Origin of the sequence: Nonomuraea muscovyensis, from assembly GCF_014207745.1 — a bacterium.
GTDB classification, from domain to species: Bacteria; Actinomycetota; Actinomycetes; order Streptosporangiales; family Streptosporangiaceae; genus Nonomuraea; species Nonomuraea muscovyensis.
Map to the genome: position 1 here is coordinate 227,072 of NZ_JACHJB010000001.1, position 55,039 is coordinate 282,110.

Annotated in this window: 55 protein-coding genes and 1 pseudogene (2 of these 56 cut by a window edge); 37 read left to right on the forward strand and 19 right to left on the reverse strand. The window is 69.6% G+C overall.

Translation table 11 applies throughout. The annotated features are described in order from the left end of the window. Both FHU36_RS01060 and FHU36_RS01065 read left to right on the forward strand, forming a co-directional pair. Positions 1-514, forward strand: the 3' portion of a protein-coding gene (locus FHU36_RS01060; RefSeq protein ID WP_185081937.1) for a MerR family transcriptional regulator. Its footprint begins 35 nt before the window's first position; only the last 514 of its 549 coding nucleotides appear in the window; the start codon falls outside the window, past its left edge; the stop codon is at positions 512-514. Further along, positions 511-747 carry a hypothetical protein gene (locus FHU36_RS01065; RefSeq protein WP_185081938.1) on the forward strand — a complete coding sequence of 79 codons (237 nt, stop codon included), beginning with the start codon at positions 511-513 and terminating at the stop codon, positions 745-747. Before FHU36_RS01060 ends, FHU36_RS01065 begins: the two co-directional genes overlap by 4 nt. A 312-nt stretch (positions 748-1,059) precedes the next feature. On the opposite strand, the gene FHU36_RS01070 is transcribed toward FHU36_RS01065, so the two are convergent. Then, positions 1,060-2,469: an MFS transporter gene (locus tag FHU36_RS01070; protein WP_185081939.1), complete on the reverse strand. Its 1,410-nt coding sequence runs from the start codon at positions 2,467-2,469 to the stop codon at positions 1,060-1,062. Positions 2,470-2,559: 90 nt separating this feature from the next. Here FHU36_RS01070 and FHU36_RS01075 point away from each other — a divergent pair, with 90 nt between their 5' ends. The 3 genes from FHU36_RS01075 to FHU36_RS01085 all read left to right on the forward strand — a co-directional run bounded on the left by FHU36_RS01075 (position 2,560) and on the right by FHU36_RS01085 (position 4,457). After that, the gene (locus FHU36_RS01075; protein WP_185081940.1) at positions 2,560-3,138 is read left to right on the forward strand and encodes a TetR/AcrR family transcriptional regulator; all 579 of its coding nucleotides are present in this window, start codon (positions 2,560-2,562) and stop codon (positions 3,136-3,138) included. Positions 3,139-3,429: 291 nt separating this feature from the next. Beyond that, positions 3,430-3,774 carry an ArsR/SmtB family transcription factor gene (locus FHU36_RS01080; RefSeq protein WP_185081941.1) on the forward strand — a complete coding sequence of 115 codons (345 nt, stop codon included), beginning with the start codon at positions 3,430-3,432 and terminating at the stop codon, positions 3,772-3,774. After that, positions 3,771-4,457 carry a cation efflux transmembrane domain-containing protein gene (locus tag FHU36_RS01085; RefSeq protein WP_185081942.1) on the forward strand — a complete coding sequence of 229 codons (687 nt, stop codon included), beginning with the start codon at positions 3,771-3,773 and terminating at the stop codon, positions 4,455-4,457. The genes FHU36_RS01080 and FHU36_RS01085 overlap by 4 nt, the downstream gene beginning before the upstream one ends. A gap of 133 nt (positions 4,458-4,590) precedes the next feature. Here FHU36_RS01085 and FHU36_RS01090 read toward each other — a convergent pair whose 3' ends face one another. After that, positions 4,591-5,181, reverse strand: coding sequence for a TetR/AcrR family transcriptional regulator (locus tag FHU36_RS01090; RefSeq protein WP_185081943.1), 591 nt, complete (start codon positions 5,179-5,181; stop codon positions 4,591-4,593). 152 nt (positions 5,182-5,333) lie between these two features. Here FHU36_RS01090 and FHU36_RS01095 point away from each other — a divergent pair, with 152 nt between their 5' ends. The 6 genes from FHU36_RS01095 (at position 5,334) to FHU36_RS01120 (ending at position 9,870) form a co-directional block, all read left to right on the forward strand. Further along, positions 5,334-6,353 carry an aldo/keto reductase gene (locus FHU36_RS01095; protein ID WP_185081944.1) on the forward strand — a complete coding sequence of 340 codons (1,020 nt, stop codon included), beginning with the start codon at positions 5,334-5,336 and terminating at the stop codon, positions 6,351-6,353. 177 nt (positions 6,354-6,530) lie between these two features. Then, positions 6,531-6,941, forward strand: a complete 411-nt coding sequence (locus FHU36_RS01100; protein WP_185081945.1) for a VOC family protein — start codon at positions 6,531-6,533, stop codon at positions 6,939-6,941. A 166-nt stretch (positions 6,942-7,107) separates the two neighbouring features. Next, on the forward strand, positions 7,108-7,572 hold the full coding sequence (locus FHU36_RS01105; RefSeq protein WP_185081946.1) for a helix-turn-helix transcriptional regulator: 465 nt from the start codon (positions 7,108-7,110) through the stop codon (positions 7,570-7,572). A gap of 204 nt (positions 7,573-7,776) precedes the next feature. Then, positions 7,777-8,229, forward strand: a complete 453-nt coding sequence (locus FHU36_RS01110; protein ID WP_185081947.1) for a pyridoxamine 5'-phosphate oxidase family protein — start codon at positions 7,777-7,779, stop codon at positions 8,227-8,229. Positions 8,230-8,384: 155 nt separating this feature from the next. Beyond that, positions 8,385-8,852, forward strand: a complete 468-nt coding sequence (locus FHU36_RS01115) for an iron chaperone (protein WP_185081948.1) — start codon at positions 8,385-8,387, stop codon at positions 8,850-8,852. A 193-nt stretch (positions 8,853-9,045) separates the two neighbouring features. Then, positions 9,046-9,870 (forward strand): SDR family NAD(P)-dependent oxidoreductase, encoded by an 825-nt coding sequence (locus FHU36_RS01120; RefSeq protein ID WP_221495724.1) that lies wholly within the window; start codon positions 9,046-9,048, stop codon positions 9,868-9,870. 122 nt (positions 9,871-9,992) lie between these two features. Here FHU36_RS01120 and FHU36_RS01125 read toward each other — a convergent pair whose 3' ends face one another. After that, positions 9,993-10,532 carry a GNAT family N-acetyltransferase gene (locus FHU36_RS01125; RefSeq protein WP_185081949.1) on the reverse strand — a complete coding sequence of 180 codons (540 nt, stop codon included), beginning with the start codon at positions 10,530-10,532 and terminating at the stop codon, positions 9,993-9,995. Positions 10,533-10,652: 120 nt separating this feature from the next. On the opposite strand from FHU36_RS01125, the gene FHU36_RS01130 reads away from it, so the two are divergent. Next, the gene (locus FHU36_RS01130; protein ID WP_185081950.1) at positions 10,653-11,306 is read left to right on the forward strand and encodes a flavin reductase family protein; all 654 of its coding nucleotides are present in this window, start codon (positions 10,653-10,655) and stop codon (positions 11,304-11,306) included. 675 nt (positions 11,307-11,981) lie between these two features. Here the strand turns inward: FHU36_RS01130 and FHU36_RS01135 are convergent. Beyond that, positions 11,982-12,863: a substrate-binding domain-containing protein gene (locus FHU36_RS01135; protein ID WP_246501905.1), complete on the reverse strand. Its 882-nt coding sequence runs from the start codon at positions 12,861-12,863 to the stop codon at positions 11,982-11,984. 141 nt (positions 12,864-13,004) lie between these two features. Between FHU36_RS01135 and FHU36_RS01140 the strand changes: the two genes are divergently transcribed. The 5 genes from FHU36_RS01140 to FHU36_RS01160 all read left to right on the forward strand — a co-directional run bounded on the left by FHU36_RS01140 (position 13,005) and on the right by FHU36_RS01160 (position 20,206). Next, a complete protein-coding gene (locus tag FHU36_RS01140) occupies positions 13,005-13,640 on the forward strand; it encodes a hypothetical protein (RefSeq protein WP_185081952.1) in 636 nt (211 codons plus the stop codon). Positions 13,641-14,118: 478 nt separating this feature from the next. Continuing rightward, positions 14,119-15,213 (forward strand): ThiF family adenylyltransferase, encoded by a 1,095-nt coding sequence (locus tag FHU36_RS01145; RefSeq protein ID WP_185081953.1) that lies wholly within the window; start codon positions 14,119-14,121, stop codon positions 15,211-15,213. Then, a complete protein-coding gene (locus tag FHU36_RS01150; protein WP_185081954.1) occupies positions 15,192-16,466 on the forward strand; it encodes a hypothetical protein in 1,275 nt (424 codons plus the stop codon). Before FHU36_RS01145 ends, FHU36_RS01150 begins: the two co-directional genes overlap by 22 nt. A 168-nt stretch (positions 16,467-16,634) precedes the next feature. Continuing rightward, positions 16,635-17,498 carry a hypothetical protein gene (locus FHU36_RS01155; RefSeq protein ID WP_185081955.1) on the forward strand — a complete coding sequence of 288 codons (864 nt, stop codon included), beginning with the start codon at positions 16,635-16,637 and terminating at the stop codon, positions 17,496-17,498. Beyond that, on the forward strand, positions 17,492-20,206 hold the full coding sequence (locus FHU36_RS01160; RefSeq protein WP_185081956.1) for an outer membrane protein assembly factor BamB family protein: 2,715 nt from the start codon (positions 17,492-17,494) through the stop codon (positions 20,204-20,206). Before FHU36_RS01155 ends, FHU36_RS01160 begins: the two co-directional genes overlap by 7 nt. Here the strand turns inward: FHU36_RS01160 and FHU36_RS01165 are convergent. Further along, on the reverse strand, positions 20,203-20,820 hold the full coding sequence (locus FHU36_RS01165; RefSeq protein ID WP_185081957.1) for a TetR/AcrR family transcriptional regulator: 618 nt from the start codon (positions 20,818-20,820) through the stop codon (positions 20,203-20,205). The two genes, FHU36_RS01160 and FHU36_RS01165, sit on opposite strands and share 4 nt — an antisense overlap. 96 nt (positions 20,821-20,916) lie before the next feature. On the opposite strand from FHU36_RS01165, the gene FHU36_RS01170 reads away from it, so the two are divergent. Then, positions 20,917-21,534 (forward strand): TIGR03086 family metal-binding protein, encoded by a 618-nt coding sequence (locus tag FHU36_RS01170; RefSeq protein ID WP_221495725.1) that lies wholly within the window; start codon positions 20,917-20,919, stop codon positions 21,532-21,534. Beyond that, complete coding sequence (locus FHU36_RS01175) at positions 21,528-21,932, forward strand: hypothetical protein (RefSeq protein ID WP_185081958.1); 405 nt, start codon at positions 21,528-21,530, stop codon at positions 21,930-21,932. The genes FHU36_RS01170 and FHU36_RS01175 overlap by 7 nt, the downstream gene beginning before the upstream one ends. Positions 21,933-22,226: 294 nt before the next feature. On the opposite strand, the gene FHU36_RS01180 is transcribed toward FHU36_RS01175, so the two are convergent. The 3 genes from FHU36_RS01180 to FHU36_RS01190 all read right to left on the reverse strand — a co-directional run bounded on the left by FHU36_RS01180 (position 22,227) and on the right by FHU36_RS01190 (position 24,876). Then, positions 22,227-22,946 carry a haloacid dehalogenase type II gene (locus FHU36_RS01180; protein WP_185081959.1) on the reverse strand — a complete coding sequence of 240 codons (720 nt, stop codon included), beginning with the start codon at positions 22,944-22,946 and terminating at the stop codon, positions 22,227-22,229. Next, a complete protein-coding gene (locus FHU36_RS01185; RefSeq protein WP_185081960.1) occupies positions 22,943-23,593 on the reverse strand; it encodes a GntR family transcriptional regulator in 651 nt (216 codons plus the stop codon). The genes FHU36_RS01180 and FHU36_RS01185 overlap by 4 nt, the downstream gene beginning before the upstream one ends. 137 nt (positions 23,594-23,730) lie before the next feature. Then, complete coding sequence (locus FHU36_RS01190; protein WP_185081961.1) at positions 23,731-24,876, reverse strand: amidohydrolase family protein; 1,146 nt, start codon at positions 24,874-24,876, stop codon at positions 23,731-23,733. A 170-nt stretch (positions 24,877-25,046) separates the two neighbouring features. Between FHU36_RS01190 and sigJ the strand changes: the two genes are divergently transcribed. The 3 genes from sigJ (at position 25,047) to FHU36_RS01205 (ending at position 28,006) form a co-directional block, all read left to right on the forward strand. After that, positions 25,047-25,970 (forward strand): RNA polymerase sigma factor SigJ, encoded by a 924-nt coding sequence (gene sigJ / locus FHU36_RS01195; RefSeq protein WP_185081962.1) that lies wholly within the window; start codon positions 25,047-25,049, stop codon positions 25,968-25,970. A gap of 69 nt (positions 25,971-26,039) precedes the next feature. Further along, positions 26,040-26,462 carry a hypothetical protein gene (locus tag FHU36_RS01200; protein ID WP_185081963.1) on the forward strand — a complete coding sequence of 141 codons (423 nt, stop codon included), beginning with the start codon at positions 26,040-26,042 and terminating at the stop codon, positions 26,460-26,462. 8 nt (positions 26,463-26,470) lie between these two features. Continuing rightward, on the forward strand, positions 26,471-28,006 hold the full coding sequence (locus FHU36_RS01205; protein ID WP_221495726.1) for a multicopper oxidase family protein: 1,536 nt from the start codon (positions 26,471-26,473) through the stop codon (positions 28,004-28,006). A 92-nt stretch (positions 28,007-28,098) separates the two neighbouring features. Here FHU36_RS01205 and FHU36_RS01210 read toward each other — a convergent pair whose 3' ends face one another. The 4 genes from FHU36_RS01210 to FHU36_RS01225 are packed head-to-tail and all read right to left on the reverse strand — an operon-like array spanning position 28,099 to position 32,781. Beyond that, entirely contained in the window at positions 28,099-29,598 is a 1,500-nt protein-coding gene (locus tag FHU36_RS01210) for a hypothetical protein (RefSeq protein ID WP_185081965.1), read from the reverse strand. Further along, positions 29,598-31,091: a hypothetical protein gene (locus FHU36_RS01215; protein ID WP_185081966.1), complete on the reverse strand. Its 1,494-nt coding sequence runs from the start codon at positions 31,089-31,091 to the stop codon at positions 29,598-29,600. Before FHU36_RS01215 ends, FHU36_RS01210 begins: the two co-directional genes overlap by 1 nt. Positions 31,092-31,096: 5 nt before the next feature. Beyond that, complete coding sequence (locus FHU36_RS01220; protein WP_185081967.1) at positions 31,097-31,906, reverse strand: carbohydrate ABC transporter permease; 810 nt, start codon at positions 31,904-31,906, stop codon at positions 31,097-31,099. Further along, on the reverse strand, positions 31,903-32,781 hold the full coding sequence (locus FHU36_RS01225; RefSeq protein WP_185081968.1) for a carbohydrate ABC transporter permease: 879 nt from the start codon (positions 32,779-32,781) through the stop codon (positions 31,903-31,905). The genes FHU36_RS01220 and FHU36_RS01225 overlap by 4 nt, the downstream gene beginning before the upstream one ends. A 155-nt stretch (positions 32,782-32,936) precedes the next feature. Between FHU36_RS01225 and FHU36_RS01230 the strand changes: the two genes are divergently transcribed. The 6 genes from FHU36_RS01230 to FHU36_RS01255 are packed head-to-tail and all read left to right on the forward strand — an operon-like array spanning position 32,937 to position 39,559. Beyond that, the gene (locus FHU36_RS01230) at positions 32,937-34,220 is read left to right on the forward strand and encodes an ABC transporter substrate-binding protein (RefSeq protein ID WP_185081969.1); all 1,284 of its coding nucleotides are present in this window, start codon (positions 32,937-32,939) and stop codon (positions 34,218-34,220) included. Further along, positions 34,204-35,193, forward strand: a complete 990-nt coding sequence (locus tag FHU36_RS01235; protein WP_185081970.1) for a Gfo/Idh/MocA family protein — start codon at positions 34,204-34,206, stop codon at positions 35,191-35,193. Before FHU36_RS01230 ends, FHU36_RS01235 begins: the two co-directional genes overlap by 17 nt. Further along, complete coding sequence (locus FHU36_RS01240) at positions 35,193-36,734, forward strand: heparinase II/III domain-containing protein (RefSeq protein ID WP_185081971.1); 1,542 nt, start codon at positions 35,193-35,195, stop codon at positions 36,732-36,734. The genes FHU36_RS01235 and FHU36_RS01240 overlap by 1 nt, the downstream gene beginning before the upstream one ends. Beyond that, positions 36,718-37,443, forward strand: a complete 726-nt coding sequence (locus tag FHU36_RS01245; protein ID WP_185081972.1) for an amidohydrolase family protein — start codon at positions 36,718-36,720, stop codon at positions 37,441-37,443. The genes FHU36_RS01240 and FHU36_RS01245 overlap by 17 nt, the downstream gene beginning before the upstream one ends. Beyond that, positions 37,440-38,234, forward strand: a complete 795-nt coding sequence (locus tag FHU36_RS01250; protein ID WP_185081973.1) for an amidohydrolase family protein — start codon at positions 37,440-37,442, stop codon at positions 38,232-38,234. The genes FHU36_RS01245 and FHU36_RS01250 overlap by 4 nt, the downstream gene beginning before the upstream one ends. 41 nt (positions 38,235-38,275) lie before the next feature. Next, a complete protein-coding gene (locus FHU36_RS01255) occupies positions 38,276-39,559 on the forward strand; it encodes a transcriptional regulator (protein WP_185081974.1) in 1,284 nt (427 codons plus the stop codon). Between the two features lie 12 nt (positions 39,560-39,571). Here FHU36_RS01255 and FHU36_RS01260 read toward each other — a convergent pair whose 3' ends face one another. From FHU36_RS01260 to FHU36_RS01280, 5 genes are read right to left on the reverse strand one after another with little or no spacing between them, the layout of a single operon-like run. After that, the gene (locus tag FHU36_RS01260) at positions 39,572-40,303 is read right to left on the reverse strand and encodes a sugar isomerase domain-containing protein (protein WP_185081975.1); all 732 of its coding nucleotides are present in this window, start codon (positions 40,301-40,303) and stop codon (positions 39,572-39,574) included. Next, positions 40,300-41,436 (reverse strand): hypothetical protein, encoded by a 1,137-nt coding sequence (locus FHU36_RS01265; protein ID WP_185081976.1) that lies wholly within the window; start codon positions 41,434-41,436, stop codon positions 40,300-40,302. The genes FHU36_RS01260 and FHU36_RS01265 overlap by 4 nt, the downstream gene beginning before the upstream one ends. 29 nt (positions 41,437-41,465) lie before the next feature. After that, entirely contained in the window at positions 41,466-42,338 is an 873-nt protein-coding gene (locus FHU36_RS01270; protein ID WP_185081977.1) for an N-acetylglucosamine kinase, read from the reverse strand. Positions 42,339-42,340: 2 nt separating this feature from the next. Then, entirely contained in the window at positions 42,341-43,399 is a 1,059-nt protein-coding gene (locus FHU36_RS01275) for a helix-turn-helix transcriptional regulator (protein WP_185081978.1), read from the reverse strand. Between the two features lie 9 nt (positions 43,400-43,408). After that, positions 43,409-44,254 carry a fumarylacetoacetate hydrolase family protein gene (locus tag FHU36_RS01280; RefSeq protein WP_246501908.1) on the reverse strand — a complete coding sequence of 282 codons (846 nt, stop codon included), beginning with the start codon at positions 44,252-44,254 and terminating at the stop codon, positions 43,409-43,411. Positions 44,255-44,369: 115 nt separating this feature from the next. On the opposite strand from FHU36_RS01280, the gene FHU36_RS01285 reads away from it, so the two are divergent. Continuing rightward, positions 44,370-45,680: an aspartate aminotransferase family protein gene (locus tag FHU36_RS01285; RefSeq protein WP_185081979.1), complete on the forward strand. Its 1,311-nt coding sequence runs from the start codon at positions 44,370-44,372 to the stop codon at positions 45,678-45,680. A gap of 282 nt (positions 45,681-45,962) precedes the next feature. On the opposite strand, the gene FHU36_RS01290 is transcribed toward FHU36_RS01285, so the two are convergent. After that, complete coding sequence (locus FHU36_RS01290) at positions 45,963-46,505, reverse strand: hypothetical protein (protein WP_246501909.1); 543 nt, start codon at positions 46,503-46,505, stop codon at positions 45,963-45,965. A gap of 560 nt (positions 46,506-47,065) precedes the next feature. Here FHU36_RS01290 and FHU36_RS01295 point away from each other — a divergent pair. From FHU36_RS01295 to FHU36_RS01315, 5 genes and pseudogenes are all read left to right on the forward strand, one after another. Further along, a complete protein-coding gene (locus FHU36_RS01295) occupies positions 47,066-47,515 on the forward strand; it encodes a hypothetical protein (RefSeq protein WP_185081980.1) in 450 nt (149 codons plus the stop codon). A gap of 335 nt (positions 47,516-47,850) precedes the next feature. Next, positions 47,851-47,987 (forward strand): annotated as a pseudogene (locus FHU36_RS01300) (IS5/IS1182 family transposase); the annotation flags it as partial. A 149-nt stretch (positions 47,988-48,136) separates the two neighbouring features. Next, positions 48,137-48,778, forward strand: a complete 642-nt coding sequence (locus tag FHU36_RS01305; protein ID WP_246501910.1) for a pentapeptide repeat-containing protein — start codon at positions 48,137-48,139, stop codon at positions 48,776-48,778. 16 nt (positions 48,779-48,794) lie between these two features. Next, positions 48,795-49,070, forward strand: a complete 276-nt coding sequence (locus FHU36_RS01310) for a hypothetical protein (protein ID WP_185081982.1) — start codon at positions 48,795-48,797, stop codon at positions 49,068-49,070. Positions 49,071-49,137: 67 nt separating this feature from the next. Continuing rightward, positions 49,138-50,556, forward strand: coding sequence for an IS4 family transposase (locus tag FHU36_RS01315; protein WP_185081846.1), 1,419 nt, complete (start codon positions 49,138-49,140; stop codon positions 50,554-50,556). Positions 50,557-50,790: 234 nt separating this feature from the next. Here FHU36_RS01315 and FHU36_RS01320 read toward each other — a convergent pair whose 3' ends face one another. Continuing rightward, complete coding sequence (locus FHU36_RS01320) at positions 50,791-52,167, reverse strand: IS1380 family transposase (RefSeq protein ID WP_185081983.1); 1,377 nt, start codon at positions 52,165-52,167, stop codon at positions 50,791-50,793. 407 nt (positions 52,168-52,574) lie between these two features. Between FHU36_RS01320 and FHU36_RS01325 the strand changes: the two genes are divergently transcribed. The 3 genes from FHU36_RS01325 to FHU36_RS01335 form a co-directional block, all read left to right on the forward strand. Then, positions 52,575-53,039, forward strand: coding sequence for a hypothetical protein (locus FHU36_RS01325; protein WP_185081984.1), 465 nt, complete (start codon positions 52,575-52,577; stop codon positions 53,037-53,039). A gap of 60 nt (positions 53,040-53,099) precedes the next feature. Next, positions 53,100-54,296: an IS4 family transposase gene (locus tag FHU36_RS01330; protein ID WP_221495727.1), complete on the forward strand. Its 1,197-nt coding sequence runs from the start codon at positions 53,100-53,102 to the stop codon at positions 54,294-54,296. Positions 54,297-54,547: 251 nt separating this feature from the next. After that, a protein-coding gene (locus FHU36_RS01335) for a tyrosine-type recombinase/integrase (protein ID WP_221495728.1) crosses the window boundary here: on the forward strand, positions 54,548-55,039 show its 5' portion. 210 nt of this gene lie beyond the right edge of the window; only the first 492 of its 702 coding nucleotides appear in the window; it begins with the start codon at positions 54,548-54,550; the stop codon falls past the right edge of the window.

Consider the following 55,039-nt stretch of genomic DNA (forward strand, 5'->3'; position numbering starts at 1 on the left):
AACGCTCGGGGGCGACGCTCCGCTGTCGGTCGAGGCGATCCACCGCATCACCGAGCTGGTCGACGTGCCCGAGCCGATGACGATCGCCGAGGTCGCGGGCCTCCTCGACCTCTCGCCCCACACGCTGCGTTACTACGAGCGGGCCGGGCTGGTCGAGGTGGCCCGCGACAGCCACGGTCATCGCGTCTACGACGCCGAAGCGGTGCGGCGTCTGGTGTTCCTCACCCGGATGCGGCTGTCCGGTATGCCGATGCGCGACCTGCAGCACTACATCTCGCTCGTCGACGCCGGGGAGCACTCGGTGCCCGAGCGGCTCGACATGCTGCTCGAACATCGCGACACCATCCGCCGCCGGATCCGTGAGCTGACCCTTTCCCTCACGGCGATCGACTACAAGATCGCCACGTACGGGGGCTCGACCGGGCCGGACGTTCAGACCCTCGACGCCGTCACCGGCGCCGACCACACGACGCTGCCGGACGAGCCGAGGCGACGGGCGCTGCCGGCCGAGTGAGAGACTCCGACGCTCGCCGGACCGCCATCCGGCCCGACGGCGGCGCGCGGCGCACGCTGACGTCACCGCGGCCCACCGTCATCGTCCTCGCCGGACTGGTGGCCAACCTCGCCGAGCCGGGCCGCGAGGACATGCTGGAGGTGTTCGCCCTCGGGCGGCACCCGCGGCCTGACCTCGCGACACGGCGCGGGGCGGCCTCTCTTGATTGGCGGTGGAGTCGCGCGCCAGGATGACTGCATGCGACCGTGGATGAAGGTCCTGTGCGTGGTCCTGATCGTGGCCCTCGCCGGCACCGCGCTGCTCACAGCGGCGAGCTTCGTCGTGAGCCTCTTCTAGCAGCCGATGCTCCGCCGCGTCCTGGGCATCCGTGCGCTGTCGGCAGCGTCTCCATCCGTGCGCTGTCGGCAGCGTCTCCATCCTGCCACGCCGACCCCGGGCCCGCCCGGGGCTCCCCGGCGCCCCGTCGCGCCTGCGGGGACGGCCCGCCGCTGGAGGGACGGGCCGCCCGTCATGCGGCGTGGAGGGCGGAAACCTCCCAGGTCCGGCTAGGACGGGCCTGGGTCCTGTCGCCCTGGGCGGCCGGGTGTCACCAGCGCGGCGACGACGGCGCTGACCGCTGCCGCGATCGCCGCCACGGTGAATCCGCCGGTGAAGCCGCTCAGCGTGGTCCCGACCAGGCTCGCGGCCGCGACGCTCGACATGACCGCGGCTCCGATGGAGGCGCCGAACTCGTGGAAGGTGCTCACGATGCCGGAGGAGATCCCGGCCTCGTGGGGCGCCACCTGGCCGAGTGCGGTCGCCGAGGCGATGACGAACATCGCGCCGGTGCCCGCCGCCGCGACGGCCACGCCCACCACGACGCTGACAGGACTCATCGACACCGCCGGGACGGCCATGCCGATCGCCGCGATCGTCAGACCCGCGACGGCCAGCCCGCGTCCACCCCATCGGCCGAGCATGCGTCCGGTCAGGTTGGCCCCGATCATCGTCGCCAGCGCCACCGGCAGGAACAGCAGCCCTGTCCGCAACGCGCCGTATCCCAGAGCGTGCTGGAAGTAGAACGTGCCCAGGAAGAACACCGCGATCATCAGCGCCGTCGCCATCAGGATGAGGAAGGCGCCGGTCGCCACGGGCCGCCGGGCCAGCAGCCGGACATCCATCAGGGGCGATCGCGTCCTCCTCTGCCACAGCACGAACAGCACGTAGCCCACGGCGGCCGCCAGGACGAGCCACCCGGTGAGCGCGGTGAGCCACCCCCTCTCGCCGGCGGCGATGAAAGCGTAGATCAACGACGCGGAGGAGGACGTCACCAGGATCGCGCCGAGGACATCGAGCCGGGGTCGGCCGGCAGACTCGGACATCCGGGCCGGCAGCAGGGTGGCGAGCGCCGCGGCGATCACCAGCCCGATGGGCACGTTGACGTGGAAGACCCATGGCCAGCCGGGGCCGGCGGTGAGCAGGCCGCCCAGGAGGACGCCGAGGGCCGCGCCACCGCCGCCGAGCGCGGACCAGACGCCGAGGGCCTTGTTCCGCTCCTCCCCGTCGAACAGGGCCACCACCAGCGACAGGGCAGCGGGAGACAGCAGCGCCGCCCCGACGCCCTGCCCGATGCGACCGCCCACCAGCAGGCCCGCGGACCCCGCCAGCCCGGTGACGAGCGATGCCGTGGTGAACAGGAGCAGCCCGGCGAGCACGACCCGCTTGGCTCCCACCAGGTCCGTGATCCGCCCGCCGAGCAGCATCAGGCCTCCGAACGTGAGCGTGTAGGCGCTGACCGTCCAGGTCAACGCCTCACGACCGAGCCCGAGGTCCGTCGCGATGTGGGGCAGCGCGATGGCCACGACGGTGACGTCGAGGATCAGCATGAGTTGTGCCACCCCGAGAAAGCCCAGGATGCGCCACCGTGCCGGATGCGGCTCGTGGGGTGATGTCTGCCGTACTGACGGGTGGGTCATCGGATCTCCATGCGACTGAACTCGTACTCTCATATACGAGATGTGCGCTCACTATAACCTGTACATGTCCATACGGGTTAGGGTGTCTGCATGGCCGCGCCCTCCGCCCGCTCCAGACGCCGCGCCGATGCCGAGCGCAACATCGCCCGCATCGTGTCCGCGGCGCGCACCTTGCTCAGTTCAGATCCGAACGCGACCACGGACGACATCGCGCAGGCGGCCGGCGTCGGGCGGATGACGCTGTACGGGCACTTCCGCACCCGGGCCGACCTGGTCGAAGCCGCACTCGTGGACGCACTGCGAGCCGGCGACGAGATCTTGACCTCCATCGACCTGGCGGGAGACGCCCGCGAAGCCATGACCCGGCTGCTGGCGTCGAGCTGGGAGCTCGTGGCCGAGTCCGCGGCCCTGCTGACCGCCGCCCAGGGAGTCCTCCCCACAGGGCGGGTGCGAGAGCTGCACGCCGAACCCGTCCAGCGCATGGCCGAGCTCATCCGCCGCGGCCAGGACCAGGGCGCCTTCCGCACCGACCTGCCCACCGACTGGCTGGTCAGCGTCGTCCACTACATCCTGCACGGCGCGGCGGACGAGGTCCGCGCGGGACGCCTGGCCTCGCATGACGCCGCCGAGGTGGTGACGAAGTCCGTCCAGCCGGTGCTGATCGGCTAGGTGTCCGCTCGCTACGCCGGCCCCGCCCCCGCCGAGACGATCAACCCCGTCGCCACCGAGGCCATGCGCGAGGTCGGCCTCGACCTCACCGCGCCGGCAGCCCAAGGTGCTCACCACCGGCCAAGCGGTCCGACGACCCCGCCGGCCAGGGCATCGAGGCCGCCCGCCCGATCCGCGACGAGATCCGCGCCCGCGTCGGGAGCTCATCGACGAGCCGGCGACCCGAGAAGACCGGCAGGAGGCGCACAGTACATGATTTCGTGAATTCACGGTTTCATGTACTCTGGCGCCATGCTGACGATCGCCTCCGAGATCGAGGTCCTGGCCCGTTTCGGCCGCGCGCTGGCCGACCCGATTCGCTGCCGCATCCTGCTCGCGCTGCGCGAGACCCCCGCCCACCCCGCCGACCTGGCCGACCTGCTGGGCATCTCCCGTACCCGGCTGTCCAACCATCTGGCCTGCCTGCGCGACTGCGGCCTGGTGGTCGCCGTTCCCCTTGGGCGCCGCACCCGCTACGAGCTGGCCGATCCGCGACTCGGGCACGCGTTGACCGCCCTGAGCACCGCCGTCATCGCGGTGGCCGACGACGCCGACCGTGCGTGCGCCCAGGTTGCCGGAGAGGACTCCTGCCGATGACCTCCATCGCGCTGGGCCCCGGCCCGGCCCGCCGCGCCGCCTTGACGCGCCGGGTCCGGCTGCTGGTGGCCGTGACCATCGCCTACAACGTGATCGAGGCCGCTGTCGCCCTCACCGCCGGTGGCATCGCCTCTTCCGCGGCGCTGATCGGCTTCGGCCTCGACTCGATCGTCGAGGTGGCCTCGGCCGCCGCGGTGGCCTGGCAGTTCTCCGCCGCCGACCACGAGGCCAGGGAGAGGACGGCGTTGCGGGTCATCGCGATCTCCTTCTTCGCGCTGGCCGCCTACGTCACCTTCGACGCCGTGCGCGCCCTGACCGGCGCCGGGGAGGCCGAGCACTCCACGGCCGGGCTCATCCTGGCCGCGCTCTCCCTGCTGATCATGCCGTTGCTGTCGGCCGCGCAACGCCGCGCCGGCCGCGAACTCGGCTCCGCCAGCGCGGTGGCCGACTCCAAGCAGACGCTGCTGTGCACGTACCTGTCGGCTGTGCTGCTGGTCGGGCTGGCGCTCAACAGCGCCTTCGGCTGGTCGTGGGCCGACCCGATCGCCGCCCTGGTCATCGCCGCGGTAGCGGTCAAGGAGGGCCGCGAGGCCTGGCGCGGAGACGGCTGCTGCGCGGCCGCCGGGAAGGAGCAGCGGTGCGAGGCCCGGACCAGTGGCGAGGATCGGCCGGACACTCGGTGAACTGCGCGGCGCGCCAGGTCGCGCAGCCCAGGATGACCAGGATCGCGGCGGGCATGAACCAGTACACGCCGTGGATACCCCGCATCACCTCAGCGCCGCCGGCGGTCTCCACGATGAGCGCGACGGCCGATCGTCAGTGCGGTCGACGTAGTCCGGCGATGAGGAGCTCGACCAGGCGACGTGCGTCGTAGCGGGGATCGCTGTCCGCGCCTATGCAGAGGTTCCCGACGCCGCGCATGAGCTCGTAGGCGTCCACGTCGGGGCGGATCTCGCCGGCGGCGGCTGCGGCTTCGAGCAACTGGGTGCACACGGGCACGAGCCGGTCGAGGAAGTAGGCGTGCAGCGCGTCGAAGCCGGCGTTGTCGGGCTGCAGCACGGCGGCGAGCCCGTGCTTGGTGACCAGGAATTCGACGAAGAGGCCGATCCATTGCCCCAGTGCGGCGTGCGGAGTCGCGCTGCTCGCCAGCAGGGCCGGTCCGGCCTCGGCGCAGGCCTCGACCTGGTGCCGGTAGACGGCGATGATGAGATCCGCTCGCGTCGGGAAGTGGCGGTAGATCGTGGCCGTCCCGACGCCGGCCTCGGCCGCGATGTCGCGTACCGGCGCTTCCACGCCCGACGCGACGAAGATCGCGGCGGCCGCGTCGAGCAGAGTCTCCTCGTTGCGCCGGGCGTCCGCCCGCTTGGTCCGGGCCGCACGCCCCGCGACCCGATCGCCGTCGTTCACCGCGCCGTTCCCTCCCCTACCGAGCTTGCTAAACGGGACAACGTTCCGTATCGTCAAACGGGACACGGTTCCGTTTGCTCATGATGCCAGAGCAGGGGCCCGGCAACCAAGCCACGCATCCCCAACCACGCCTCGATGGAGGAGACACTGTCATGCAGTACCGCACCTTGGGCCGCACCGGTGTGCAGGTCAGCTCCCTCGCGCTCGGCGCGATGAACTTCGGCAAGATCGGGCGCACCACCCAGGACGAGGCCACCGCCATCGTCGACGCCGCCCTCGGGGCGGGGATCAACCTCATCGACACCGCCGACATGTACAGCGGCGGCGAGTCTGAGGAGATGGTCGGCAAGGCCATCGCCGGCCGCCGCGACGACATCGTGCTGGCCACGAAGGCGAGCATGCCCATGGGCGAGGAGCGCAACCATCAGGGCAGCTCGCGCCGCTGGTTGGTCACCGAGTTGGACAACAGCCTGCGCCGTCTCGGTGTCGACCACGTCGATCTCTACCAGATCCACCGGTGGGACCCGTGCACCAGTGACGAGGAGACGCTGTCGGCATTGACCGACCTCCAGCGCGCGGGAAAGATCCGCTACTTCGGCTCCTCGACCTTCCCCGCGTACCGCCTCGTGCAGGCCCAGTGGGCCGCCCGCGAGCATCACCTGAGCCGGTACGTCACCGAACAGCCCAGTTACTCGATCCTGCAGCGCGGGATCGAGACCCACGTGCTGCCCGTGACCGAGCAGTACGGCCTCGGTGTGCTGGTATGGAGCCCGCTGGCCTCGGGCTGGCTCTCCGGCGCGATCCGGGCAGGCCAGAAGATCACCACCCACCGCTCGACGTTCATGCCGCAACGCTTCGACACCACCATCCCCTCCAACCGGGCCAGGCTCGACGCGGTCGAGCAGCTGGCCGACGTCGCCGACGAGGCCGGCCTGACCATGATCCAGCTCGCGCTCGGATTCGTCACCGCGCACCCCGCCGTGACCAGCGCGATCATCGGTCCCCGCACACTGGACCACCTGCACGCGCAACTCGCCGCCGCGGACACGGTGCTCTCCGCCGACGTGCTCGACGCGATCGACGCGATCGTCGCACCCGGCACCGACCTTGCCACAGACGAGAAGTACGACACCCCGCCCGCGCTGCTCGACCCGTCACTGCGACGCCGCTGATCGTCCGGGGACAGCCGGCACGTCCGGCGCGAGCTGATCCGGCGACCGAGGAGGAGGCGCGCTGTCCGGGCCCGCGATCACCTGGGAGGCGGTCGTGGACATCCTGGGTGAACAGGTGGCCGAACCGATCAGGATTCGAGAAGCACCGGTCACCGAGCCGCGGATAACGTGACGGCCATGGACATCACCATTCATACGAGCTTCCTCCCGCATGACGACCCGGACGCCGCCCTGACCTTCTACCGCGACACCCTCGGCTTCGAGGTACGCAGCGACGTCGGTCACGGCCAGTCGCGCTGGATCACGGTCGGCCCTGTCGGCCAGCCCGGCACGTCCATCCTCCTGGCGCCGCCGGCCGCCGACCCCGGCATCACCGAGGACGAGCGCCGCACCATCATGGAGATGATGGCCAAGGGCACCTACGGCTGGATCCTGCTGGCCACCCCGGACCTCGACGACACCTTCGAGAAGCTGCAGGCCGGCGACGCCGAGGTCGTCCAGGAGCCGACGGAGCAGCCGTACGGCGTTCGCGACTGCGCCTTCCGCGATCCCGCGGGCAACCTGGTCCGCATCCAGGAGCTTCGCTGAGCCGTTCGGCAATCAGATCCGGCCATGCCGGCCGCGGCCGGGAATGCGGCGGCCGGCGCTTCCAGGTCCCGCGGCGTCCACGTCCCGGGCGGGCCGGCCACCGGCCTCGCCTCGCCCACGTCGAGCGGTTTCCCGGCCTGCTCGCCGCGATGAAAGGAGCTCTTTCATGTGTCACCCCGCATGGGGGCGCGCGCTTGCCGAGGCGCACCGCCTGAACGACCTCGCGCGGCTGCGCCGCGTCCGCGACCGGATCGACCGCGAGTACGCGCAGCCGCTGAACGTCGAGGCGCTCGCCCGCGGCGTGAACATGTCGGCCGGGCACCTCAGCCGCCAGTTCCGGCTCGCCTACGGCGAGTCGCCCTACTCCTACCTGATGACACGGCGCATCGAGCGCGCCATGGCACTGCTGCGTCGTGGCGACCTGAGCGTCACCGAGGTCTGCTTCACGGTCGGCTGCTCGTCGCTGGGCACCTTCAGCACCCGCTTCACCGAGCTGGTCGGCATGCCGCCCAGCGCCTTCCAGCGTCAGGCGGCGGACGCCGCGGCGGGGATGCCGTCCTGCGTGGCGAAACAGGTGACCAGACCGGTCAGGAATCGAGAAGCGCCGGCCCGCGAGCCGCAACTAGCGTGACGGATATGACGTCCATCGGATCTCGCACCGGCTCATGCTCGGCAGCGACGCCGGATCATTCACCGACCCGGACGGGTTCGCGTGAAAGGCCGCATCGCTGACAGCCACAGCCACGCCCTGACCGGCCGCTGCTGTCAGCCCGGCCGATGACCTACCGAGCCCACCTTCGGATGAAGGGCTCTTCACGATGTGACTGGAGGAAGCATGACAGGCGCGCCGCCGCGTGAGCTCGAGGAGAGGCTGCGGGACACTCGCGCGAGACTGGAGAGCGACGTCGATCTCTGGGTCGCGACGCCGGGCTCCCCGGGCGTCCACCTCATCCCGCTCTCGTACCTCTGGGACGGCACCGCGTTCCTCATCTCGACGCCGCATACCTCGGTCACCGGCCGCAACCTGCTGGCCGACGGCCGGGTGCGACTCGGCCTCGGGCCGACGCGCGACGTCGTCGTCGTCGACGGCATCGCCGAGCCGGTCGACCTCGCCGACCTCGCCCCCGAGACGGGCGACGCGTTCGCGGCCAAGACCGGTTTCGACCCGCGCGAGCTCGACGAGCCCTACCAGTACTTCCTGATCCGGCCGCGGCGCATCCAGGCCTGGCGGGAGGCGAACGAGTTGCGAGGACGCGACCTCATGCGCGACGGCCGCTGGCTCGGCTGACCTCGCGCGGCGACACACCCGCCCCGGCCGGCGAGCGGAATCCCGTGTCCCACAGACCTGCGGGATGTGCCGAGCCCGTTGCCTCGCCGGCCGAGCACGATCGATGCCTGACATGAGATTGTCCCGGCCAAGCCTTGCACGAGAGGAAACCTGCCATGAAGGACACGCAGCCGTCTGCCGAGAACACCGGCGCAGCCGCCGAGAAGTTCGACGGATTCACGGATGAGGAACGAAGCGCGATGAAGGAGCGCGCCAAGGAGCTGAAGGCGTCCGCGCGGCGCGGGGCCAAGGCGGACGCGGAGAGCGAGGTGCTCGCGAAGATCGCCGAGATGGAGGGGGCGGACCGCGTCCTCGCCGAGCGGCTCCATGACATCGTCAAAGCCAACGCGCCGGCCCTCTCCCCCAAGCTCTGGTACGGGATGCCCGCCTATGCCAGGAACGGCAAGGTTGTCTGCTTCTTCCAGAGCGCACAGAAGTTCAAGTCGAGGTACGCCACGCTCGGCTTCAACGACCTGGCGAACCTCGATGAAGGCACCATGTGGCCGACCGCCTTCGCCCTGACGGAGTTGACCGCCGCCGACGAGGCACGGATCGGCGCGCTCATCAAGAAGGCCGTGAGCTGAGGCGGTCCTTCCCACGACCCACCAGCCCACCCCACAAGACCGTGTTCGAGCAGGCCGGCTCGTCGGACGCGGACCGGAACCACGGCCCCAGCCGGCACCACCGGCCCTGGCCGCCGTCACCGCTTGATCTAGAGCTGACTCCAACTTGTAGCGTCGAGATGGAGCTGATCGAACGGATGGGGAAAGATCATGAGTGTTTGGTTCGTCACCGGGGCGTCGCGGGGCCTCGGGGCGGAAATCGTGCGCGAAGCGCTGTCTCCGGGGGCACAGTGTCGTTGCCACGGCTCGGGATGCGGAGGCGGTGCTCGAGGCCTACCCGAAGAAGCCTGCCGGACTGCTGGCCGTGACCGCGGATGTCACTTCTCAGGAGCAGTTGCAGGCCGCGGTCGATGCGGGGCTGGCTGAGTTCGGCCGGATCGACGTCGTGGTCAACAATGCCGGGTACGGACTGGTGGGCGCGGTCGAGGAGGTGTCCGACAAGGCGGCACGCGACCTGTTCGACGTCAACGTCTTCGGCGTGCTGAACACGTTGCGCGCGACGCTGCCCACGCTGCGTGCCCAGCGATCCGGGTGCGTCCTGAACATCGGTTCGGTGGGCGGTTTCGCGACGGCCCCGGGCACGGGCCTGTACGGCGCGACGAAGTTCGCCCTTGAGGGCATTTCCGAAGCGCTGCATGGCGAACTGGCACCGCTCGGTGTGCGGGTCATCATCGTCGAGCCGGGCGGCTTCCGCACAGACTTCCTCAATGGCGCGAGCCTTCACGTCCAGCCCGCATCCATCTCGGACTATGACGCCGGTGCCGGCCCGACCCGCGCGGCCCTGGCCGCCAACGACGGCCGTCAACCAGGCGATCCGGCGAAGGGCGCCACCGCGATCGTGGACGTCGCCGAGGCCGGCGAGCCTCCGCTGCGCCTGCAACTCGGTGCGGACGCGGTCGAACGTGTGGAGGCCAAGCTCGATCTCGTCCGCCGCGAGCTGGACCAATGGCGGCTCGTCGCCCTCTCGACCAGCTTCTGAACACCCCTTCACCACGGAGCCGACACACGCTGTCCGGAGCCCGCTCCTGTCCGCGGGCGTATCACCTGAAGCCGGCCGGGAGCAGGGGTCGGGGGCCGGTTCGACCCCACCGTGCCCGGTGATCAGGCTTCGGGCCGGCCCCGGCGAAGCCGTTCCGTGGCGCCCCAGGCGTCGCGCCGCAAGCTCATCGTGATCGATGGCCACCACTCCCCGGCAACCAGCGTGGCCTTCGGCTCGGTGCGTTCGCGGCGGAATCCGAACCGCTCGTACAGCCGCATCGCGCCGGTGTTGCGCGAGTAGACGCCCAGGTCGACACCCTCGACGGCGGGGTCGGCGAAGGCCCTGCCGAGCGCGGCTTCCACCATGGCCTCGCCATACCCCTGTCCCCTGGCCGCGGGCGACACCACGACCATGCCCAGGCGCACCGAACGGCCGGACGGATCGGTGCGCAGCATGAAGTGTCCCACCGGCGTCCCGTCAGGATCGGTGGCGACGTGCAACCGACGGCCGGGGTCGGACGCGTGAAAGTCCGCAAGCTGGCCGGCCTCGAAGGGCCAGGTGAACCCGGAGTTCCCCGACCACATGATCAACGCCTCGAAGTCGTCGATCCACGAGACCACCTTCCTGGCGTCTGATGACTCGAACGCACGCACCTCGATCACCCGGCAATACCTATCGGAGCCCTCCATGCTCGGTCAAAACGACGGCACCGGGCCATCGCTCCGTTGACCTCCGCGATCCTTCGGCGCCCGCCGAAGTGACCTGCTCGTACGGTCGGGCTCATGAACATCGCGACCCATCGCGGCACGTCCACGGACATGGCAGCCGACCACGTGACCATCACGCCGAGCATCTTGTACTTCGGGACACCGGTCGTGCTGCTGTCGACCGAGAACGAGGACGGCTCGGTCAACCTCGCCCCGATGTCCTCTGCGTGGGCGCTCGGGCAGGTGGTCGTCCTGGGCCTGGGGCCGGACGGGCACACCGGGCACAACCTGGCCGCCCGACCCGACCTGGTGATCAACCTGCCGCAGCCGCGGCAATGGCAGGCGGTGGAACGTCTCGCGCCGCTGACCGGGCGTGACCCGGTACCAGCGGACAAGCAGGGCGCTTTCCGCTTCGAGCCGGCGAAGTTCGCGGCCGCCGGCCTGCGACCTGAGCCTTCCGACCTGGTCCGCCCGCCCCGGGTCGCCGAATGCCCGATCCAGATGGAGGCACGTGCCGTCCGGGTCCAGCCGGACGTCTCCGGTGAGTTCCTCATCGTGGAAGCCCACGTGCTCAAGGTCCACGCCGACCCGCGCATCGTCGTGCCGGACACCCAGCACATCGACCCCGCCCTGTGGAGCCCGCTGATCTACAATTTCCGCCACTATTTCGGACTCGGCGCCGAACTCGGCCACAGCTTCCGCTCCCGGACACCTCGACCGGGCCGATGAGCCGCCGAGCACCTGTCCCGGCTGCCGGCGGCCCGTCGGATCGTGCCCGGAACCTGATCGGGCACCGGCCCTGGGGCCGTTCGAGCAGGCCGGGCCGATGGTCCCTGGACGGTCCTCGAGTCCGGCAGCGACTCCAGCCGTCGGGGCGGCGCCCCGACGTCCGGGCTCAAGCGCCGCCGGGGCGCTTCCTGCCCAGCACGGTGACCACGCGGCGGGCGGTCGTGATCGCGGCGGAGCCGACCGCTCCGACCAGAGGCTCGCGCTCCTCCTCCGCCGTGGGCCCCGGGTCGGGGTGCGCGGGCGGGACGCAGCCGGCCCGGCAGGCTTCGAGCTGCGCCGCGGCGAGGCCCTGAACAGCGTGACCGTGGACACCAGCGCGAGCAGGGCGGCCCTGGCGTACTTGCGAGGGAACGGCCGGTCGCGCTCGACGCCGTAGATCCGGTTCGCGCCCCGCTCGAACTGTGCCATCGCCGTGGTCAGCGAAACCAGCGTGGCGCAGGGTCGCCCACGCGTCGTCGGCGGACAGCTCCTCGCCCTTCATGGTGCGCGTCTGGGGGACGGACACGGTAGATCACACGGCGGACGCTATACCCGTTTTCTGGGGAAATGTTCAAGCACGGACAGGCCGAGACGACGGCCGTCGGGGACGTCTTGTCGTGCCTGGCCCGGGAGGAGTCAATCCCAGCAGTACTGACGGCCGAAGAAGGTGTTCTTGGATTCGATACCGGGGGCGGGCTTGTTGGTGATGAGCCTGACGCCGGTGTCGGTGTAGCCGGACACCTTCGCGCCCGACTCGGCGTACTCGACGACGGCCTGGACGCCCAACTCGGCCATCTTCAGCGGGTACTGCTGCGACGTGGCCGCGATCTGGCCGATCTCCACAGCCTGGACCCCGATGCAGCCGCCGTCGACAGAGACGAGGAGCACGCCCTTCTCCAGGCCCCTGGCCTTGAGGGCGGCGTAGGCGCCGAAAGCGGTGGGCTCGTTGACGGTGTACACCACGTTGAGGTCAGGAGTCTCACGCAGGCAGGCGTGCATCGCGATCCGGCCCATGGTCCGCTCGCCGTAGGTGTTACGCGAGCACACGATCGAGGGGTCGTCCTCGGCGATGCCGAAGCCGTCCAGGAAGCCGGCGTGCCGGAGCCGGCTGGCGGAGCTGCCCACCGACCCGTCCAGCACGGCGATCTTGACCGGCTCGTCGCCCGTCATGGCCTTGGCGTACAGGCCGATCAGCTGGCCGGCCTTGAAGTTGTCCGTGGCCAACAGGGCGTCGGTGGCGTCCTGCGGCCTGGTCGGCGTGTCCAGCGCGATGACGAGCACCCCGGCGTCCCTGGCCTTCTTGATGGACGGGACGATCGCCGCGGCGTCGTTCGGCGTGATCAGGATGCCCTTGACACCCGCCGCCACCATGTTCTCGATGGCGGTGACCTGGGTGGCGTTGTCTCCGTTGTACCTGCCGGCCGCGGTCATCAAGGTGGCGCTCAGGGCCGTGGCCATGGCCTGCGCACCCTGTCTCATCGTCACGAAGAACGGGTTCGTCTCCGTCTTGGTGATCAACCCGATCTTGATCTCGGGTTCCCCGGCTTCCCGGACGACGGAGGGACCGCAGGCAGCAAAAGTCGTCGCCGCGGCGACTGCGCAGGCGGCGTGCCAGGCAGTTCGTACGGTGCGACGCATGACTGGTTCCCTGTCTCCCGGATGATCGTCGTGCTCGTACGATGTTCGGCGGACCGCATCGTGACATCCGTGAGCGTTGCCCCCACCCGTGCCAGAATGAGGGACGTTCCTCCCGAAGGCGTCCTTGCCGGGGCAAGAACTTGGCAAAACGTACTCAACCGTTCACGGATCGCACCGGTCACGGCGTCGCTTCTGGATCGTCCTGCGGATCGGAGGAAGATGCCTGGATCAAACGCGGGCAAAACCCACGAAATGAACCGCGTCGCCCTACCCATGCGCACAGCGTCCGGCGAAACCGTCGAGCTCATCCACGTTCTCCGGTCGCTCCCCGAGAATGCCTGGACATGGAGCATCCTCGATCTCTGGGGCACCGGCATCGCGCCCGGGGGCATGGCAATGCGGTCGTTCGAAGACCTGATCTCCTCCTCCGCGGACGGATACGTCCTGAGCTGGCACGAACTGGTGGAGACCGTCGCCCGCCTGGATCAGGTCCACGACTGCCTCATCCTGGCGGGCGAATCCCAGCACGCCCTCTCGGAACCCCTCATCGCGGTCGAAGGCCAGGACAGCACACGATGGGAGATCCACGTCGCCGAACGACTCGACTGCGCCGGCGCGGTGAGAGAGCGGCTCTCGTCCATCAATCCCACCACATGACGACGGCCGGCCCCCGCCGGGCGGCGTCCTGGTAGAAGCCGCACAGTTCGGCCAGGTGGTCGCGGAGGTCTCCCATCGCCTTGCCCCGCTCGCCGGGCGCGGACCGCAGCTCGGCGACCGGCGTGGTGACCTGTCGATCAGGATCAGCCCGACCTGGGTGTCGGCTGGTCGCCGGGGGGAGCCGCGGCTGGGGGCGACGGCCCGCACCATGGCGCCATGTATGGGCTTTCGCCCGAGTCTGTACGTCAGTAAGATCCACGATCAACGGCCCCGACCCTTTTGGGAGGCAGCATGGAGAAGCTGGATCAGGGAACCGACGACAAGAAGGCCACCAAGAAGATCAAGCTCGAGATCAAGCGGCTCGAGAAGGTGGAGACCACCGGGCTTCGTGAGGGTGGCTGATCTCCTCCCATAGACTCACCGGCCGGTCAGGGTCAACCTGACCGGCCTCCTATGTCTTGCGACCTGGAAGGTTCTCGTGCGCGTCCCCCGCATCAAGCGCGTTCACCAGCCCATGACCCTGCCCGGCGACCGCATCATGATCGGCCTCATGCAGCAGGGCATCTCCTCCGAGATCCAGGATGACGAGGACGGCTCGATAGCCCGCCTGATCGTCCTCATGGACGGCACCCGTACGGTCGACGAGGTCTGCGCCGCCTTCGCCGAGACCCATCCCGCCGTCGATGAGCAGGATGTGCGCGAGGTCATCCAGGGGCTGATCGACAACGGCTTCGTCGAGGACGCCGGAGCGCCGCTGCCGGCCAATCTCACCGAACGCGAGGCCAGGCGCTACGAGCCGGCCAGGAACTACTTCGCCTGGATCGACCCGGTTCCGCGCAGCTCGCCGTACGAGATCCAGTCCAGGATCAAGGACGCCAAGGTCTGCCTGCTCGGCATCGGCGGCACGGGCTCGGCGGTGGCGGCGGGGCTGGTCTCCAGCGGCATCGGAGCCCTGCACCTGGCCGACTTCGACACCGTCGAGGAAGCCAACCTCACCCGCCAGCTCCTCTACACCGAGGCGGACATCGGCCAACCCAAGATCGACACCGCCGTCGCGCGTCTGCGCCAGATGAACAGCCTGGTCGAGATCAGCGGGAGCACGCTGAAGGCCGGCGGAGCCGACGACATCGCCCGGCTGATGGACGAGTGCGACGTGTTCGTCCTGTGCGCCGACGAACCTCACCCCGACATCATGTTCTGGACCAACGACGCGGCGCTGCGCACGGGTACGCCGTGGTTCGTCAGCTTCTACACCGGCCCGATGGCCGTCGTCGGATCCCTCATCCCGCACCGGACCGGATGCTGGATGTGCCTGCGGCGTCAGGAGGACCAGCGGGAGTTCAAGGCCCACGGCCGCTCGCTCACCGAGGAACGGCCCAACGCCGTGATCGCGGCCAGTGCCAACATCAGCGGGCACCTGTGCGCCCTGGAGGTGATGTACCACCTCGGCGGCCTGCCCGTGCAGGCCCGCGGCCGCGTCTTCCACTGGAACTACGGCATGTGGGACCACTCCTACTACATCGACATCCCGCACTACGAGGACTGCCCGTCGTGCGGAGCCGGACCGTCGTGAACGCCGTGCCGGTCGCCGCGGAGAGCCGGATCGGCCTCCACCGGCTGATCTCCCGCCCCGACGACGACGATCCGGATGTCGTGGTGGTGGGCAGGGCGGAGATCGGCGAGTTCATCGAGCTGCCCGCCGTGTACGGCGAGGCGATCAGGCTCCTGCGTGAGGGGCTGCCGGTCGGCGCCGTGGAGCAGCGGCTGGCGGCCGAGCAGGACGTGGAGATCGACGTGGCCGAGCTCGTGGAGGCCCTGACGGAGCTGGGCTTCGTCGACTCGGTGGACGAGCAGCGGTTGCCCGACCCCGCGGCGGACGCCCCGCGCAGCCACTTCCGGTGGCTGACCGCCCGGCACGTGAGCTGGATCTTCGGTTGGCCGATGAAACTCGGCTGGCTGCTGGTGGTGGCGGCCGCCCTGGTCACGCTGGCGACCCGGCCCGACCTGCTGCCGCACTACGAGGACTTCTTCTGGAGCGAGTACGTCGGGCTCACGGTGCTGGTCAACACCGTGATGGTGTCGCTGACGCTCAGCACGCACGAGATGATGCACCTGATGGCGGCCCGGTCGCTGGGCGTGCCAGGGCGGATCGGCTTCGGCACCCGGCTGCACAACCTCGTCGTGCAGACCGACGTCACCGCGGTGTGGGGCGTGCCCAGACGGTCGCGGTACCGCGTCTACCTGGCGGGGATGGCCTGGGACCTCTTCCTCATGGCGTCGCTGACCCTGCTCGTCGCCCACACGGCTCTGCCGTCGCTGACGAAGGCGCTCTTCCAGGCACTGGTCGTGGCGGTGCTCATGACCATCCCGTTCCAGCTTCAGGTCTACATGCGCACGGACCTGTACTACGTCCTGCGCGACCTGTTGCGCACCCGCAACCTCTTCGACGACGGGCTCGCCTTCGCCCGCTACCTCCGGACGAGGACCGTCGCGCGGCTGCGCCGCCGCCCCTGCCCGGTGGAGGATCCGACCGGTGACCTCGCGCCTCACGAGCGGCGCGCCACCCGTGTCTACTCCGTCTTCCTGGTCTTCGGAGCCACGGTCTCGCTCACGGCGTTCGCGCTGTTCGCCGCCCCTATCGCGATCGTGGCACTGTTCCGCGCGATCGGCGCCATCGTCGACGGCCTCAACGGCGGCTCGGTCCTGCTGGCGCTGGACTCCGGGCTGCTGATCCTCATCGAGGGCGCCATCCAGGCGCTCTTCGTGGTGACCTTCGTCCGGACCCACCGGCACTGGTTCAGGTGGCGCCGCCCGGCCGAAAACTGACCGCAAACCGCTACAGGCTGAACAATCGACCCCATAGCGAATATCGCGATATCCACCCCAGAACGGCTGCGGCATTCGCCGGAAAAGCGCGCGCTTTTGCGAGCGCGACGTTATGATCGTCGCCTGCTCTCACCCTGTTCGCATATCCGCCCGAGGGATATCTCGCCTATGGGAAAAGGCCGTAAGAGCAAGACCGGAAAAGGCGGCGGGAAGCAGCCGCCCCCGGCCGAGCCGGCCGAGACCGGCAGGTGGAAGGCGACGCGGACCTGGGTCGCGGGGATCGTCAGCGCCGTGCTCGTCGCGGCCATCGGCGTGGTGTTCACCGCCTGGTTCACCTCCCGCGGGACCGACGCGATCGACCGGATCAGCGGTACTCCCCCCGTCACGATCGGCCATGTGGCCGTCCATCACGAGGAGCGGGACCTCGTCCTGCGGGAGCCGGTGACCGACCCGAGGGAACGCGGCATCCTGCTGGGCAGGGCGACCGTAGAGGAACGTGCCGCGTTGTTGGACCGCCACCACGCCGCCCTGACCGATTGGATGAACGCCACGGTCGTCCTCGTGGGCAATCGCAACAGCCTGCGCATCGTCGACATCAAACCGCGCGTCCTCGCCCGCGAGGCACGATCCGACGGCGCGTTCCTCAAGGCCACAACCGCCGGAGGAGAGGTCGACACGGTCGAGCTCGGCGTCGACCTCGACCGGCCGGTGCCCCGCTTCACCACCTCCGACGACCCCGACGTCCCGTACTTCACGAAGAAGCAGATCGATCTCAAGCGGGACGAGCGGGTGACGCTGAGCCTGAAGATCAGGGGCAAGCAGGCGTACTACGAGTTCGACCTCCTGGCCACCGTGCTGGCGGCGGACCGGACCGAGCAGGTCGTGATCAACGGACCGGACGGGTCCCCGTTCCGCCTGACCGGCACGTCCAAGACCTACCGCTCCGTCTACACCGAGGTGCCGGAAGGCGCCTGGGCCCCGGTGCCCACCGCCAGGGTGTGCGTCATGTTCCCGAAGACCGGGGGATGCTGACCGTGCGCCGGCTCGCGCTCGTGCTGGCCGTGGCCCTGGTGACCGGCTCGGCCGTGGCGGCGGACGCGCCCCGCCTCCCCTGGGGGCCGACGGGATGGCAGGCCCTGTGGTCCATGCCCGCCGACGTCGAAGACCCTGACCACCCCGGGGACCTCCACTACGGCGTGTCCGGCGAGGCCCTCGCCGTGTCGACGTCGCGGGGGGCCGTCACGGTCCACGACCCGCTCACCGGCAGGAGGCGCCACACCATCCCCGCCGACCCCGGCAGCCCCGCCCCCATCGCCGGCCTGGGGGTCGCGTCGGGGACGATCGTCGTGTCGAGAGAGGCGCCCGGCGTGGCCGGCTACGTCGTATCCGGCTACGAGCTCGCCACGGGCGCCCCACTGTGGCGGCGTACGGTCACCGCCGCCTCCTCCGCCGGCCCGGTGGTCGGTCTGAGCGTCATGGTGACCGAAGGAGGAGTCACGGTCCTGGACCTGCAGGCCGACCCCGCCACCCTCACCACGTTCGACCTCCGTACCGGCAGGCAGACGACGCGGACGACCCGTCCGCCGCGATGCCGTCTGCAGGGCGGCGCCACCTCCCGGACGATCATGCTGCTCAGCTCCTGCCCGGGGGACCGGGTCGAGCTCGCCTCGGTGGACCCGCGCACCCTGCGGCCGCACTGGACGCGGTCGCTGCCGCGTTCCCTCTCGCTGCCGTCTCAGGACCAGGCGGACGCCCCGCCCACGCTCGGCCTCACGACCGGCGCGGACGGGTACGTGTACGTCGAGGCCGGAGGCGACCAGGTGTTCTACTCCCCGGAGGGCCTGCGGCTGTCCACCGCCCGCGAGGCCGTCGAGCAACGCCCACCCGCCCGGGGCACGGAACCGGAGCGCTGGAGCCAGCCCCTCCTCCTCGGCAGTCCTCCCCGGATCTCGGACAGAGGGTTTCTGGACGTCTCCGCCCGCTGGCCCCTGCCGGCCTTCCTCATCTCCCTGGACACCGTCACCGGCCGCCTCGGCGGGTTGCCCGTCGACACGCCGCTCTCCCGCGCGTTCCTCGTCGGCACGGCCCCGGGCCTCGCCTTCGTCTACGACAAAGTGGGCTGGATCATCGCGTACAAGGCGGCGTACGGGCCGGCCACCGCGCGGGCCCCGTTCGGCGACGTCCCGATGGCCGACTGGCCGGACGCCTGCGCCCTCCTGACCGGCCGCGACGTGAGCCTCGCCGGCGACGGATACCGCCCCAACCCCGGCAGCAGGACCCTGGCGGGAGTGACGACACCGAGGCCCCCGGCCTGCGACTGGATACCGCCGACCGACGACAGGGCCGTCGTCTCGCTCACGGTGGACTGGGTGTTCGGCTCCCCTGCCGCCGCGCGGAAGGCGTTCGCCACCGAAGTCGCCCGGATCAAGCGGAACGGCGTCTACGATCCCGCCTACGAGACCTCCCACGCCATGACGCACACGCCCCCTTCGCCGATGGGACCGCTGGACGAGTCCGTCGTCGTCGCCGGGCCGGTCCTCGTCCGGCTGAGATCGACGTCGCGGCGGGCCGTCCGGCTGCTCACCCCGCTGCTCCAGCGGAACCTGCTCGCCCGCTACGAGCCGGGAGCCGGCGTCCCCGGCGACCGTCCCCGCCACGTCCGCTGGAGCTTCCCCGCCGACGGCAGTGTCGACGACGACCTCGTGCTCGCGGGCCGCACCGTGTACGCCGGCAGCGCCGACGGCAACGTGTACGCGCTGGACGCCGCCTCGGGCGCGGCGCGGTGGAGCCACCAGACCGGCGGCGACGTCTCCTCCACGTCGGTGTCCGGCGGCGCCGTGTACGCCCACAACAGCACCGGACGGATCGTGTCCCTGGACGCCGCCTCGGGCCGGCTGCGGTGGAGCCGCCGGGTCGCCGGGTCGAACGGTGTCGTCCTGGCGGCGGGCACGGTGTACGCGTGCGGCGACAACTCCGAGATCGTCGCGCTGGACGCGGCCACCGGCCGGCCGCGATGGCGCGCCAGGCTCGGCGGGGACGTCCGTTTCGCCACGCCGTCGGTGGCCGGCGGCACCGTCCATGTCGGCAGCGCCGACGGCACGCTGTACGCGCTGGACGCCGCCTCCGGCAGGCGGCGCTGGCGCTTCCGGGCGGACGGGGGGACCGGCTTCCTCCCGCCGGTGCCGAGCGGCGCGACGGTGTACGTCCCGAGCAGGACCGGCCATCTCCACGCCCTGGATCGCGCCACCGGCAAGCCACGGTGGAGCTTCCGCGCGGGTGCCCGGATCACCGCCGGCCCCGTGGTGAGCGGCGGGGCGGTGTACGTGGGCGGCGGCGACGGCGCGCTGCACAAACTGGCCGCCGCCACCGGCCGGACGTCGTGGGACTTCGCACCCGGCGGTGGCGACGGCATCCACGGCGGCCTCGTCGTCGCCCGCGGCACCGTCTACCTGCACCACGTCAACGGCCTGCTGTACGCGCTGGACGCCGCCTCGGGCGGGCGCCGGTGGAGCTTCCCGGCCGGCGACAGCGTCATGTCCCGCCCGGCGGTGGCGCACGGCGTCGTGTACGCCGGGAACGTCGAGGGCCGGGTGCACGCGCTCGACGCCGCCACCGGCACGACCCGGTGGACCTTCCGGACCAGCGGCCAGGTCAGGACGACCCCGGTGGTGGCGGGCGGCCTGGTGTACGTCGGGAGCACGACCGGCGAGGTGTCCGCGATCCCGGCGGCGGGCGGCTAGCTCCGTGTCGCGGAGTCGGTGGCGGCCGCGTGCAGGCGATTCCGGATGGCGGTCCTGGCCCGCTGGTAGGCGACGGGATCGTCGTGCAACAGAGAGACGGCGTTGGCGGTCTCCAGGAACGCGATCAGCTCGAAGGCGAGCTGGTCAGGTTCGGTGTCTTCGGTGAGCTCTCCGAGCCGGCGCGCTTCGTCGACGGTGCGCGTGACCAGGCGGTTCCAGTCGAGGCCGGCGGCGGCGACGGCGTCCCGTACGCGCCCCGGCCGGGCGTCGAACTCGGCGGTGACCGTGAAGAAGAAGCACCCGCCGGGGAAGACCCGCCGCTCGGAGTAGCTCAGCCAGTTGTCGCACAGCCGCCGTACGCGTCCCAGACCCGGCGGCACGGCCAGTGCGGGCTGGATGACCTCGTCGAGGTAGACACTCGCCGCGATCCGGATCGTGGCGAGCTGGAGCTCCTCCTTGGAGCCGAAGTAGCCGAAGAGTCCGCTCTTGCTCACGCCGAGGTCTGCGGCCAGCCGTCCGATCGACAGGCCCTCCAGCCCGTCTTCGGAGGCGATGTCCGCCGCTCGGCGCAGGATCGCGTGCCGCGCCCGGTCGTCTCGAGGTCGGCCCGCCATCACCGCTCCTTTCAGGCACGAACGTTCGTTCAATTATGCCGCACGTGGTAGCGTCCCCAAGTAAGCACGAACGTTCGTGCTGAAAAAGGAGAGATCATGGGTATGTCCTCCATCGACGCGCATGCCTCGGACCTGCGCGACCTCGACCAGCGGGCACTGAAGACCGCCGGGCGGCTGATCGCTCAGGTCGGTCCCGAGCACCTCACCAGGCCCACCCCCTGTGCCGCATGGAATCTGGGCGAGTTGCTGCGTCACCTGGTGAGCGAGAACCTCGGCTTCGCCGCCGCGGCCGCCGGCCTGCCCGCCAACGGGTCCAGGTGGGACAGCGGCGAGCTCGGCGCCGACCCGCACCGCGCCTACCACGAGTCCGCGGCCGCGGTCAGCGCCGCGTTCGCCGCGCGGGACGTCCACGACCGGCAGGTCGAAGTCCGGGAGTTCGGCGTCTTCCGCGGCCGCGTCGCCATGAGCATGCACTTCGTCGACTTCCTCGTTCACGGATGGGACGTCGCCGCGTCCGTCGGCGTGCCGTACCCGCTCGACGAAGAGGCGGCGGTCGTCGCGCTGGCGATCGCCTCTGAATGGCCGGACACCCCGGGCTTCCGCGGGCTTGGCGCTCCCTTCGGCACCCGGGTTCCGGTGCGCGCCGACGCCACCGATTTCGATCGGCTGCTCGGGCTGCTCGGCCGCTCCCCGGCGTGGACGCCGTCATGCTGAGGAGTTCGTGGGCGTCCGGGCCGGCCGCGGGCGTCGACGGCCCCGTCCTGGTCACCGTCACCGCGTTCCAGGCCGACAGGGCGCGCGACCTGCCCGGCATCCACCGATCCGGGCTCGCGCTGCGCCGAGCCTGGCCACAGTTGGACGGCGCGGTCGGGATGTGGCTGTGGACGCAGCCGCTGGAGCGCAGGTGCGGCTCGGTGTCGATCTGGCAGGGCGAGCAGGCCTTGAAACGGTTCGTGGCGTGGCCCGAACACGTCGCGGTCGTGCGACGCTACCGCGGGCGGGGACGGCTGACATCCACCACCTGGACGGCCGCCGCGTGCGAACCCGCGGCGATCTGGGCCGAGGCGCGGCCGCACCTGTCCGGCACACGACTCCCGCGTGAAGAGGTGTAGGCGGGCCGGTCACGGCGATCGGTATCGACGGGCCGACAAAGAAGACGCTGCTTCACCCCAACCGACGTCTCCTGAGGCAACCCGATCGAGGCGTACTTCGGGACACTGCGGCGGTTCGCCTCGGCCAACCCGTTCCCGCATGGGTTGCTCTCCGCCATGCAGGGCATGAACGATCGCCGCCAACCTTCAGTCGTCGGCGCCCGCCTCAGATTCCCGGCCTCAGCGTGGGCGCTCTGAGCCCTGCCGACCGACCGAAGCATCGCACCGGCAGGGCGGGCGAAGGGGGGAAGAGGGTCAGGTGTTCTCGGCGTCGACCGCATCCGCGAACGCGCGCATGGACGTGAAGGTCCAGTCCGGAGTGACGTCGGCCGACGGCGCCGGCGTCGCGCCCCAGCCCGGGTTGCCGTGACGGCGGTTGATCCACACTGTCGGCAGGCCCGCGGCCTTGGCCGGCACGTGGTCGTGAAACAGGCTCTGCGCCACGTGCAGCAGCTTGCCCTCGGCCCCACTCAGCCGCTCGGCCTCGCGCACCAGCGCCTCGAAGTTGCGGGGAGACGGCTTGTAGGAGCCGATGTCCTCAGCGGTGAGGATGCTGGTGAAGGCGACGCCGAGGCGCTCGTTCGAGCCGGCGAAGGAGGCCCGGTCCACGTTCGACAGGATGATGAGCTCGTACCGGCGCGCGAGCCGCTCCAGCGCCTCCGCCGAGTCGGCGAACGCCGGCCAGTCAGGCACGGAGACCGCCAGCGACTCGGCCTCGTCGTCGCTGACCGGCACGCCGAGCCTCGCGCCCACGCCACGCATCGCCCGCGCCAGGATCTGCGGGTAGAGGTCGCTGGGGTGCTCGACCTCGGCCTGTGCCTCGTGCGGCGAGTACGCCGCCAGCAACTGCTCGTCGGTCATCCGCAGACCGTGCGTGTCGGCCCACCTGCGCAGCACGGCCGCGATGCCGGCCTCCCAGTCGATGAGGGTTCCGTAGCAGTCGAAGCTGAGGGCATCGAAGTCGCCGAAGTTCACCGTGCACGCTCCCGGATGAGGTCGAGGAAGAATCGTTCCGAGCCGTCGAAGTGCTCGTGCCAAGCGGCCTTGGCCCGCTCGACGTCGCCGGAGCGCAGCGCCACGAGCAGCTGTTCGTGCTCATACGCCAGGTCGGAGACGCTGTCGTAGGTCGGGCAGAGCTGAGCGATGAGCAGGCGCAGCTCGGCGCTGAACTCGTCGAAGGTGCGCAGCAGACGGGCCGAGCCCGCAGCCACGAACACCGCCCGGTGGAACGCCACATCATGGTCGGCGACCACGTCCCACGAGACGTCGTCGCCCAACGCGGAGAACTCCCGCACTGCCGATTCCATGCCGGTGAGCGGCCGGGCCTGCGAGATGACCATCTCGACCGCGGCGGCCTCAATCGGGCGACGCAGCCGGCACAGGTCGATCGCGTCCTCAGCGGTGAACGACCGGACCTGCGCGCTGCGCCCACGCCCGCGCTCGAGCAGCCCGTCCGCCACCAGCATCTGCACGGCTGCGCGCACCGTTGGCCGCGCCACGCCGAACTCCTGCGACAGGTCGGTGTCGCGCAGTTGTTCCCCGCCTCGGTACTGCCCGGACAGCAGCCGACGGCGCAGTTGGTCGGCGACGGCGTCCGCCACGGTTACCGTTTGGATCACCATGGCTAACTGTATAACAGGTAGCCAGATATCCAGGCAATCCGAGGAGCTGTGCCGGCCGGCCACCTGTCAGGAAGCAGGCGGCGGCCGCAGGCCATCGACGTCCCGACGGAGAAGATCCGGAAGCGCGTACGGCCCCTCTAGCGAGCCTGGCGCACTCCGCGCCGCCAGACGTCGGCGATGGAGCCGGTGGCGGTGATGTCACGGGTGGGATCGCCTTCGACCAGCACCAGGTCCGCGCGGAGTCCGGGGGCGATCCGGCCGCGGTCGTCCAGCCCGAAGTGCCGGGCGGGCAGACTGGTCGCGGCGGCGAGCGCCTCTTCGGCGCCGAGGCCGGCCTCGGTGAGCAGCTGCAGCTCGCGGTGCATGCCAGCGCCGTGGGCGGGTGCGAACGGGGTGGCGTCGGTCCCGGCGAGCAGGGGCACCCCGGCCTGGCGCAGGGCGCGCAGCGCACCTGCGGCGTTGGCGGAGCTGCCGGGACGGGCGCAGTCGGCGGTGTCGACGTGCTGTGCGCTGATCGCTTCGAAGTAGGCGAGCGTGGTCACGACGAAGATTTCATGGGCGCGGACCCGCTCGGCCAAGTGCCGGGAAGCCGGGTCGTCCGGAGCGAGGTCGGTCCATACGTGGGCCAGTCCGTCGACCCCGGCATCGAGCGCTGTCCGCACCTCGGACGCGGTGATCGCATGGGCGATGACCCGCAGACCGGCATCGTGCGCGGCGTTGGCGAGGGCGACGGCGATGTCCGGCGTCATCATCGGAAGGTCGGCGCCGTGCACCGTGCCGTCATCGATGACGATCTTGAGGTAGTCGGCTCCCTCGGCCAGCCGGGCCTGGACGAACGCCGGAGCCTGGGCGGGTTCGGACACGAAGTCGATCGCCGTGACGTCGAGGCCGTCCAGGACGGTGCCGGCCAGGGCCGCCAGCAGCTGGGTCGGGTGCCCGCCGGGTGCGGTGGCCAGGGTGCCCGCGCTGCGGAGATCGGCCACGTCGTCGTTCTCGGCGGCCAGCCGCCGCTGCCGCGCGAGGACCGGCGGGAGGCAGAACATGTCGAGTTCGGTGGTGACCCCGTGCCGCAATGCCTCGGCTAGGCTGCCGTCGAACACGTGCGTGTGCGCGTCGATCAGGCCAGGCAGAAGCGTCTTGCCCGTCCCGTCAATCTCGACGTCGGCCGGGTGAGCCGCACCGGTGTCGACCACGGCGATCAGATCGCCCTCGATCACCACGTCGGCCGTCGCGATGGATCGCTCGCCGTCGAACACGCGGACGTCGCGAATCAGCGTACGCATCGAACATCTCCTCTGGAGGTCGTGAATCCTCGGACGCCACCACAGAGGGATGCCGGCGGCCCGCTGTGACATCGCCACGGGGAGCCGTGGCATGGATCACATCTCAGGCATTCATGTCACACCCTCGACGTGCCGGATCTCTTCGGTCGCGACAGATCAGGAGGTATGTCATGGCATCGACTCCACCGCACGAGACCGGCGCCGCCTTCGAGGAGGCCGTCACCGAGCAGTTCCTCGGGTATCGCGAACTGCTGTTCTCGGTGGTCTACAACATGCTCGGCAGCGTCGCCGACACCGAGGACGCGCTGCAGGAGGTGTGGCTGGCCTGGTCAGCGCGGCACCGTAGACAGGAGGCCGGGCCGGTCGAGAACGCCCGGGCCTATCTGGTGCGGGTCGCGGTGAACCAGGCGCTCGCCCGCCGCGCGGACATGAGCCGCCGGCAGGAGACGTACGTCGGCCCCTGGCTGCCGGAACCGCTGGTCATGGCCGAGGACAACGCCGCGGGCGCCACCGAGCGCATCGCATCGCTGTCGATGGCGGTGCTGGTGGTCCTGGAGACGCTGTCACCGCTGGAACGGGCGGTGTTCGTGCTGCATGAGGTGTTCGGCTTCGGCCATCCGGAGATCGCCGACATCCTCGGCCGCACGCCGGTGGCGGTCCGCCAGCTCGCGGCCCGCGCGCGCCGCCACGTTCACGCGCGCCGTCCCCGTCACCGGGTCGAACCGGACGTCCACGCCCAGGTCACCGAGCGGTTCGCCGCGGCCGCCCTCGGCGGAGACCTGCAGGCCCTGCTCAAGGTGCTGGCACCCGACGTGACGTTGTGGACGGACGGCGGCGGCAAGGGGCCCGCCACCAGCCTGCGGCCCGTGCAGGGCCGAGACCAGGTGGCCGCGCTGTTCATGTCGGTCGCGGCGACGCTGCCCGCCGAAGGGCTGGACATCCGCTACCGGCGTGTGGCCGGCGACCCGTGCGCGCTCGTTTTCTCCGGCGACAGTCCGCTGGCCGTGGTCGTGGTGGATCTCACGCCCGACGGCGACCGGATCGCCGGCATCTACTCGGTTACCAATCCCGACAAACTCACCGGGATCCGCTGAACACACCTTTTTATCGTCCTTTTTGGGGATTCTCATGCTCTTGTACTACTTCGCCCTGGGAGGGCGGCGATGACCACCACTCTCCCCGCACCCTCTTCGCGGACCACCGCGAGATGGCCGGTCTGGCTGCTGCGGGCCGCCGTAACGGCGGTCACGGTGCTGGTCCTGGCGCAGGCGGCGCTCGCCGGCAGCTTCCTGTCGGGCACGTACGAAGCGCTGGCCGCCCACGCCCGCAACGCCGGCATCATGGCCGCTTGCCTGGTCCTGCAGCTGATCGCGGCCGTGCTGTGCCGGCGGATGCGCCTGGCGACCAGGCAGCCGGTGGTGGCGAGCGTCGCCCAGTGCGTGGTCGTCGCGGCGCTGATCCCGCTGGGCGAGCAGCGGATCCTCGCGGTTCACGTGCCGCTGGCCGTGCTGCTCGTGGTCGGTGTGCTGCAGGTCGCCTACGTCGCCTGGCGGCGGATCCCGGCCGGACCGGAGGCGGTGCGATGACCCGCCGCATGACACGGCGTGGGTTCCTGGGCGTGACGGCGGCCGCGGCGGGCGCCGCCGCCACCGGCTGGATCGGCGGCGCGCACCTGCTCGGCCCCGGCCTGCCCGGGCTCCTGCTGCCCAGCCGGCTCCCTCTGCCGCGGCCCTACCAGGTCCCGCTGCCCATCCCGCCGGTCCTCGATCCGGTACGGCACGAGGCCGGAACCGACTTCTACGAGATCACGCAACGGGTCGCCGAGCTCGACATCATCCCCGGTGTGCGGACGCCGGCGTGGACCTATGGCGGGAGTTTCCCCGGCCCGACCATCGTGGCACGGTCGGGGCGGCGGGCCGTGGTGCGCCACCGCAACGAGCTGCCCGAGCCGACCGTGGTGCACCTGCACGGCGGGCACACCCCGGCTGACAGTGACGGCTACCCGATGGACCTGCTCCTGCCCACGGGCGACGCCGGCGGCGCGTCGCACGCCGGTCATGGCGCCGGTGGCCTCGCCCGCGGAAGCCGGGAGTACACCTATCCGCACGAGCAGCGCGGCGCGACCCTCTGGTACCACGATCACCGGCACGGCGTCACCGGTTACGCCGTCTGGCAGGGCCTGGCCGGATTTCACCTTGTCCACGACGAGGAGGAAGACGCCCTCGGGCTGCCCGCCGATGATCACGACATCCCTCTGATGATCGTGGATCGGTCTTTCGGCGCCGATGGATCGTTCCTGTACCCGCGCGCCGATGCCCGCCCGCACTCCCACGGTGTCGCCGCCCCGTACATGAACGGCGTGCTGGGAGACGTCATCCTGGTCAACGGCGCCCCGTGGCCGGTCATGCCGGTCGAGGCGACCCGCTACCGGTTCCGGTTGCTCAACGCCTCCAACGCCCGCCGCTACCGGCTCGAGCTGGATCCGCAACCGCCGGGCGGCGGGGGCCTGGTGCAGATCGGCAGCGACGGTGGCCTGCTGCCTGGCCCGATCGCGCACGACGCGTTGGACGTCTCCCCCGCGGAACGGTTCGACGTCGTCGTGGACTTCTCCCGTTATCGGCCCGGTACCCGCATCCGCCTGGTGAACCGGCTCGGCAGCGGATCCACCGCCGACGTCATGTGCTTCGACGTGACCGGACCGGCCGGCGAGAGCCGCCCCCTCCCCGAGCGACTGGCCCAGGGGCCGGCGCTCGACCCGGGCCGGGCCGTGGCCACCCGGACGTTCCACTTCCAGCTACGCCCCGACCACGGCTGGAGCATCAACGGCCGGCCCTACGAACCCGGACAGGTGCTCGCCCGGCCGCGCCTCGGCACCACCGAGGTCTGGCGGCTCATCAGCGACTTCCACCACCCCGTGCACATCCACCTCGACCCGTTCCAGGTCCTCTCGCGCGACAACCGGGCGCCCGGACGCTTCGACGCCGGCTGGAAGGACACCATCGACCTCCACCCTTCGCAGGCCGCCGAGATCGCCGTCCGCTTCACCGACCATCCGGGCACCTACATGATCCACTGCCACAATCTCGAACACGAGGACATGGCGATGATGGCCGACTTCATCACCGAATGAGACCTCGCAGAGAGAACGTCCCCGCGCTGGTCGCCCGCTTCCACGAACGCGCCTGCGTCTTCCCGGGAACCGTCGAACGTCGACCGAGGACGCTACTCCCACTTCACCAGTCTCGCCAGCGTGATGAGGTGGGCGGAGTTGTCCGGGGCGAAGCCGGTGTACTTGGTCGCGACCAGCGCCCCCACCTGGGGATCCCACTCGGTCAGTTCCAGCCAGGAGTGCAGGAAGTAGTCGGTGACCCCGGCCGAGCCGCTGCCGTCGACGCGGAGGCTGAAGGCGGGCGCGGTCGTGGAGCCGTTCCACATCTTGCTCTTGAGCGTGTTCTTGAGGGCGATCATGTCGGCGGTGGTGAAGACCTGGCCCTGTCGGTAGAACTCCAGGAAGGCCGAGAGGTCCACGTTGGCGTGGGAGAGATCCTCCTTCGTCGTGGTGTAGGTGGCGTAGTTCCAGATGTAGGCGCCGCCGGAGCCGACCAGGTCGTTGCGGGCCCAGCGGGCGATGCGCAGGGCGCGGTCGAGGTAGGCCGGATCGCCGTTGACCGAGTGGAGGACCATCAGCAGGTTGGCGAAGCCCAGGACCATGTTGTACGGCTGCTCGCTGCTCGGCCTGGTGTGGCTGAAGGTATCGAGGTTCGGGGACTGGACGTAGGTGCCCTCGGTGGTGCCGATGGGCCGCCAGGTGTTGCCGATGTACGGGCTCGACTCCCAGCGCGGCACGATCTCCTGCTCCAGGAAGGCCCGGTAGGAGGTGGCCTTGGCGGCGTAGGCGGACAGGTCGGGTGTCTGGGCGACCAGCCGGATGAACTCGGCGATGGGGATGCCGATCATGGCGTCGTGGACGATGTACGGGAAGAGCCCGCTCAGCTTGACGTCGTCGAAGTAGGCCGAGCCGCTGACGGTGTAGGTGTTGTGCTCCAGCCAGACCTCCAGCGAGCGCCCGGCGGGCAGCAGGCAGGTGGTCTCCTTGTAGGTCCACGTGCTGGTGGTGTACTCCAGCATGCAGAGCGTGGTCGAGCCGTCTCGGAGCACGACGCGGCCGGTCACCGAGCCGGTGCGCTTGCCCCAGCCGCGCAGCACGTGCCTGGTGCCGCCCTCGTAGGCGCTGTTGACCGGCTGCCGGAGCTTCTTCCACCTGGTCAGGTCGGAGACCACGCGCACGGACCGGGTGCCGGTCCCGGCCGGCACGTCCGTGGTGCGGTAGATGTGCGTACCGGAGTCCTGGAAGCGGGTCCAGTCGGCCGGCAGGCTCCCGGTGCCGCTCTCGAAACTGGGGTTGAGCAGCTCCACCGGGGAGTAGCGGGCGGTGCTCCAGCCGAGGAAGCCGTCGCCGTCGATGTCGTCGGCGTGCGCGATCACCGTGTCGGCGTGCGCGGTGAGCTTGTCGAGCCAGGCGGTGTCGCCCGTCTTGCGGTAGACGTCGAGGTAGCTGCGCATGACGTAGCTCTCGCCCCAGGCCAGGTTGGCGCTGCTCTTGTCGGCCAGGTGGCGCTCGCCGATCTGCGCCTCCAGCGCCTGGTAGTCGTCGAGCCAGCCGGGGGCGGCCTGCACCCCGCCGAGCGCGAGTGCGACGGCGGTGACCAGATGGGTGAGCATCAGTCCGCCTTGCGGGCGTGCCAGTTCAGGTAGGCCACACCCAGGAGGGTGGAACCCATCTGCGCCTCGACCGCGTGGTCGGTGTAGACCTTGTGCGCGTGGGTGAACAGCTCGCCGTCCCACTCGGCGACCGGCATGAAGCGGGGCGCCTGGAGATACTGCCCGGCGGGGGCCAGGCCGCCGCTGCCGTCGACGTTGAGGAAGGTGGTGGCCAGCCCGGCGGCGTCGGTGGTGGCCATGTTGCGGGTGTAGGAGCGGGCGAAGCGGGCCATGTCCTGGCCGGTGAAGCCCATGCCCCACCGGTGGGTGACGGCGGCGAACTCCACGTCGATCCCGGCGTGGCTGAGGTCCTCCGCCTGCTGCGCGCCGACGGGCGGCCTGCCGAACGACGGGGTCCACTCGGAGATCCCGTCGGCCTGGGTGTAGCCGCGGTACATCACGCCGAAGGTGGGCCAGTAGGGCCAGAAGTAGGCGTCCCTGTCGTTGAGCCGCAGGTCCCCGGCGAAGGTGGCGGCCAGGGCCCTGGTCCGCCGGCGGTAGAGCCGCTCGCCGGTGGCCTCGGCGAGCTCGGCGTAGGTCTGGCCCAGGCCGAGGGTCTGGTTGTGGGGTTGCTCCACGCCGTCGTACGGCACGGGCATGCCCTTGGTCCAGACGAAGTAGCCGGCGTCGCGCCACTCGTGCTCGTGGATGGCCGCCGCGTCCCGGACTGCCTGGAGATATTCAGCGGCCTTTTGATGATATTTCCGGGGAAGGTGGCGGCTGTGCCGTACGAGACGGACGAAGGATGCGAGCGGGTAGGTGATCATCCCGGTGTGCACCGAGAAATGCGCGGGGGCGGCGGCCAGCTTGAAGGTGCCGGGAGCGGGCGAGCCGGTCGAGAGGGCCTTCGCGGTCACCATGTTGGGCGTCGGGTAGGCGGCCAGGATGCGAGGGACCGCGAAGTCCGGGCTGGCCGGGTCCATGGTGAGATCGGTGAAGGTGGAGACCCGCTTCTTCCTCGGGTTGTCGACCACGAGTGTGAAGCGGCCTTCGGCGCTGCCCGCGGAGACGGTGGCCAGGGCGTCACTCACGTTGGTCAGGGCGCTGCGCACCTCCAGCGCCGGCCGGCCGGACACGTCGAGCAGGGTCACGCCGCCGGCCGTGTAGCTGGTGTTGCGCCAGCCGGGTACGGACAGGCCGCGGTAGTCGGTCACCCCACGCTCGGAGTCGCGGCCCGCCAGCACGAGGTCGGCGTTGTGGATGAGCCGGTCGAGGTAGTGCGTGTCCCGGTAGGCCTCGTACATCCGGACGAAGGCCGCAAGTACGTAGGACTGCCCCCAGCCCAGGGCGCCCAGCTCGTTGGTGTGGGTGGGCTGGCCGGAGGCGCCGCTGTCGTGGAAGACGCGGTCGAACAGGTCGAAGGTCTCGCGCGAGGTGTAGTCGTACCCGGCGGTTCTGAAGCCGAGCGCGCCGATCGCGAGCAGACCTAAGCCGAACTGCCTGCGTGTCAACATGTGCATCAACCCTTCACTGCGCCACGCATGCCTTCGAGCACGTGGCGTTGCATGAGCATGAACACGACGACGACCGGGACGATCGAGATGATCGTGCCGGCCGCCAGGGAACGGACGTCGGTGCCGGTGACCCCGGACAGGTAGGCGATGCCGAGGGCGATCGGGAACTTGGCCGAGTCCTTCAGCACCACCAGGGGCCAGATGAAGCTGTTCCAGACGGAGACGAAGCCGAGGATGGCCAGGATCGCCAGCGTGGGCCGCGAGGCGGGCAGCATCACGTGCCAGAAGATGCGCAGCTCGTGGCAGCCGTCGGTGCGGGCGGCATCGACGATCTCGCGGGGCACGTTGGCGAAGGTCTGCCGGAGCAGGAAGATCCCGAAGGCCGACAGCAGGCCGGGCAGGATCACGCCGGCGAAGGTGTCGGCCAGGCCGAGCTGGGAGACGACGAGGAAGCGCGGGATCAGCATGACCTCGCCGGGCAGGAACATGGTCGACAGTATCGCCATGAAGATCAGGTTCCGGCCGCGGAAGGACGTCCTGGCCAGCGGGTAGGCGCACAACGCCGAGACCAGCACGTAGAGCGGCACCATGACGGCGACGTAGATGACCGAGTTCAGCAGGTAGCGGGGATAGGGGATGACGGTCCACGCCTCCTTGACCCAGTCGAGCACCGGCGGCCTGGGGATGATGTCCGGCGGGAAGGAGAAGACCGCCTGGGACGACGGCTTGAGCCCTGCCGACAGCAGGAGCAGGAAGGGGCCGACGAAGACCAGGGCGATCGCCGTGAGGAGGATGTAGTTTCCGGCTCTTCTCATGCCTTCCCCCTGGTAAGGCGGTGGTTGAGCAGGGCCATGCCGATCATCACGACCCAGAGCACGAGGCCCACGGCGCTGGCGTAGCCCATCTCGTAGTGCTCGAAGCCGGCCGACCAGATGTAGTAGCCGAGGGTCAGCGTGGCGTCCTGCGGCCCGCCTCTGGTCATCACGTAGACCGAGGTGAAGGCCTGCATCGCGTCGAGCATCTCCATCGTCAGGGCGACCGCGATGTAGGGGACCATCAGGGGCACGGTGATGTGCCGCAGCCGGTCCCAGGCCGAGGCGCCGTCCACCCGGGCCGCCTCGTAGAGCGAGGAGTCGATGGTCTGCAGGCCGGCCAGGTAGATCATCATGTAGAAGCCCATGCTCTTCCAGCCCTCGACCAGGATGACCGCGGGCAGCGCCCAGAACGGGTCGAGCAGGTACTGGATCGGCTGGTCCAGCAGGCCGGCGCCGGTGAGCAGCCAGTTGAGCACGCCCTGCTGGTTGAAGACGTACTGCCAGGCGATGGCCACCGCGACCATCGAGGTGACGACGGGCAGGTAGTAGAGCATCCGGAAGGTCCTGATGCCCGGCAGCTTCTGGTTGACCAGGATGGCCAGCAGCAGCGGCAGCACCACCAGCAGCGGGAAGAGACCGACCAGGAAGAGCAGCGAGTTTCCGGTGGCCGTCCAGAAGCGCGGGTCCGAGGCCATCCTGACGAAGTTGTCCAGGCCCACGAAGACCGGCTCGGAGACCACGTCGTACTTCAGGAACGACAGCTGCACCGCGGTGACCGCGGGCCAGACGAAGAAGACGCCGAACAGCGCCAGTGCGGGCAGCGCGAACAGGTATGGCGTGAACCACCGTTGCCCAGGGATCCTGCCGACGATCATATGAGTCCTAAAGTGCCAATAACGGCGGCCAGAATTTCGTGAAGCGTAGAGCTGGCTTCTGTAAGCGTCAAGAGTCCAGGGATTGACGGTTGTGGCGCACAGTGAGATTCTGCCGAAAGTACAGCTTGCGGACGGCCATAATTTCAGGAGGAGCGATGACCAGAGGCGTGTCAGCAGCGCTCGCGCTGTGCCTGTTCACCACCGGATGCGTCGCGGGCACCTCGTCCGGCTCTGCAGCGCCGGCCGCCGACCAGCCCTTTGAGGGCGAGGTCGAGTTCTGGACCATCAACCTGAAGAAGAACTACAGCGCCTACATCGAGGGCCTGATCGCCGAGTACCACAAACAGCACCCCAAGGTCACGCTCAAGTGGGTCGACGTGCCCGGCCAGGAGAGCGCCACCAAGCTGCTGGCCGCCGTGGCCAGCGGCGACGTGCCGGACGCGGTCAACATCACCTCGCTCGACCTCGGCCGCTTCGCCCCCTCGCTGAAACCGCTCGACGACCACTTCAAGCCGGAGGAGCTGGCCGACTTCCAGGCCAACCTGGTCGAGCCGCTCAAGCAGGACGGCAAGCTCTACGCCGTGCCCTGGTACAACGGCGGCGCCCCGGTCGCGATCTACCGCAAGTCGGTGGTGACCAAGGCGGGCTTCGACGAGAAGGCGCCGCCCAGGACCTACGACGAGGCGCTCACGCTGGCCGAGGCCGTCTATGACAAGACCAAGGTCTACGGCACCAACGACATCCCCGGCATCTCCGCCGTCAACGTACTGCGCTACTACGGCATCGAGCTGTTGTCGGCCGACGGGAAGAGCGCCGCTTTCAACACCGACCAGGCCGTGCGGGTGCTGGAGAGGTTCAGGAAGAGCTACGACCAGCACGGCATCGCGCCGGGCGCGGTCTCCAAGGACGTGCGCAACTTCCCGCAGACCCTGGAGAACGGCCAGCTCGCCTTCTCCGCCAGCACCTTCGCCGCGACGCTGCTCAACATCCAGAAGAACGCGCCCGAGGTCTACAAGGACCTCGTCGTCACCGAGCCCGTGCAGACCAGCACCGGCGGCTACCTGCTCAGCGCCCAGCAGGCCTTCGCCATCCCCAAGGCGTCGCAGCACCAGAAGGCGGCGGCGGAGTTCATCAAGTTCTTCACCAACGGCACCAACCAGCTGGCCTTCTGCAAGATCGTGCCGATCTACCCGTCCACGATCTCCTCGACGAAGGACCCCTTCTTCACCGGGGGCGGCAGTGACGACCCGATGGTCGTGGCCAGGCAGGTCATCGTGAAGGGCCTGGCCAAGCTGGAGTACAACCCGCTGGGCACCGGCAAGGACGCCGAGCTGGGCGAGTTGCTGGCCGAGGAGATCAGAGGGTTCCTGTCGGGCACCAAGAGCGCCGAGGAGGCGCTGGACGCTGCGGAGAAGCGCTGGAATGACGCCCTTGTCTAGGCTCAGGATGGGCATCGTCGGCACCGGCATCATGGGCCGCGGCCACGCCGAGGTGTTCGCCGCCCATCCCGCCGTCGAGCTGACCGCCGTCTCGCGCAAGCCGCTGGGCGACGCGACGGTCTACGCCGGCTACCGCGACCTGCTCGCCTCCGGCACGGTCGACGCGATCTCGATCACCACACCCGACCACCTGCACGCCGACGTGATGGTGGCCGCCGCGGAGGCCGGCGTGCACATCCTCGTCGAGAAGCCGTTCACCACCACGGTCGCCGACGCCGACCGCGCCGTCGCCGCGATCCGGCAGGCGGGCGTGACCGCGATGTGCCTGTTCAACCACCGCTGGGTGCCCGCCTACGCGCAGGCCAAGGAGAAGATGCCGCTGATCGGCGAGCCGGTCGTGGGATACGCGCGCAAGGACGACACCATCCACGTGCCGACCGAGATGATCGGCTGGGCCGACCGCACGACCTGCGGCTGGTTCCTGTCCAGTCACGACATCGACCTGCTCGCCTGGCTCTACGACGACCACGTCGTGGACGTCTTCGCCACGGCCAGGTACGGCAAGCTGCGCGGGATGGGCGTCGACACCCCCGACGCGATGCAGATCCAGGCTCGGTTCAGCCGCGGCGCGGTGGCCACCTTCGAGTCGGCCTGGATCTACCCCAACACCTTCCCCACCATGGTCGACAGCTACGTGACCGTCGTCGGGGAGGACGGGGTGATCCAGCTCGACAGGCAGAAGGAGAACATCCAGCTGGCCACCACGCAAGGCTACGCCTACCCGCGCAACATGCTCCAGCGGGTCGTCCACGGCGTGCCCGCCGGAGCCTACCGCGACGCCATCCACCACTTCGTGGACTGCGTGCTCACCGGCGCCGAGCCGCTGATCAGCGTGGAGAGCTCGCGGCACGTGACCGCGGTGCTCGCCGCGGCGCACGAGTCCGCCCGCACCGGGGCACCGGTGAGGCTCTGATGTCGGTGGAGAAGCCGCCGCACGTGCACCCCACGCGGATGCGGCACATCCCGTCGGAGGAAATCCCGGCCGGACGGGCCTGGCGGCGCCGTACACCCGTGCCCGCCGCGTTGCCGGCCGAGGGCGCCGACGAGTTGCTCGGAATCGAGGTCGACTTCCTCGACAAGGGACACGGGCGGTCGCGGCTGTACGGTTTCCACTACCTGCGCTGGATGACGCCACTGGTCACGGCCTACGCGGAGACCGGCGACCAGCGCTACGCCGACGCTTGGGACCGCCTGTTCCGCCAGTGGTACGCGAGCCGGGACCTGGTCGAGGGCGACTGGCCCGGGCTCGACGTCGTCTGGTACTCCCTGGGCGTCTACGCGCGGGCCATGTACGTCACGCACGCGCTGGCCGTGCTCGGCGAGGCCGTCAGCGAGGAGTGCCGGCTGGAGATGATGAAGACCGTGCTCGGCGGCGCCCGGTGGGCGGCCGAGGAGCACGACGAGTTCCGCCACGGCAACTGGCAGTTCGCGACGGTCTGCGAGCTGCTGCACACCGCGCGGATCTTCGCCGACTTCCCCGAGTCCGCGCAGTGGGCCTCGGTCGCCCTGGCGAGGATCGGCGAGCACCTGGACAACGACGTCCGGGCCGACGGCGGCCACCACGAGCGCTCGCCCGGTTATCACAACATGTGCCTGGAGGCGCTGGAGCGGGCGGCCGCGGTCGAGCCCTCGCTCGCGGGACATCCGCGTTATCTGGCAATGCGCGAGTGGCTGGCCGCGCTGACCACGTCGGGCGGGTGGGTGCCGCACCTGCAGGACAGCGGGATCGTCTGGTCCCCCGACGTCGGGCTGTCGTCGGTCAACCTGGAGGCCAGCGGGTATGCGGTCTTCCGGCGGGAGTCCTTCCACACGGTCATCAACTACGGGCCGTACGTCGGGCACGAGCTGGAGCCGCACAGCCACCACGCGGCGCTCGACTTCGTGATCTCCGGGTACGGCAGGCCGCTGGCGTGGGAGGCGGGCGGGCCGCCGTCGTATGACGATCCGGGTTACCACTCCTGGTATCAGGCGACCCGGGCGCACAATACGGTGGTCGTGCCGGGCTTGGAGTACGTCGAGGATCGCCGGGCGGCGTGCGACCTGTACACCCTTGACGACGATATTTCGGTCTTTGCGGGTCACCATTACGGTTATCCCCAACGACACGACCGGAAGATCGTCTTCGTGCACGACGGGCCCTACTGGATCGTCGTCGACCGCATCGACACCGATGCGGTCTGGCAGCTGCACGGCCTGGCTCCGTGGGTCGAGCACAACGGCGGCTACCTGGGCGCGAACCTCTTCGTGTTGCCGCTCGTCCCGCCCGACGAGGTCGTGCTCGGGAACGGTCCCGCGCGCATCCCCGACCCCGTGACCCGCACCGCGCCCTTCGGCGAGATTCACTCGCTCGGCCTGCGTCGCCGCGACGGCCGCTTCACCGTCGGACTCTTCCCCTTTCTCGACGAACCGCCCACGATCCCGGACGGATGGATGGTCCATGCTGATCGACGCTGACGCCATGCTCGGCCGCCACCCGCGCAGGGACGCAGGGCCGGGCACGGTCGCACAGTCGCTGGCCGACATGGACCGCTTCGGCATCGCCGAATCCCTCGTGAGCCACTCCTGGTCATGGCTGCACGACCCACGCGCCGGCAACCTGCGCCTGCTCGACCTCGTCGCCGACCAGCCCCGGCTGCACGCCTGCTGGGTGCTGCTCCCGGCCACCTGCGAGGAGACCGGGACACCCGAGCGGTTCGTCGCCGCCGCGCTCGACGGCGGCGTCCGGGCGGTCCGCGCCTACCCCGCCGACCACGGCTACGACCTGGCCGGGCGCGACGTGGCGCCCATGCTGGCGGCTGTCTCCGAGGCCGGCCTGCCCCTGCTCGTCGACGCCACCCAGACCACCTGGGGCGCCGTGGAGTCGATCGCCACGGCACACCCCAGCCTCACGATCGTCGTCGGCGGCCTCGGCTACCGCGTGCTCAGGCAGGCCGCCGGCGTGCTCAGCCGTACCAGAAAGGTGCATGTCGGGCTGGCCAACCTCTCCTCGCACTGCGGGCTCGAATGGCTGGTCGAGAGGTACGGCTACGGCCGCCTGATCTTCGGCACCGGGGCTCCCTTGCGTGATCCGGCCGAGTCGGTGACCAGACTGCTCTGGTCCGAGCTCGACGACGAGGCCGTGGCCGCGATCGCCTCGGGCAACCTGCTCAGGGTCGTCGCATGAAGGCGCTGTTCGATCGCGAGCCGCCGCGCAGCGTCCGCATCGTCGACGCGCACGCGCACACCGGTCCCTACAGCCTGTTCTTCATCCCCGACTCGGGCGCCGAGGCGATGGCCAGGGTCATGGACCGCTGCGGGGTCTCGCACGCGGTCATCTCCAGCCACCTGGCCATTCAGCTCGACGCGGCCGAGGGCAACGCCGCCACCGCCGACGTCGTCGATCGCCTGCCGGACCGCTTCACCGGCTACCTCACCGTCAACCCGTGGCAGGACCCCACCGGTGAGCTGGGCAAGTGGGGCATGGACCCGCGCTTCGGCGGCATCAAGCTCCACCCCGACCTGCACGACTACCCGCTGACCGGCAGGCGTTTCGAGCCGGTTTGGGAGTTCGCCGAAGAGACCGGCTGCCCGGTGCTCACGCACACCTACGACGACTCGCCGTACAACGACCTGCCCATGCTGGAGGAGGTCGCCACCCGCCACCCCGACGTCGTCATCCTCGCCGGACACGCCGGAGCCACACCACTCGGCTTCGACCGGGCCATCGAGGTCGCCCAGCGCCGTCCCGGCGTGGTGCTCGAGGTCTGCGGCTCCTTCAATACCGGCGCCGACATCGTCAGAATGGTACGTGAAGTCGGTCCCGATCGGGTGGTGTACGGCTCCGACTTCCCCTTCATCGACCTGCGAATGTCACTGGGCCGGGTAATCTTCTGTGATCTCACCGAAGAGGACCGGGCGGCTGTGCTCGGCGGAACGATGACCCGCCTGCTCGAGTGGCGATCCGGACTGGAGTGATCACGATCATGGATCGGTTGCGTTCCGAGACGCGGTCTCGGGTGGCAATCGGCGTGGTGGGGCCGCACGACCTGGTCGAGCAGATCATGACCATCGGCGCCGGCCTGCCCGCCGCGGCCGACTGGCGTCTGGTCGGCGCACCGCACTCGGAGGAGCAGGAGACCTACGAGAAGTTCTCCAGGATCGCCGACACCATCGACGTCGTGCTCTTCACCGGGCCGCTCCAGCACGACCTCGCCAGGCAGACCGGCGAGCTCCCCGTCCCGGCCACCTACGTCCCGATGAGCGGCGCCAGTCTCTACGCCAGCCTGCTGCGTGGCGTGCTCAGCCACGGCATCGACCCTGCCCGCGTGAGCATCGACTCGCTGCCCGCGACGGACGTGGAGGAGGCGTACAGCGAGCTGGGCATCGGTACGGCAGGCGTGCACCTGTCCGAATACGACCGCCCCGAATCGGCCCGCGCCTTCGCCGGCTTCCACGAGCAGCTCTATCGCCAGGGCGCCACCACCGCCGCGCTCACCACGATCAGGAGCGTCGCCAAGAAGCTGACCGCGGCCGACGTGCCGGTCCTGCGCATGATGCCCACGGTCCACACGCTGCGCCTGGCCCTGAACACCGCGGCGCTGCTGGGCACGGGCAGCCGCCTGGAGGAATCCCGCATCGCCATCGTCGTCGTCGAACTGGCCGCCTCCGCGCGGCCGAGTTACGCCGGTCCGGGCAACTACTGGCAGCAGGAACTGAAGCTCTCCCTCCACCAGGCCCTGCTGGCCGACGCCAGACTGACGGGTGCCACCGTCGCGCCGCGCGACGAGAACAGCTACGTCGTCACCGCCACCGTCGGCTCCCTGTCCCAGGCGACGGACGGCTTCCGCGTCGCCCCCTTCCTGGACCGCATCCGCACCGAGCTCGGTGTCGCCGTCGAAGTCGGCATCGGCCTCGGCATCACCGCCCGCGACGCCGACGCCAACGCGATGGTGGCCGTCGAGAAGGCGCGCAACTCCGGCGGCGCGGCCGCGTACCTGGTGAGCGGCGACGGCACGGTCCTGTCGCTGCCGTTGCGCCAACGCCGCCGCGCGGACAAGGAACCCGTCGTCACGACCAAGGCGGCCAAACTCCTGGACCGCCTCATCGAAGGACTCGGCGACGGCCCCGAGGCCATGGTGGTCGACGCCGAGATCGTGGCCGACGTCCTGGCCATCGCCCCCCGAAGCGCCCGCCGCGTCCTCCAGAGCTTGGCCGAGGAGGGCCTCGCCTGGCCCCTTCCCCCCGTCAAGGGCAGCGCCGCCGGCCGCCCTCGCCAGCCGTACCGGCTCGTCAAGACCTGACGGCATCGGCTGTCACGCGTCACCCAGCCGGACGCGGGAGCCGTACTGGGCGAGCAGCCCGGCGTTGTGCTCATCCCCGCCAGGTGTGTTGGCCGACCTGAAGACCGGAGGCTGCTCCCCGCCGGCCAGGTAGCGCTCGACGACGTCGGCGACGAGCAGCTGGGCGATGAGGGTGCCGGTGAGGTTGGAGACAGGGCAGACGGCGCCGCCGCCGGGGAGGGAGAGGGCGGCGTCCCCGTAGGGAGCGCCGTTGTCGATGACGACGTGGGCGAGGTCGCCGAGGCGCTCCTCGGTCTCGACGCGGGCGGTGTGGGCGGTGGAGGTGATGGCGATGACGGTGTGGCCACGTTCCCGTGCCAGGCGGGCCATCTCGACGATCGCGGCGTTGCCGCCCGAGTTGGAGATGATGACGAAGATGTCCTCAGGGCGGATGTCGGCGAGGGCCCAGATCTGGGCGGCGAGGCCGGGGAGACGTTCGGTCTTGGGGTCGAGGAGGTCGCGGAGCGGGGTGTCGCCGTAGTAGGCGAGGTCGCGGATGCCGAGCTGGTTGGCGGGGACGAGGCCGCCGGCGCGGCCGACGAGCTCCAGGGCGATGGAACGGGAGTGGCCGGTGCCGAAGGCCTGGAGGACGCCACCGGCGCGGAGGGCGTCATGGACGAGGCCACCGGCGCGGCTGATGGCCGCACGCTCGGCGGACAGCACTCGCTCCACAGCTTCTCTGGCGATCCCTGCGTAGTCCGTCACAGCTCCTCCAAGAGCGTTCTTGCGGTGTGGGCGAGGGCCTCCGCGCTGCCCGGGGCGACCTGGCTGGCCAGCACCTCGTACTCGATCCTGCGGTAGGCGTCGGCGGTCGGCAGGTAGCCGGGGTAGCCGTTGACGTAGCCGAGCACCACGGCGTCGATGCTGCGGCCGGTGGCGAGGAAGGGCTCGCCGGGCAGAGCGGCCAGGCGGAGCGAGCCCAGGCGGGCGGCGTTGACCTCGGCGAAGATGGGGGTCGTGGCGCCGGTACGGGCACGCAGGCCCTCCAGGCGGCTGCGAGCGAGGCGGTCGCCGGGAGTGCGCGCGTAGTCGGCGCCGAGGGCGGCCCCGTCGACCACGACGTGCTCACGCCGCAGGTGGAGCCGCCGGGAGGCGAGGCGGAGGCGGTCGCCGGAGGTCCACGATCCGTGGGGCGCTTCCCCGAGCAGGCCGATGCAGCGATCGGCGACGAGGGTGGCGAGCCGGGAGAGTTCGTCGGGGTCCTGGCCTCGGCGGGTGTAGCGGGTGCTGATGTCACCCGCGGTCCCGGTGGCGACGATCACCCATACGTCCGGGCCGAGCCGTGCATGCAGGGCCGTTCGGGTCGCGCCGGGGATGTCGGCGCTGACCAGGCGGTTCACGGCGGGCAGCACGGTGGGGTGGATGGGGAGCACCACCACCACCCCGGTGAGGCGGCCGTCCGTGCGGAAGGCGAGCACGTCGAGGGGGACGACAGGGGTCGCAGCAGGGTCGGTGCGATCGCCGCCGACGCCGTGGAGCTCGCCGCGGTGCGCCGTCCCGTCGCATGGCGACTCGGCTTTCGCGGCTTCCCGTACGGCGGAGCCCACGGCTTCGGCGATCCGGTCGAGCCAGGGATGGGGGGTCGGCCCGCCCCCGGGTACGCAGCCGGTCTCCGGACCCGCGTGGGTGTGTGTCGCGGCCAGCCACAGGTCGCATCCGGCGATCTCGCGGGCTCGCTGGGCGAGGTCGTCGTTGACGCAGACGACGTCGGCCACCGCCAGGGCGAGGCGCCGCTCGCCGGCCGACCAGGTGACGACGTTGAGCTCCAGCGGGTCGAGCGTCCCGGTGGACGGGCCTGGACGGTCGACGTAGCCGCCCATCGGGGTTGCGAAGGGCACGGTCAACGGCACTCTGGCGTGGCCGGCCCTCATCGGGACATCACCTGGATGAGCGGGGCGTATGAGCCGAGGCCGGCTGAGGCGGCCAAGCGGGCCGCGCCCGCGAGCCCGTCGCCCTCGGGGGGCTGGATCCGGGCTGAGGGGAGCAGCTCGGCGAGTGCTGTTCGGAAGGCTGCGAACAGCCGGGCGTCGCGCAGCAGGCGGCCGGTCCACGACACGGGCACAGGAGAGGAGAAGTCATGCCCTGCGGTGGCGACCGTCCGGGCGAGCTCCCACCCCGCCTCCTCGACGATGCCGCGTGCCGTACCGTCATGCTCGGCCAGCTCGAAGACCTGCCGCGCGAACCCCGCAACCCGCGCCACCGCGTCAGGAGCCAGATACAACCCGCCCGGCTCGCCGAACACCTCGACAGCCCGTGATGTGAGCGCGCCACGGGAGGCGCGCCCGTCCAGACCGCGCCAGGCCGCCTCCAACCCTCGCCGCCCGATCCAGAACCCGCTCCCCGCGTCGCCGTACAGGAACCCCCACCCGTCGACCTGCCGCACCTCGGACCCACAGACGCCCAGGGCGATGGCCCCGGTGCCCGCGGCGAGGACGACCCCAGTCCCTCCGGAGAAGGCGCCCGCGTGCGAGATGACCACGTCTCCGGTGATCAGCACCCGCCGGGCGACGGAGAGGAGACGCGCGGCCAGCTTCTCCGGGGAGTCGAGGAGCGTGGTCAGACCCAGGCAGACGGTGTCCGCGTCATCGGGAAGCAGGCACTCGACGCGCTCGAGCACGGCGTCGACCGGGGAGCCCTGTGCGTACGCCAGACCAGGCACCTCGGTCACCTCGAGCACCCGTCCACGGGACGCCAGCGCGAGCCGCAACCCCGTCTGCCCGCCATCGATCGCCACGTCCATGCCTACCTCGCTCTCTGCCGTCGGTATTCGGTGGGCGAGCAGCCCACGTGCCGCTGGAAGACGCCGCGCAGCGCCTTGGCGCTCGAGTAGCCGGACCGCGCGGCCACCTCGTCCACCGGCCGGTCCGTGGTCGCCAGGAGCTTGCGCGCGTGCCGCAACCGCAACCCGGTCAGGTGCCGCAGGAAGGTGGTCCCGCGCTCCTCTGCGAACAGGTGGGAGATGTAGAAGGGGCTCGCGCTGACCGCGGCGGCCACGGTGGCCAGCCGGAGCCCCGGATCGGCGAAATGCTGAGCCAGGTATGCCTCGGCGACGGCCAGGATGTCGTGCCGCGAGGGTGCGGGCATCAGCCGCCCCAGCGTCTCCCGCAGCCAGATGTGCAGGTAGGACCGCTCGTGGATGTCGCCGACCACGATGATGTCCTCGACGGGCAGCCGGGCGCAGGCCCGCACCCAGTCGGTCGAGCCGTCGGCCAGCCGTGTGGTGTTGACCGCGTCCACCACGAACAGCAGTTGCCCGATGAGCCAGCTGCGCAGCGTCTGTGGATCGACCCCGGGCTCACCCGCGCACCGGTCCACCCAGCTCGCCAGCAGTCCGGCCGCGCCGTTGCGATCGCCGGCCTGGACCCGCCTGGTCAGCTCCTGTTCGATCCGCACCGGCGGAGTCAGGCTCTGTCCGCGGTACGGCGGAGCCGGGGTGATCACGCGGTCGCCGCCGAGCACGAGCTTGAGATCGTTGATGCGCCTGGCCTCGCGTTCGGCGGCGCCACCGCCCAGGCTGGGCGGGCTGAGGCTGACCGTCGCGGTCCATGCCGTCTCGCGGACGATCCGGGCCCTGACCTCTTCGGCCAGCACCACCGCCTCCGACATCAGCGCGTCGGGGTCGGGTCCGGAGAGCAGGACCAGCCACTCCTCCGGAGGCCGGGCCTGGGCGCGGCCGCCCGTCGCGGCGTTCACCGCGCGGGCGGTGCGCTCGAGCTGGCCCCGGGCCCACACCAGGCCCTGCGCCTGCTCCGACGCGATGTAGTCGTCGATGTCCACCAGGGCGGCGACGGCATAGGTCATGCTCCTACTTTAGGCAGACCGAAATTTGACCGTATTCACCAGCGTGCCGACTCCTGTCACGGTCGCCCGCATCGTCTCGCCGTCCTTCAGCGGCGCGATCCCGGCGATGGTCCCGGTCGCGATCAGGTCGCCCGGCATCAGGGTCATGCCGTCCGACAGGTCCGCGATCAGGCGCGGAATGTCGAAGACCATCTGCTTGGTGTTGGCCCGCTGCCTGACCTCGCCGTCCACCTCCAGCGTCAGCTCCAGCGCCTGCGGGTCGGACACCTCGTCCGAGGTCGCCAGGTACGGCCCGACGGGCGCGAAGGTGTCGAAACCCTTGGACTGGTCCCACGGCACGTTTCTGGCGATGTTGGCCAGCTGCAGGTCTCGGGCGGTCATGTCGTTGATCACGGTGTAGCCGGCGACCGCCTCCCGCCAGCGTTCGGCGGGCAGATCGCGGGTGGCCTTGCCGATCACCACGGCCAGCTCCACCTCATGCTCAAGGTGGCGGGTGCGGGCCGGCGCGATCACCGGGCGGTTGTGGCCGGTCAGCGCGGACGGCGGCTTGAAGAAGAGAACCGGCTCGGGGGGCACCTCCATGCCGCTCTCCTCCGCGTGTGCGGCGTAGTTGAGCGCCAGGCAGCAGATCTTCGTGCAGGTGGCGACCGGCGGCTCGAAGAGCACCTCGTCCTCGGCCAGTTCGGGCCGGCGCCCGGCGGCATGCTCGGCCAGGCGGTCCAGCCCGAGCGAGGCGATCAGGGCCACGGGGTCGTCGCCGCCGAGGCCGGCCAGGCTGATCAGGCCGCCATCCGGATGCCGGGCCACCAGCTCGACGGGGCCGGAGGGGGTCCGTCTGATGCGTCCAAGGAACATGCCCCACACTCCACCAAGCGCCCCAGCCGACCACAAGAACCGAAATTTGCGGTGACGACCCGCTTCTTGTCCTGTTGCTTGTGGACAGGGGAAACATCGGCTTTTGATGCTCTGCATGACCCGCACCCTGGACGCCAGCACCGACCTGCACACCACCGCCAAGCGCTACCTCGCCGGCGGCGTCTCCAGCGACGCCCGCCGTACCGCAGGAGTGCCTCTCTTCGTCGACCGGGCGGCCGGCTCGCGCCTGTGGGACGTTGACGGCACCGCGTACGTGGACTACGTCCTGGGCCAGGGCCCCGCCCTGCTCGGTCACTGCCCGCCGGCCGTGGTCGAGGCGGTCTCCGCGCAGGTCGCTCGGGGCATCGTCTATTCGGCCCAACACGCCGCCGAGGTCCGCGTGGCCGAGCGCCTGTGCACGATGATCCCCTCGGCGGAGCGGGTCCGCTTCAACACGGTCGGCTCCGAGGCGGTGCACGCCGCGCTCCGGCTGGCCCGCGGGCACACCTGCCGTCCCAAGATCCTCAAGTTCGAGGGCCACTATCACGGCTGGCTCGACCCGGTCCTCCACAGCGTTCACCCCGCCCTCGATCTGGCCGGCCCCGCCGATGCGCCCGTTCCGGTCCCGGGTACGGCGGGCCAGCCCCCGGCCGCCGATCTCGTCATCGCCCCGTGGAACGACCTCGACGCCCTCACCGTCCTGATGGCCAGGCACGCGGGCGAGATCGCCGCCGTGATCTGCGAGCCGGTGCTCTGCAACACCGGTGCGATCGAGCCACTGCCCGGCTACCTGCAAGGGGTGCGCGAGTTGTGTGACCGGCATGGCAGCCTGCTGATCTTCGACGAGATCATCACCGGGTTCCGGCTCGGGCCCGGCGGCGCGCAGGAGTACCTCGGCATCGCCCCGGACCTGTCGGTCTTCGGCAAGGCGATGGCCGGCGGCATGCAGGTTTCCGCCCTGGCGGGACGCGCCTCGGTGATGGACGACATCTCGACCGGCAAGATCGCGCACGCCGGTACCTTCAACTCCCAGCCCGTCGGCATCGCCGCCGCCGAGGCCACCCTGCGGATCCTGGACGAGCAGCGGGAGGAGGTGTACGGCACCCTGTACGCCAGGGGCCGGGCGCTCATGGCCGGCCTGCGCGAGGCGGCTGCCAAGGCGGGCGTGCCGATGCTGGTCCACGGGCCGGGCCCGGTCTTCCAGACCTACTTCACGCGGGAACGGGAGCCGAGTGTCCGGAACTACCGCGACTTCGCGGCCACGGATCGGGCACGGATGACGCTGCTCCACGCGGCGCTGCTCGACCGCGGGGTCAACATGGTGCCGCGGGGCCTGTGGTTCCTGTCCACCGCCCACACCGAGGCCGACATCGAGTTCACCGTCGCCGCTTTCTCCGACGCCCTGGCCTCGCTTCCGCTCGGTTGAGATGACCAAGGTGACGCCGACCAGGATGCCCAGGATGCCCAGGCCGCCGACGAGCACCTGGAGCGTGATGGGCACCCATGCGAAAGGGTGCCATCCTGGTGGATGACACCCTGCTCGACCAGCGAGAAACTGGTCGGGACGACAGGATTTGAACCTGCGACCCCTTGACCCCCAGGCACATCACATGAGGACGGGATCATGGACGATCACCGCCCCCACCTGGGCTTACGGTCCCGTACGGTCCTCTGGAATCCATGACCGTCCGGGACGGTTGTCACTCAGTTAGTCACCCAGCATCTGGGCTGCGGCTTGGGACTGCTGCCACACGTCACGTCCGTTGCTCCACAGCTCGGAGGCGTGGTACGCGAACCGGTCGAACAGGCCGTCGTCCTGGTAACGCCGCAGGTGCAGCATCGGCGAGTCATGCCCGACGAGCTTGGCCAGATGAGGCGTGACGAGCATTTCCGAGTCGAACCGGAAGACGCTCATGGCGATGTGCTCGTCCCCGTACCTGGCCTCGACTCCTGGGACCTCGCGTAGTTGCTCGATCTCCGACAGGGTGATCCGGATGCGCGTGGAGACCGTCAGCGGGACGTTCTCCACCTCCTCCCGGCGCCGGGTGACCTCGCTCTCAGGGTCGCCGACGAGGAACCGTACCTTGCAGCCCTGCTGAGCTTTCCTCTTGAGGACCTTGGCAAGGTTGGGGTGTTCCAGCCACAGGAAGTAGTTCGTGTAACCGGCGAACACGATCTCGTTGCGCGCCGCGTTGATGAGGTTCCGCCAGATCGACTTCGGACATGCGGAACGATACGGATAAACGGTCAATACTTCCTTATCGGGTCCCGTTTTCACCGTATTGCGAATTGCGTCTGGCCATAACACGGCTGTCTCAACTCCTAGTGCCTCTGCGGCGGCCCACTGATGCCGCAGGTGCGGAACACGAGTCTCATCTTGCAACCAGCGTTCTACCGTCTTCACGTCCACCCCACACCGATCAGCCAAGTTCTGGTTCGTGACCTGGGCGTTCAGCATGGCGCGGCGTAGGGCGACGTTGGCCACGGTACACCTCGGGGGGCAGAGGACGTCAGGGACGTTTTGAGCGTAACGCCGTAACGTCCTGGACGTCTCGGAAACGCGGTGGGTTCGTCACGCGTAAGTAAGCACGCTGATCCCATGTCAACGCCGGTGATTCTCGAAGACCTCCAGGCAGCCTTTCCCGGTTGGTGCATTTGGCGTAGTTCTGCGGGGCGTCTATGGGCAACTCGGAACGGCCGGCGCCTGTCCAAGACAGAGATAGATCACGGCCTCTGCCAGACACTCGATGCCGACGACATCTCCGAGCTTGCCGAGCAGTTGAGGGAACAAGAAGCGGTAGAGCAGGCCCCATGAGCGCCCCCGCGTCCCGAGTGGGCTGCCGCGCCAAGATCATGGACATGCTGCACAGCCCGGCGCGTACGCGGGCCTCGGCCGAATGGCTTGTGGGCCAGCGCGGAACCGTGGTGGGCGTGCTCAGAAGCGGCACCCTGGCGCTGCTCGAACTGGACGGCGAGCCACACATGTTTCCATGCGGAGTACGGCGCTGGTCGGTCCACTGGGACGACCTGCTCGTGTACACGGTTCAGCCTGGCCCCGACGACTCCCCCGATGACTACCGGCTCGGGCTGACCGGTAGCGGCCGTGAAGCAGTCCATCACGCCGTACGACCTGGCACGGTGTTCGGTGCATGTGGAGCGCTGGCCCATCCACTGCCGTTCTGCGGCTGGTCTCTGCCCTTCAAGGCGACGGCGGTCAAGGCGTGTCCGGAGTGTTCTCACCTGGTGAGGACGGCCTCATAGACGAGGCGGCGGCGTGATCGACCTCTCGGCGCTACCGGGTGCGCCGAGCTTCCAGGCTCACGCTGTCGCCTCCCCAGTGGCCGGTGCATCCCACGGCCACTTTCCCCCGTGCCCGATAGCTGCCCGATTGCGTGGCCCGACCGAGGTGTCAACCCCGTCTTCCGATGCCGTGCCCTTGCGGCTTCTACGCGGCCCCACGCCATGCCGCACAGACGGGGTTGACGCCGACCGAGGGACACGAACAATGCGATATCGGGGGCGGGGGTATGGACCTCAGCCCGCGCCCATGTGCGATCGGCACGGAAAGGCGACTTAGCAGAAGCCCTAATAGTGCAGCACATAATAGGCCACCAGGTGAACGTGCCAGTGCGAGTTGAAGACCTGGCGCATCCTCCGCAAGCTACGCTGCTGCCCTCTTCTCGCAGGTCAGCTCGCCAAGGCCATCCTTATCCTTCAGCTCCGCGAGGCAAGTTTAGAAGCACTCAATGGTCGATGGATCAAAATATTGTCCGAGCAGATCGCCATAAAAACAGCGCACTGTTATCCTGGATGCCAGAAACGCGAAACAGGCAGCGATTGACGCCATCAAATGCATCGTCGACAAGAACGGCTGAGAAGACAATGTCATCTGGTACCCGTAATCACTGGACTCCTGCCAGGCCCCCTGAGGACGGCATCGCAGCCCAGCGCGTGCGCGAGTGGATCGATGCTGGCGAGGGGGGACTGGACGCCGTAGGGCTCAACCTCTCCGGCGCCGACCTCTCCCACGGCAACTTCTCCGAATCATGGTTTACCGGCGCAAAGCTGGTGAACATGCGGCTGAGAGGAGCGGAGTTGTACCGCTCGGACGCCCACGGTGCCGACTTCAGCGGAGCAGATCTGACGGAATGCTCGTTGGTGCGAGTCAACCTTGATGACGCGGTCATGCGAGGGGCTATCCTTGACGGAACGAATTTGGCGAAGGCGTCTCTTTATGGTATTGACGCATCAGGGGCAAGTTGTCGCGGAACGCAGTTCATGGGCTCTTCGTTGCTGGGGGTAAATCTTCGTTGCGCAGATCTCAGCAATGCTGTGTTTCAAGAAAATTCATTCAAGGTCACGTTGGATCACAACACCAAGCTCGTTGGTGCATCTGGGTCCGTTTTCGGGCCTGTGGTGATCGTTGAAAATGGGATTTCCCGCGAACTCTCCGGTGCCGCGCTCGAAGAATGGCTCACACTCAAAGGTGGGTCGCTGCGTGTCATGACGAATGATCGGTTCTAATAGCCCATCGCTACTAATGGCCCTCTTCGATGCAAGAGTCCTTCATATCGTTCGCAGAGGCTACTCTGAACAAGACGAGCCGGGCGAACACTATGACGTTTACGTTATCGATTACGGCGCATATGTCGATCTGATCCACACCAAATACGAGCCGCAGGGAATGTTGCCGTTGGATGAGTTCGGCGATGACGATCCCGACGATGATGGCGGCTACGTTGAGGTGCCCACGCAGGATCTGAGAGCAATTCAACACCGTTGCGTTTGTTCGGCCGACGGTTCGTCAAGCCGGTGATCACGACGAACGGGACCTCTGGTAGATCACTTGTGTCGAGCAAGATGATCAAGAACCAGGGGTCCCGTTGCAGGAGAAGTCTGCCATCACCCGCACGATCGAGACAGCCGCGGGCGTCCACGCGCCCGGACATCTGGGCGAGCTGACCCAGATCGTCGACTTCACGCTGGTGGATGCGGTGCTGGAGGAGACCGGGGCACGGGAGAAGCGGTTACGGCTGCTGCCCGCCCGGGTAGTGGTCTACTTCACCCTCGCCCTGGCCCTGTTCGGACACTGCTCCTACCGGGCGACCTGGGGCAAGCTCACCGCCGCTCTGGGCCAGCTCGCGCCGGTGTGCCCGGCCGCCTCCTCGCTCGCGCGAGCGCGACGCCGGGTCGGCGCGGCCCCGCTGCGCCGCCTGTTCGAGATCCTCGCCGGGCCGGTAGCCGGCCCTAGCCAGGCAGGCTCGTTCTACCGGGGACTGCGCACGGTGGCGCTGGACGGCACCCACCTGCACGCCCCCGACGACGAACAGGTCACCTGGCGCTACCCGAAGCGATCCGGGGACGTGCTGGAGTTCGGCTACCCGCTGGTGCGCCTGCTGGTCGTGGTCGAGTGTGGGACCCGGGCCGTGCTCGCGGCCTGTTTCGGCCCCGAGAACCAAGGCGAAGTACCCTACGCACAGCGCTTGCTGGGCTGCTTGGACCGCTCGATGCTGCTGTTGGCGGACGCCGGTTTCGACGCGGTGGAGTTCCTGCGCCAGGTAGGCGCGACAGGCGCGCAGTTCCTGGTGCGCTCCTCCGCCCGGCGCCGCCCGGCCATCCAGCGCCGCCTGCCCGACGGCTCCTACCTGGCCCGCCTGTGCGGCGTCTACCGGGCCAGCGAGGGCTACCGGGCGCTGCCCGTCCGCGTTATCGAGGCGTGGATCACTGTCACCCTCGCCGACGGCACCACGCGGCGTGAGCCGTGGCGCCTGGTCACCAGCCTGGTCGATCACGAGCGCTACCCCGCCGGTGAACTGGTCGCCCTCTATCACCGCAGGTGGCAAGTGGAGACCACCTACTTCTCGATCAAGGTGGCCATGCTCGACGGCCGCGTCCTGCGCTCGCGCAGCGTTGCGGGCCTGGACCAGGAGGTTTACGCGCTACTGACGGTTTACCAGGCCCTCATTCGCACCGCCGCCGACGCGGCGGCCTCCCGGCCGGGTCTGGTCATGGAGCGGATCAGCTTCACCATCCTCCTCCAGACGGCCCGAGACCAGGTCACCACCGCCACCGGCATCCTCCCGCCGGAGCCGGTGGCTCTCGTGGGCGCGATCGGCCGAGCCGTCCTGAACGACCTGTTGCCCGCCGAACGCCGCCAGCGTGTCAAGGCCCGCAGCCGCAAGAACCCGACCAGCAAGTACGGACCGAACGCGGGAAAGCACCCCCAGCAAGCACAGACCTACACCCTCGAAGTCCAGATCCAGATCATGGACCATGGACTTGCATCCCGTCGGCGCCGGTAAACGCAACGGTGTTGGAGAGCAATTCGCCGAGCGATCTTGGAGCTCGATGACTTCGTGAAGGCAGAAGCCCTTAGCCTCGATCTTTCCCGACCTTGAGTTGGTTGGCTGAGGTCTTCGGCTGGAGCTCGACTGGCTCGCTGTGGTCAGCGTGGCTGCCCGGCTGTCGCGCCGGGTAGGCGGGGTTCCACGGGCCCGAGGATTCCTTCCTAGTTCGCTGGGATGGTTTGGTGCTGGTCAGGTCGGCGCTGGCAGGGCTTGGAGTCGTGCCAGGGCGGTCAGGAGTGTGTCGGCCCAGGGCCATCGCATGGCGATGCGCAGGCGTAGGCGCCGGCCACCACGCGCCAGGCGTCCGGCGACCGCGAACAGACGCAACCGCAGGCGTTTGGGCTCGTAGCGGCGGGCATCGGTGCCGTACAGGGCCAGCATCTGCGCCCAGGCGAGCAGTTCACAGGCCAGGGCGACGATCTCGCACCAGATCTGGTTCTGGGTGAAGTCGTGCAGCGGCAGGTTGCGCAGGCCGGTGTCCTTGGCGGCGCGGATGCGGTCTTCGGCGCGGGCGCGGCGGCGGTGGCGTAGTTCGAGGTCGGCGAGCTGGCCGCCGGGGGTGCCGGTGACGAAACAGGTGAAGCGGTGTCCGTCCAGATCGGTGAAGCGCAGCTGGGCCCCAGGGTGCGGGCGTTCCTTGCGGACGATGACCCGCATGCCCTTGGGCCAGCCGGTCAGCTTCAGCAGGCCGGTGAGCTCGGCGACCCAGGCGCCTGGGCGTGGCCGGCGGTCAGCGTCGTATGCCGGGGTCCAGGCGGTGGCCGGGAGTTTGCCGATCGCCTGCGCGATGTCGTCGGTGAGGGTGAAGCCAATGGAGTACTTCAGCCAGCGTCCGGGTCGGGTGAGCCAGGTGAGGAACTCTCGGGTGCCGCCGCCGGAGTCGGTGCGGATGAGCACGTTGCGCCGCAGGTGCTTGGGGAGTTGGGCCAGGGCGAGCCGGGTGGCCTCGATGTGGTCGGCGGCGGTGTTGGAGCCGGCGTTGCCAGGCCGCAGCAACAGGGCCAGCGGTTCTCCACCCCCGCTGGGGCCGTGGTCGGCGAAGGCGGTCATCGGGTGGAATCCATAGCTTTTCTTCCAGGTGGGTGCCGCGTGCTGCTTGTCGGAGTGAGAGATCACGATGGTGGCGTCGAGATCGACGATGACTGGCTGGCCATCGGCTCCGGGGGCGTGGTCGCCGGCCAGGTGCCAGGCGCGTTGGCGTGCGGTGGCGCGGGCGGCACGGATGGCCTTGAGCGCGCGGACCGGATCGGCGGCGAGCCGGTCGATCAGGCGTGAGATGGTCGGGTCGGAGGCGACGGGGCCGAACAGCTGGGGCTGGCAGCGCAGCAGGGCGATGTCGGCGAGGCAGTCTCCGCCCAGGGCGAGAGTGAGGGCGAGATCAGCGATGACTTTGCCTGGGTCGTGTACGGCGCGTGAAGGGCGCCACCGCTCCAGTTCGTGCGACAGCGCCCGATCCAGGCCGGTGATGGCCAGCGTCCGGGTGAGGAGGAGGCCGCCGGCATGAGACAGGAGACCGTTGGCGTCGGCGGACACACTGATCTTGCGGTTGGACGCGATAGTCTGCACGTGAAAAGTGCCTCTTGCTCTGGCGCGGACAGGACCTTCGACAAGCCCTATCCTCCCAGCTCAAAGGCACTTTTCTCATGTAAACGATCAGTCTGGCTCAAATCCTTCGTGAAAGCCCGAGGTTAGGCTTTGAAGCTTCCGTCGTTGACGCCTCGCCGCCGTAGAGCGGGGCGGTGCGCGCCGGGACCGGCCCCCAGGCCGCAGCCCGGCGCGCTGGCCGCCCGGAGCGGGCGGCGGCGCGGCGAGCGAAGCGAGCCCTTGAAAACCTGTAAAGAAACTCTGAGCCAGCTCGCCGACAAACACGTGTCCTGTCTCGCATGATCGCTTTCTGTCCAGGCTCGTGGTGTTATCGACGCTTCGGGAAACCGGACAGCACGGTCGTCATCCGCGGGCTTTAGAGTGAGCGAATGCGCGATGACCCCGAACAGGAACGGCCGCGTGTGGACTCGATCACCAGCGCCGTTCATGAGGCCGACTCCCCGTTGTGGTCAGTGAGAGCCACCGCCGGACGGCGCCTTGCGGCAGCGGCACACGTACCTGAGGTGTCCGAGGTCCTTCACCGCCTCCTGCTGGATCCCGATGACACAGGGGTCACCCAGGAGACGGCGAAAGCCCTCATGCAGCGGGGAGGCGTATATGGGTTGCGCGCCGTGCTGGTGGCACTCGCTTGCGCACAGGATTTCGAAACCGCTGAGCAGCTGTGGGCGGAAATCTGTGGTGATCCCCGGTGGATAACGGAGAGCGGTGCAGATCAGCTTGTCCAGCAGTTGCGGGAGTTGACCTCCGATGAGGACGACGGTGTTCGTACCGAGGCGCAGAGCCTCTTGCTTCGCATGAAGCAGCCCCAGGGAGAACCAATGCCGTTTAGATAGCGATCTTGCTGGTAGCGTCACCTGGTGATCTTGTCGGGTGATGCAGGTGGTTCGGGGCGGTTGACGGATCTGGTGGCGGTCGGCGCGCTGACATCGCTGATCCCTCGCCAGGTCCTGGACGCGGCCATCGCCACGCACGGATGCCGGGAGCGTCGCGTTCGCAAGCTCCCCGCGCATGTGGTCGTCTACCTACTGATTGCACTGTGTCTCTACCCCGACGACGACTACGAGGAGGTCGCCGAGAAACTGACGGTCATGCTGTCGCTGGTGCCGGGGGCACGCTGGGAGGCGCCGACACGTGGGGCGATCACTCAAGCCCGCCAGCGTCTGGGAACGGAGGCGGTCAAAGAGGTGTTTCAGCAGGTCGCCCGGCCTGCGGCGACCGAGTCGACCCCGGGCGCGTGGCTGAACCGCCGACGGGTGATGGCGATCGACGGGTTCGTCGTGGACCTGCCCGACACCGAGGCGAACGTCGCCGAATTCGGCTGCGACAGCGCGGGCGGGTATGAGACCGCCTTTCCGCAGGCTCGGGTGGTCGCCATCAGCGAGTGCGCCAGCCACGCCATCGTGGCTGGCGACGTGGCGGGCTGCTGGGCCGGCGAGCAGACCCTCGCCTTGTCCCTGTATCAGCAGTTGACCGAGGAGATGCTGCTCACCGCCGACCGCGGCTTCTATAGCTTCCCTGCCTGGAACCAGGCACGTCACAGCGGCGCGCACCTGCTCTGGCGTGTCCAGGCCGGGCTGCGCCCGTACTGGCTGCGTGACCTGGAGGACGGGTCCTGGCTCGCGGTCATCGTCAAACCCACCGGCCTGCGCCGATCGCAGAAGGACCGGCTGCGCGAGGCCGCCCGCCAGGGCCGAGGCCTCGATCCCGAGGAGGCGGTGATCGTCCGGGTGGTCGACTACTCGGTGCCCGACCGCAAGGGCGAGCACATCCGTCTGATCACCAGCATCCTCGACCCGGCCGAGGCCGCCGCCGAGGAACTGGCTCGTTGCTACCACGAGCGGTGGGAGGCCGAAACCGGCATCGATCAGCTGAAGACGCACCTACGCGGGCCGGGCCGGATCCTGCGCTCGCGCACCCCCGAACTGGCTTATCAGGAGATCTGGGCCTACCTGCTGACGCACTGGGCGTTATGCACGCTGATCTGCACCGCCGCCACCACGGCCGGAATCGACCCCGACCGGATCAAGTTCCTGGGCACCGTCCGTATCGTGCGCCGCTCGGTCACCGACCGCGCGGCCTTTTCCCCCTGAGCCACCGGATGCCTCCTGGACCCGCGTCCTCCACCAGGTCACGCACCGACGGAACCTGAACCCGCGCCGCCGCCACCGTTCCTATCCACGAGCCGTCAAACGCTCTCGCAGGAGCAGCTACCGTGAGCGGCGCCCCACCGACAAGGGCATCCGGTACACAGGACCGCCGACCGTAACGCTCTTGCCCACACCATCGGCCGCACAGCAAAGACCATGATCAATTGCTATCTAAACGGCATTGGGGCCCCCGCGTGACCGGGTGGCAGCGGGAGTACCAGCGCGCCGAGGACGAGCTTGATAACCCTCGCTCGCTGGCGCTGCCGGACTGGGATACCCTCACGCGGCTCGCCGCCGCGTTGGTGGAGCGCTCGGCCGACAAGTACGTGGGCTGGGGCGAGGTGATCATCTTCGCGGCCTGTACAGCTGCCCGAATCGGTGAGGTCTCCGGGGTACGTGCCGGCGACATCGATCGTGACGCGTGGACCTGGACGGTACGCCGACAGACCACCCCCGGCCCCGGTGGCGTCGTCGACAAGGGCACGAAAGGCAAGCGAGCGCGTACCGTGCCGTTAATCGCGGAGGTCCGCGAGCTGGTCGCTCGACGGCTGGACGCGGTGCGCTCGAACCCGGGCGCGCGCCTGTTCACCGGTCCCCGCGGTGGACGCATCACCACCGCGGTTCTCCGGGACGCCACGCACTGGGACGAGGTGGTGACGAGCCTCGGTTACGAGCATCTGCGCCGC

What these genes read in the sequence shown, in the direction of transcription:
- FHU36_RS01100 (WP_185081945.1), top strand. Translation starts at nt 6,531, where the DNA reads ATGGACATCACCATTCATACGAGCTTCCTCCCGCATGACGACCCGGAC.
- FHU36_RS01215 (WP_185081966.1), bottom strand. Translation starts at nt 31,091, where the DNA reads ATGTTGACACGCAGGCAGTTCGGCTTAGGTCTGCTCGCGATCGGCGCG.
- FHU36_RS01295 (WP_185081980.1), top strand. Translation starts at nt 47,066, where the DNA reads ATGAGCGCCCCCGCGTCCCGAGTGGGCTGCCGCGCCAAGATCATGGAC.
- FHU36_RS01285 (WP_185081979.1), top strand. Translation starts at nt 44,370, where the DNA reads ATGACCCGCACCCTGGACGCCAGCACCGACCTGCACACCACCGCCAAG.
- FHU36_RS01085 (WP_185081942.1), top strand. Translation starts at nt 3,771, where the DNA reads ATGACCTCCATCGCGCTGGGCCCCGGCCCGGCCCGCCGCGCCGCCTTG.
- FHU36_RS01170 (WP_221495725.1), top strand. Translation starts at nt 20,917, where the DNA reads ATGGGTATGTCCTCCATCGACGCGCATGCCTCGGACCTGCGCGACCTC.
- FHU36_RS01275 (WP_185081978.1), bottom strand. Translation starts at nt 43,399, where the DNA reads ATGACCTATGCCGTCGCCGCCCTGGTGGACATCGACGACTACATCGCG.
- FHU36_RS01095 (WP_185081944.1), top strand. Translation starts at nt 5,334, where the DNA reads ATGCAGTACCGCACCTTGGGCCGCACCGGTGTGCAGGTCAGCTCCCTC.
- FHU36_RS01075 (WP_185081940.1), top strand. Translation starts at nt 2,560, where the DNA reads ATGGCCGCGCCCTCCGCCCGCTCCAGACGCCGCGCCGATGCCGAGCGC.
- FHU36_RS01165 (WP_185081957.1), bottom strand. Translation starts at nt 20,820, where the DNA reads ATGGCGGGCCGACCTCGAGACGACCGGGCGCGGCACGCGATCCTGCGC.
- FHU36_RS01160 (WP_185081956.1), top strand. Translation starts at nt 17,492, where the DNA reads ATGCTGACCGTGCGCCGGCTCGCGCTCGTGCTGGCCGTGGCCCTGGTG.
- FHU36_RS01240 (WP_185081971.1), top strand. Translation starts at nt 35,193, where the DNA reads ATGTCGGTGGAGAAGCCGCCGCACGTGCACCCCACGCGGATGCGGCAC.
- FHU36_RS01155 (WP_185081955.1), top strand. Translation starts at nt 16,635, where the DNA reads ATGGGAAAAGGCCGTAAGAGCAAGACCGGAAAAGGCGGCGGGAAGCAG.
- FHU36_RS01325 (WP_185081984.1), top strand. Translation starts at nt 52,575, where the DNA reads ATGCGCGATGACCCCGAACAGGAACGGCCGCGTGTGGACTCGATCACC.
- FHU36_RS01225 (WP_185081968.1), bottom strand. Translation starts at nt 32,781, where the DNA reads ATGATCGTCGGCAGGATCCCTGGGCAACGGTGGTTCACGCCATACCTG.
- FHU36_RS01080 (WP_185081941.1), top strand. Translation starts at nt 3,430, where the DNA reads ATGCTGACGATCGCCTCCGAGATCGAGGTCCTGGCCCGTTTCGGCCGC.
- FHU36_RS01250 (WP_185081973.1), top strand. Translation starts at nt 37,440, where the DNA reads ATGAAGGCGCTGTTCGATCGCGAGCCGCCGCGCAGCGTCCGCATCGTC.
- FHU36_RS01310 (WP_185081982.1), top strand. Translation starts at nt 48,795, where the DNA reads ATGGCCCTCTTCGATGCAAGAGTCCTTCATATCGTTCGCAGAGGCTAC.
- FHU36_RS01070 (WP_185081939.1), bottom strand. Translation starts at nt 2,469, where the DNA reads ATGACCCACCCGTCAGTACGGCAGACATCACCCCACGAGCCGCATCCG.
- FHU36_RS01280 (WP_246501908.1), bottom strand. Translation starts at nt 44,254, where the DNA reads ATGTTCCTTGGACGCATCAGACGGACCCCCTCCGGCCCCGTCGAGCTG.
- FHU36_RS01185 (WP_185081960.1), bottom strand. Translation starts at nt 23,593, where the DNA reads ATGGTGATCCAAACGGTAACCGTGGCGGACGCCGTCGCCGACCAACTG.
- FHU36_RS01105 (WP_185081946.1), top strand. Translation starts at nt 7,108, where the DNA reads ATGTGTCACCCCGCATGGGGGCGCGCGCTTGCCGAGGCGCACCGCCTG.
- FHU36_RS01200 (WP_185081963.1), top strand. Translation starts at nt 26,040, where the DNA reads ATGACCACCACTCTCCCCGCACCCTCTTCGCGGACCACCGCGAGATGG.
- FHU36_RS01130 (WP_185081950.1), top strand. Translation starts at nt 10,653, where the DNA reads ATGAACATCGCGACCCATCGCGGCACGTCCACGGACATGGCAGCCGAC.
- FHU36_RS01230 (WP_185081969.1), top strand. Translation starts at nt 32,937, where the DNA reads ATGACCAGAGGCGTGTCAGCAGCGCTCGCGCTGTGCCTGTTCACCACC.
- FHU36_RS01210 (WP_185081965.1), bottom strand. Translation starts at nt 29,598, where the DNA reads ATGCTCACCCATCTGGTCACCGCCGTCGCACTCGCGCTCGGCGGGGTG.
- sigJ (WP_185081962.1), top strand. Translation starts at nt 25,047, where the DNA reads ATGGCATCGACTCCACCGCACGAGACCGGCGCCGCCTTCGAGGAGGCC.
- FHU36_RS01175 (WP_185081958.1), top strand. Translation starts at nt 21,528, where the DNA reads ATGCTGAGGAGTTCGTGGGCGTCCGGGCCGGCCGCGGGCGTCGACGGC.
- FHU36_RS01270 (WP_185081977.1), bottom strand. Translation starts at nt 42,338, where the DNA reads ATGGACGTGGCGATCGATGGCGGGCAGACGGGGTTGCGGCTCGCGCTG.
- FHU36_RS01205 (WP_221495726.1), top strand. Translation starts at nt 26,471, where the DNA reads ATGACACGGCGTGGGTTCCTGGGCGTGACGGCGGCCGCGGCGGGCGCC.
- FHU36_RS01190 (WP_185081961.1), bottom strand. Translation starts at nt 24,876, where the DNA reads ATGCGTACGCTGATTCGCGACGTCCGCGTGTTCGACGGCGAGCGATCC.
- FHU36_RS01305 (WP_246501910.1), top strand. Translation starts at nt 48,137, where the DNA reads ATGTCATCTGGTACCCGTAATCACTGGACTCCTGCCAGGCCCCCTGAG.
- FHU36_RS01245 (WP_185081972.1), top strand. Translation starts at nt 36,718, where the DNA reads ATGCTGATCGACGCTGACGCCATGCTCGGCCGCCACCCGCGCAGGGAC.
- FHU36_RS01235 (WP_185081970.1), top strand. Translation starts at nt 34,204, where the DNA reads ATGACGCCCTTGTCTAGGCTCAGGATGGGCATCGTCGGCACCGGCATC.
- FHU36_RS01110 (WP_185081947.1), top strand. Translation starts at nt 7,777, where the DNA reads ATGACAGGCGCGCCGCCGCGTGAGCTCGAGGAGAGGCTGCGGGACACT.
- FHU36_RS01220 (WP_185081967.1), bottom strand. Translation starts at nt 31,906, where the DNA reads ATGAGAAGAGCCGGAAACTACATCCTCCTCACGGCGATCGCCCTGGTC.
- FHU36_RS01115 (WP_185081948.1), top strand. Translation starts at nt 8,385, where the DNA reads ATGAAGGACACGCAGCCGTCTGCCGAGAACACCGGCGCAGCCGCCGAG.
- FHU36_RS01140 (WP_185081952.1), top strand. Translation starts at nt 13,005, where the DNA reads ATGATCGTCGTGCTCGTACGATGTTCGGCGGACCGCATCGTGACATCC.